General features: G+C 71.8%; 52 protein-coding genes (2 of these 52 cut by a window edge). 26 read left to right on the top strand and 26 right to left on the bottom strand.

Annotated features, from left to right (window positions below; all coding sequences use genetic code 11):
• From ACH4SI_RS03435 to ACH4SI_RS03410, 6 genes are all read left to right on the top strand, one after another.
• Positions 1-327, top strand: partial view of a CbtA family protein gene (locus ACH4SI_RS03435; protein ID WP_398292002.1) — the end only. Its footprint begins 432 nt before the window's first position; 327 of the gene's 759 nt are visible here — the last part of the coding sequence; its start codon lies off the left edge, out of view; it ends in the stop codon at positions 325-327.
• A gap of 51 nt (positions 328-378) precedes the next feature.
• Positions 379-1413 carry an ABC transporter substrate-binding protein gene (locus ACH4SI_RS03430; RefSeq protein WP_398292000.1) on the top strand — a complete coding sequence of 345 codons (1035 nt, stop codon included), beginning with the start codon at positions 379-381 and terminating at the stop codon, positions 1411-1413.
• Positions 1410-2471: a FecCD family ABC transporter permease gene (locus ACH4SI_RS03425; RefSeq protein WP_398291998.1), complete on the top strand. Its 1062-nt coding sequence runs from the start codon at positions 1410-1412 to the stop codon at positions 2469-2471. Before ACH4SI_RS03430 ends, ACH4SI_RS03425 begins: the two co-directional genes overlap by 4 nt.
• Positions 2468-3256, top strand: a complete 789-nt coding sequence (locus ACH4SI_RS03420) for an ABC transporter ATP-binding protein (protein ID WP_398291996.1) — start codon at positions 2468-2470, stop codon at positions 3254-3256. Before ACH4SI_RS03425 ends, ACH4SI_RS03420 begins: the two co-directional genes overlap by 4 nt.
• Positions 3257-3364: 108 nt before the next feature.
• The gene (locus ACH4SI_RS03415) at positions 3365-4909 is read left to right on the top strand and encodes a Rieske 2Fe-2S domain-containing protein (RefSeq protein WP_398291993.1); all 1545 of its coding nucleotides are present in this window, start codon (positions 3365-3367) and stop codon (positions 4907-4909) included.
• A 59-nt stretch (positions 4910-4968) separates the two neighbouring features.
• Complete coding sequence (locus ACH4SI_RS03410) at positions 4969-5622, top strand: hypothetical protein (RefSeq protein ID WP_398291991.1); 654 nt, start codon at positions 4969-4971, stop codon at positions 5620-5622.
• Positions 5623-5676: 54 nt separating this feature from the next.
• On the opposite strand, the gene ACH4SI_RS03405 is transcribed toward ACH4SI_RS03410, so the two are convergent.
• Positions 5677-6543: an LLM class flavin-dependent oxidoreductase gene (locus ACH4SI_RS03405; RefSeq protein ID WP_398291989.1), complete on the bottom strand. Its 867-nt coding sequence runs from the start codon at positions 6541-6543 to the stop codon at positions 5677-5679.
• 87 nt (positions 6544-6630) lie between these two features.
• Here ACH4SI_RS03405 and ACH4SI_RS03400 point away from each other — a divergent pair, with 87 nt between their 5' ends.
• The 7 genes from ACH4SI_RS03400 to ACH4SI_RS03370 all read left to right on the top strand — a co-directional run bounded on the left by ACH4SI_RS03400 (position 6631) and on the right by ACH4SI_RS03370 (position 13731).
• Positions 6631-7077 (top strand): protein phosphatase, encoded by a 447-nt coding sequence (locus tag ACH4SI_RS03400; protein WP_398291987.1) that lies wholly within the window; start codon positions 6631-6633, stop codon positions 7075-7077.
• A 92-nt stretch (positions 7078-7169) separates the two neighbouring features.
• Complete coding sequence (locus tag ACH4SI_RS03395) at positions 7170-8132, top strand: DMT family transporter (protein WP_398291985.1); 963 nt, start codon at positions 7170-7172, stop codon at positions 8130-8132.
• Positions 8133-8542: 410 nt separating this feature from the next.
• Positions 8543-9544 (top strand): Ppx/GppA phosphatase family protein, encoded by a 1002-nt coding sequence (locus ACH4SI_RS03390; protein ID WP_398291983.1) that lies wholly within the window; start codon positions 8543-8545, stop codon positions 9542-9544.
• Positions 9545-9656: 112 nt separating this feature from the next.
• Positions 9657-10103 (top strand): nitroreductase family deazaflavin-dependent oxidoreductase, encoded by a 447-nt coding sequence (locus ACH4SI_RS03385; RefSeq protein ID WP_398291981.1) that lies wholly within the window; start codon positions 9657-9659, stop codon positions 10101-10103.
• A gap of 190 nt (positions 10104-10293) precedes the next feature.
• Positions 10294-10476: a hypothetical protein gene (locus tag ACH4SI_RS03380; RefSeq protein WP_398291979.1), complete on the top strand. Its 183-nt coding sequence runs from the start codon at positions 10294-10296 to the stop codon at positions 10474-10476.
• Between the two features lie 202 nt (positions 10477-10678).
• Positions 10679-12616: a molecular chaperone HtpG gene (gene htpG, locus ACH4SI_RS03375; RefSeq protein WP_398291976.1), complete on the top strand. Its 1938-nt coding sequence runs from the start codon at positions 10679-10681 to the stop codon at positions 12614-12616.
• A gap of 158 nt (positions 12617-12774) precedes the next feature.
• Positions 12775-13731: an alpha/beta fold hydrolase gene (locus ACH4SI_RS03370; RefSeq protein WP_398291973.1), complete on the top strand. Its 957-nt coding sequence runs from the start codon at positions 12775-12777 to the stop codon at positions 13729-13731.
• A 7-nt stretch (positions 13732-13738) separates the two neighbouring features.
• Here the strand turns inward: ACH4SI_RS03370 and ACH4SI_RS03365 are convergent, their stop codons facing one another.
• Positions 13739-14386, bottom strand: coding sequence for a TetR/AcrR family transcriptional regulator (locus tag ACH4SI_RS03365; protein WP_398291971.1), 648 nt, complete (start codon positions 14384-14386; stop codon positions 13739-13741).
• Between the two features lie 37 nt (positions 14387-14423).
• Here ACH4SI_RS03365 and ACH4SI_RS03360 point away from each other — a divergent pair, with 37 nt between their 5' ends.
• On the top strand, positions 14424-15368 hold the full coding sequence (locus ACH4SI_RS03360; protein ID WP_398291969.1) for a serine/threonine dehydratase: 945 nt from the start codon (positions 14424-14426) through the stop codon (positions 15366-15368).
• Positions 15369-15428: 60 nt separating this feature from the next.
• Here ACH4SI_RS03360 and ACH4SI_RS03355 read toward each other — a convergent pair whose 3' ends face one another.
• Positions 15429-15911 (bottom strand): VOC family protein, encoded by a 483-nt coding sequence (locus ACH4SI_RS03355; protein WP_398291967.1) that lies wholly within the window; start codon positions 15909-15911, stop codon positions 15429-15431.
• A 57-nt stretch (positions 15912-15968) separates the two neighbouring features.
• Positions 15969-16712 (bottom strand): MerR family transcriptional regulator, encoded by a 744-nt coding sequence (locus tag ACH4SI_RS03350; protein ID WP_398291965.1) that lies wholly within the window; start codon positions 16710-16712, stop codon positions 15969-15971.
• 122 nt (positions 16713-16834) lie between these two features.
• Between ACH4SI_RS03350 and ACH4SI_RS03345 the strand changes: the two genes are divergently transcribed.
• Positions 16835-19126 (top strand): excinuclease ABC subunit UvrA, encoded by a 2292-nt coding sequence (locus ACH4SI_RS03345; protein WP_398291963.1) that lies wholly within the window; start codon positions 16835-16837, stop codon positions 19124-19126.
• A gap of 15 nt (positions 19127-19141) precedes the next feature.
• On the opposite strand, the gene ACH4SI_RS03340 is transcribed toward ACH4SI_RS03345, so the two are convergent.
• The 5 genes from ACH4SI_RS03340 to ACH4SI_RS03320 all read right to left on the bottom strand — a co-directional run bounded on the left by ACH4SI_RS03340 (position 19142) and on the right by ACH4SI_RS03320 (position 25027).
• Positions 19142-20716 carry a PTS ascorbate transporter subunit IIC gene (locus ACH4SI_RS03340; protein ID WP_398291961.1) on the bottom strand — a complete coding sequence of 525 codons (1575 nt, stop codon included), beginning with the start codon at positions 20714-20716 and terminating at the stop codon, positions 19142-19144.
• Positions 20717-20738: 22 nt separating this feature from the next.
• Positions 20739-21521 carry a PTS sugar transporter subunit IIA gene (locus ACH4SI_RS03335; protein ID WP_398291959.1) on the bottom strand — a complete coding sequence of 261 codons (783 nt, stop codon included), beginning with the start codon at positions 21519-21521 and terminating at the stop codon, positions 20739-20741.
• Complete coding sequence (locus ACH4SI_RS03330) at positions 21451-23112, bottom strand: cation acetate symporter (protein WP_398291957.1); 1662 nt, start codon at positions 23110-23112, stop codon at positions 21451-21453. The genes ACH4SI_RS03335 and ACH4SI_RS03330 overlap by 71 nt, the downstream gene beginning before the upstream one ends.
• The gene (locus ACH4SI_RS03325) at positions 23109-23501 is read right to left on the bottom strand and encodes a hypothetical protein (protein WP_398291955.1); all 393 of its coding nucleotides are present in this window, start codon (positions 23499-23501) and stop codon (positions 23109-23111) included. The genes ACH4SI_RS03330 and ACH4SI_RS03325 overlap by 4 nt, the downstream gene beginning before the upstream one ends.
• Before the next feature lie 215 nt (positions 23502-23716).
• The gene (locus ACH4SI_RS03320) at positions 23717-25027 is read right to left on the bottom strand and encodes a PucR family transcriptional regulator (RefSeq protein ID WP_398291953.1); all 1311 of its coding nucleotides are present in this window, start codon (positions 25025-25027) and stop codon (positions 23717-23719) included.
• A 257-nt stretch (positions 25028-25284) separates the two neighbouring features.
• On the opposite strand from ACH4SI_RS03320, the gene ACH4SI_RS03315 reads away from it, so the two are divergent.
• Positions 25285-26046, top strand: a complete 762-nt coding sequence (locus ACH4SI_RS03315) for a dienelactone hydrolase family protein (RefSeq protein ID WP_398291951.1) — start codon at positions 25285-25287, stop codon at positions 26044-26046.
• A 53-nt stretch (positions 26047-26099) separates the two neighbouring features.
• A complete protein-coding gene (locus ACH4SI_RS03310; RefSeq protein ID WP_398291949.1) occupies positions 26100-26930 on the top strand; it encodes a lytic polysaccharide monooxygenase in 831 nt (276 codons plus the stop codon).
• A gap of 65 nt (positions 26931-26995) precedes the next feature.
• Here the strand turns inward: ACH4SI_RS03310 and ACH4SI_RS03305 are convergent, their stop codons facing one another.
• Both ACH4SI_RS03305 and ACH4SI_RS03300 read right to left on the bottom strand, forming a co-directional pair.
• The gene (locus ACH4SI_RS03305; protein WP_398291947.1) at positions 26996-27442 is read right to left on the bottom strand and encodes a spore-associated protein A; all 447 of its coding nucleotides are present in this window, start codon (positions 27440-27442) and stop codon (positions 26996-26998) included.
• Positions 27443-27556: 114 nt separating this feature from the next.
• On the bottom strand, positions 27557-28714 hold the full coding sequence (locus tag ACH4SI_RS03300) for a LacI family DNA-binding transcriptional regulator (protein WP_398291945.1): 1158 nt from the start codon (positions 28712-28714) through the stop codon (positions 27557-27559).
• A 115-nt stretch (positions 28715-28829) separates the two neighbouring features.
• Between ACH4SI_RS03300 and ACH4SI_RS03295 the strand changes: the two genes are divergently transcribed.
• Positions 28830-29030, top strand: a complete 201-nt coding sequence (locus tag ACH4SI_RS03295) for a hypothetical protein (protein ID WP_398291943.1) — start codon at positions 28830-28832, stop codon at positions 29028-29030.
• A gap of 167 nt (positions 29031-29197) precedes the next feature.
• Positions 29198-30940 carry a glycoside hydrolase family 13 protein gene (locus ACH4SI_RS03290; protein WP_398291941.1) on the top strand — a complete coding sequence of 581 codons (1743 nt, stop codon included), beginning with the start codon at positions 29198-29200 and terminating at the stop codon, positions 30938-30940.
• 77 nt (positions 30941-31017) lie between these two features.
• On the opposite strand, the gene ACH4SI_RS03285 is transcribed toward ACH4SI_RS03290, so the two are convergent.
• Positions 31018-32199 (bottom strand): MalY/PatB family protein, encoded by a 1182-nt coding sequence (locus ACH4SI_RS03285; RefSeq protein ID WP_398292355.1) that lies wholly within the window; start codon positions 32197-32199, stop codon positions 31018-31020.
• A gap of 289 nt (positions 32200-32488) precedes the next feature.
• Between ACH4SI_RS03285 and ACH4SI_RS03280 the strand changes: the two genes are divergently transcribed.
• Positions 32489-33631: a mechanosensitive ion channel family protein gene (locus ACH4SI_RS03280; RefSeq protein WP_398291939.1), complete on the top strand. Its 1143-nt coding sequence runs from the start codon at positions 32489-32491 to the stop codon at positions 33629-33631.
• Here the strand turns inward: ACH4SI_RS03280 and ACH4SI_RS03275 are convergent.
• Both ACH4SI_RS03275 and ACH4SI_RS03270 read right to left on the bottom strand, forming a co-directional pair.
• Complete coding sequence (locus ACH4SI_RS03275; RefSeq protein ID WP_398291937.1) at positions 33628-34251, bottom strand: hypothetical protein; 624 nt, start codon at positions 34249-34251, stop codon at positions 33628-33630. The two genes, ACH4SI_RS03280 and ACH4SI_RS03275, sit on opposite strands and share 4 nt — an antisense overlap.
• Positions 34252-34310: 59 nt before the next feature.
• Positions 34311-34895: a hypothetical protein gene (locus ACH4SI_RS03270; RefSeq protein WP_398291935.1), complete on the bottom strand. Its 585-nt coding sequence runs from the start codon at positions 34893-34895 to the stop codon at positions 34311-34313.
• A gap of 146 nt (positions 34896-35041) precedes the next feature.
• Here ACH4SI_RS03270 and ACH4SI_RS03265 point away from each other — a divergent pair, with 146 nt between their 5' ends.
• Positions 35042-35806, top strand: coding sequence for a YqjF family protein (locus ACH4SI_RS03265; RefSeq protein ID WP_398291933.1), 765 nt, complete (start codon positions 35042-35044; stop codon positions 35804-35806).
• 9 nt (positions 35807-35815) lie between these two features.
• Here ACH4SI_RS03265 and ACH4SI_RS03260 read toward each other — a convergent pair whose 3' ends face one another.
• The gene (locus tag ACH4SI_RS03260; protein ID WP_398291931.1) at positions 35816-36820 is read right to left on the bottom strand and encodes a LacI family DNA-binding transcriptional regulator; all 1005 of its coding nucleotides are present in this window, start codon (positions 36818-36820) and stop codon (positions 35816-35818) included.
• A gap of 175 nt (positions 36821-36995) precedes the next feature.
• On the opposite strand from ACH4SI_RS03260, the gene ACH4SI_RS03255 reads away from it, so the two are divergent.
• Positions 36996-38642, top strand: coding sequence for a fucose isomerase (locus tag ACH4SI_RS03255; protein WP_398291929.1), 1647 nt, complete (start codon positions 36996-36998; stop codon positions 38640-38642).
• A complete protein-coding gene (locus tag ACH4SI_RS03250; RefSeq protein ID WP_398291927.1) occupies positions 38639-40123 on the top strand; it encodes an FGGY-family carbohydrate kinase in 1485 nt (494 codons plus the stop codon). The genes ACH4SI_RS03255 and ACH4SI_RS03250 overlap by 4 nt, the downstream gene beginning before the upstream one ends.
• 1 nt (position 40124) lies before the next feature.
• Here ACH4SI_RS03250 and ACH4SI_RS03245 read toward each other — a convergent pair whose 3' ends face one another.
• The 8 genes from ACH4SI_RS03245 to ACH4SI_RS03210 are packed head-to-tail and all read right to left on the bottom strand — an operon-like array spanning position 40125 to position 47176.
• Positions 40125-40637 carry an oxygenase MpaB family protein gene (locus tag ACH4SI_RS03245; RefSeq protein WP_398291924.1) on the bottom strand — a complete coding sequence of 171 codons (513 nt, stop codon included), beginning with the start codon at positions 40635-40637 and terminating at the stop codon, positions 40125-40127.
• Entirely contained in the window at positions 40634-41362 is a 729-nt protein-coding gene (locus tag ACH4SI_RS03240) for a GntR family transcriptional regulator (RefSeq protein WP_398291922.1), read from the bottom strand. Before ACH4SI_RS03240 ends, ACH4SI_RS03245 begins: the two co-directional genes overlap by 4 nt.
• A 14-nt stretch (positions 41363-41376) precedes the next feature.
• Positions 41377-42336, bottom strand: coding sequence for an ornithine cyclodeaminase family protein (locus tag ACH4SI_RS03235; RefSeq protein ID WP_398291920.1), 960 nt, complete (start codon positions 42334-42336; stop codon positions 41377-41379).
• A 10-nt stretch (positions 42337-42346) separates the two neighbouring features.
• Positions 42347-43348: a proline racemase family protein gene (locus tag ACH4SI_RS03230; protein WP_398291918.1), complete on the bottom strand. Its 1002-nt coding sequence runs from the start codon at positions 43346-43348 to the stop codon at positions 42347-42349.
• A gap of 4 nt (positions 43349-43352) precedes the next feature.
• Positions 43353-44261 (bottom strand): dihydrodipicolinate synthase family protein, encoded by a 909-nt coding sequence (locus tag ACH4SI_RS03225; protein WP_398291916.1) that lies wholly within the window; start codon positions 44259-44261, stop codon positions 43353-43355.
• Positions 44258-45724 (bottom strand): FAD-dependent oxidoreductase, encoded by a 1467-nt coding sequence (locus ACH4SI_RS03220; protein WP_398291914.1) that lies wholly within the window; start codon positions 45722-45724, stop codon positions 44258-44260. The genes ACH4SI_RS03225 and ACH4SI_RS03220 overlap by 4 nt, the downstream gene beginning before the upstream one ends.
• Entirely contained in the window at positions 45705-45986 is a 282-nt protein-coding gene (locus ACH4SI_RS03215; protein ID WP_398291912.1) for a (2Fe-2S)-binding protein, read from the bottom strand. Before ACH4SI_RS03215 ends, ACH4SI_RS03220 begins: the two co-directional genes overlap by 20 nt.
• Positions 45983-47176, bottom strand: coding sequence for an NAD(P)/FAD-dependent oxidoreductase (locus ACH4SI_RS03210; RefSeq protein WP_398291910.1), 1194 nt, complete (start codon positions 47174-47176; stop codon positions 45983-45985). Before ACH4SI_RS03210 ends, ACH4SI_RS03215 begins: the two co-directional genes overlap by 4 nt.
• Positions 47177-47274: 98 nt before the next feature.
• On the opposite strand from ACH4SI_RS03210, the gene ACH4SI_RS03205 reads away from it, so the two are divergent.
• Positions 47275-48207, top strand: coding sequence for a hypothetical protein (locus tag ACH4SI_RS03205; protein ID WP_398291908.1), 933 nt, complete (start codon positions 47275-47277; stop codon positions 48205-48207).
• Positions 48208-48248: 41 nt separating this feature from the next.
• On the opposite strand, the gene ACH4SI_RS03200 is transcribed toward ACH4SI_RS03205, so the two are convergent.
• Positions 48249-48932, bottom strand: a complete 684-nt coding sequence (locus tag ACH4SI_RS03200) for a PAS domain S-box protein (protein ID WP_398291906.1) — start codon at positions 48930-48932, stop codon at positions 48249-48251.
• A 166-nt stretch (positions 48933-49098) separates the two neighbouring features.
• Between ACH4SI_RS03200 and ACH4SI_RS03195 the strand changes: the two genes are divergently transcribed.
• Entirely contained in the window at positions 49099-52296 is a 3198-nt protein-coding gene (locus tag ACH4SI_RS03195; protein WP_398291904.1) for a cytochrome P450, read from the top strand.
• 10 nt (positions 52297-52306) lie between these two features.
• Here the strand turns inward: ACH4SI_RS03195 and ACH4SI_RS03190 are convergent, their stop codons facing one another.
• Together ACH4SI_RS03190 and ACH4SI_RS03185 are read right to left on the bottom strand one after the other, a co-directional pair.
• Positions 52307-52900 carry a helix-turn-helix domain-containing protein gene (locus ACH4SI_RS03190; RefSeq protein WP_398291901.1) on the bottom strand — a complete coding sequence of 198 codons (594 nt, stop codon included), beginning with the start codon at positions 52898-52900 and terminating at the stop codon, positions 52307-52309.
• Between the two features lie 60 nt (positions 52901-52960).
• Positions 52961-54181, bottom strand: coding sequence for a cytochrome P450 (locus tag ACH4SI_RS03185; RefSeq protein WP_398291899.1), 1221 nt, complete (start codon positions 54179-54181; stop codon positions 52961-52963).
• 183 nt (positions 54182-54364) lie between these two features.
• On the opposite strand from ACH4SI_RS03185, the gene ACH4SI_RS03180 reads away from it, so the two are divergent.
• Positions 54365-56353, top strand: the 5' portion of a protein-coding gene (locus ACH4SI_RS03180; protein WP_398291897.1) for a pyruvate carboxylase. Its footprint extends 1389 nt past the window's final position; only the first 1989 of its 3378 coding nucleotides appear in the window; the start codon lies at positions 54365-54367; its stop codon lies beyond the right edge, outside the window.

The following is a 56353-nucleotide window of genomic DNA, read 5'->3' as shown; positions in this document are numbered from 1 at the left end:
GTGCTCAGTGTGCTGCTGACGGTCGCCGCGGTCATCCTCGGCAAGCGGCTCGCGCCGCGGCTGGGCAACTGGAACGCCACCGTGGCCGCTTCGGTCGCCTTCCTCACGGCGGTCGGGCTCGCGTACGCGTTCCTGCCCTCCTTCAACGAGGTGCCCCACGGCTTCCCGGCCACCCTGCTGTGGCAGTTCCGGCTGGCGGCGCTGGCCGTGCAGGCGACCCTCTGGGGCTCCTTCGGGCTGTTCTTCGGATATCTGGCCGAGCGGCTGATCGCTCCGTGCCCGGCGGTGGCGTCGAGCGCCCCGGCGAAGGCGGGCGTCGCCCACTGACCGCCCGCCGCCACGCCCGATCCGCATCCGCCACCAGAGGAACCACCACTCGTGCCGATAGCACGTCCCGCCCGCATCGACACCCTGTTGCTGACCGGCGCCCTGCTGCTGACCGGATGCGGCGGCGGCCCGGAAGCGTCCTCCGAATCCCCCAAGGACGCACCCGGGTATCCGCGCACCGTGAGCGACTGCGGCCGACAGGTCCGCATCACCGCACCACCCCGGCAGGCGGTGTCGCTCAACCAGGGGTCGACGGAGATCCTGCTCTCGCTGGGGCTCGCCGACCGGATGGCGGCCACCGCTACCTGGACCGACCCCGTCCTGCCCGGGCTGCGCGCGGCGAACGCCACCGTGCCCCGGCTGGCCGACAACGCGCCCTCCTTCGAGAAGGTGCTCGACAAGGAGCCGGACTTCGTGTCCGCGTCCTTCGAGTCCACGCTGGGCAAGGGCGGGGTGGCCACCCGGGAGCAGTTCGAGAAGCTGGGCGTGCCGACGTACGTCTCCCCCGCCGACTGCGCGAAGGACAACAGCGGGGACGGCGACGGCAGCCGCGCCACCCCGCTGACCATGGACCACGTCTACGGTGAGATCCGCGACCTGGCCCGGGTCTTCGGCGTGGAGAAGCGCGGCGAGAAGGTCATCGGCACGCTTGAGGACCGGGTCACGCAGGCCACCCAGGGCGTCGACGCGTCCGGCGCCTCCCTGCTCTACTGGTTCGCCAACTCCGAATCCCCCTATATGGCGGGCTGTTGCGGCGCGCCCGGCATCATCACGCACGCGGTCGGCGCCAAGAACGTCTTCGACGACGCCCACGAGGAATGGCCGCAGATCAACTGGGAGACGGTGGCGGAACGCAACCCCGACGTCCTGGTGCTCGGCGACCTCGCCCGGAAGCAGGAGTCGGCCGAAACCGCCGCGAAGAAGATCGCGTTTCTGGAGTCCAACCCGGCCACCCGGTCGATGGACGCCGTCCGCCACAAGCGGTACGTCATCCTCAGCGGGCAGGCCATGAATCCGTCGATCCGCACGGTCGACGGCATCGAGAAGGTGGCCGCCGCGCTGCGCCGCTCCGGCCTCGACCGATGACCGGTGTGACCGGTACGGCCATGGCCGCGGTACGCGTACGACGGCTGCGGTACCCGGCGCTGTGGGCGGCCGGGGCCGCGGCGCTGCCGCTGTCGATCGCCGTAGCCATCACGATCGGCCCGGCCGACATCCGGGTCGGCGATGTGTGGGCCGTGGTCGTGTCCCATCTGGGCTGGGGCAGCACCGGGCTGACGCCGATCCGGGACGGCATCGTGTGGGATCTGCGGCTGCCGCGGACCCTGCTCGCCGCGGTGTGCGGGGCCGGGCTCGCGGTGTGCGGGGCGGTGATGCAGTCGCTGCTGCGCAACCCGCTCGCGGACCCCTTCGTCCTGGGCGTCTCCTCGGGCGCTTCCACCGGCGCGGTCGCGGTGGTGGTGCTGGGGGCCGGTGGCGGGGCGGTGTCCGTCTCGGCCGGGGCCTTCGCCGGCGCGGTGGTCTCGTTCGCGCTGGTGCTGGTGCTCAGCCATGTGCTGGGGAGCACAACGGACCGGGTGGTGCTGTCCGGGGTGGCGGCGATGCAGCTGTTCTCGGCGCTGACCTCGTTCATCGTGATGACGGCGGCGGACGCGGAGCAGACCCGCGGAGTGCTGTTCTGGCTGCTCGGCTCGCTGGCGAACGTCGGCTGGGCCGAGGTGTGGGTGGGGTTCGCGGTGCTGGCCGTGGCGCTGCTGGTGTGCGGGGTACACGCGCACGCGCTGGACGCGTTCGCGTTCGGGCAGGACGCGGCGGCCACCCTGGGCGTACGGGTGGCCCGCACCCGGATCGTCCTGCTGACCGTCACCGCGCTGCTGACCGCGGCGCTGGTCAGCTCGGCGGGGGCGATCGGCTTCGTCGGGCTGGTGCTGCCGCACGCCGCGCGCGCCCTGGTGGGCTCCGGGCACGCCCGGCTGCTGCCGGTGACGGCGCTGACCGGGGCGGTGTTCCTGGTGTGGGTCGACACGCTGGCCCGTACCGTGCTCGACCCGCAGGAGGTGCCGGTGGGCGTGGTCACCTCGCTGATCGGCGTACCGGCCTTCGTCCTGGTCCTCTACCGCACCCGCAAGGCGGGGGCGGCATGACCGGGGACGCGGGCACCGGAACCGGGCTGCGCGCGGAGCGCGTGGCGCGCGGCGCGGGCGGCCGGCTGATCGTGGACGGGGTGAGCCTCGCCCCGGCGCCGGGGTCGTGCGTCGGGCTGCTCGGGCCGAACGGCTCGGGCAAGTCGACCCTGCTGCGGCTGCTGGCGGGGGTGCTGGCCCCCGCCTCGGGCGTCGTCACGCTCGACGGCCACCCGCTGGCGGACCTGCACCGCAGGGCGGTCGCGCGTCGGATCGCGGTGGTCGAGCAGGATGCCGTCACCCAGTCCGAGCTGACCGTGCGCGAGGTGGTGGGCCTCGGCCGCATCCCGCACCGCCGCCCCTGGGCGGGGGCTTCGGCGGCGGACGAGGAGGCAGTACGCCACGCCCTGGAGCGGACCGGGCTCGCGGACCGGGCCGGGCAGTCGTGGCACACCCTCTCCGGCGGTGAGCGTCAGCGCGCCCAGATCGCGCGCGCCCTCGCGCAGGCGCCCCGGGAGCTGCTGCTGGACGAGCCCACCAACCACCTCGACATCCAGCACCAGCTCGATCTGCTGGCACTCGTCGCGGATCTGCCGGTCACCACCGTGATCGCGCTGCACGACCTGAACCTGGCGGCGATGTACTGCGACGCGCTGCTGGTGCTGCGGGAGGGGCGGGTGGCCGCCGCGGGCGCACCCGGTGATGTCCTCACCGAGGACCTCATCGCCGAGGTCTACGGGGTGCGCACGGCCGTCACCCCGGACGGCCCCGACGGGCGCCCGCACATCCGCTTCCTCACCAGGTGACGGGCGCCGGATCACCCACCGAGCGCACCTGCGGATGCACACCACCGGAATCACCGGGAGAGTCGGACGTATCCGACATACCTGACGAGCTGGTTGAGGTGCTGCGGTATGCGTATCACCGGACTTGGACATGCAGGACTCTTCATCGAAACCGCGGCGGGATCGGTCCTGTGCGATCCCTGGGTGAACCCCGCCTTCTTCGGCTCGTGGTTTCCGTTCCCGGACAACACGGACCTGGACTGGGCGCACTACGGGCGGTCCGCGGACTATCTGTACGTCTCCCATCTGCACCGGGACCACTTCGACGCACGGAATCTGCGCCGCCATGTGCGCAAGGACGTCACGGTGCTGCTGCCCGCCTTCGCCACCGACGAGCTGGAGCGCGAGCTGCGCGAACTCGGATTCACCCGGTTCCTGCGCACCGAGAGCGGAAAGCCGGTCGAGCGGGACGGCCTGCGCATCATGATCACCGCCCTCACCGGCCCCGGCGACGGCCCCATCGGCGACTCCGCGCTCTCCCTGGACGACGGCAGGACCGTACTCCTCAACCAGAACGACGCGCATCCGCTGGATATCCCGGCGATCCGTGCGTTCGGCGAGGTCGACGCGTACTTCGTGCAGTTCTCCGGGGCGATCTGGTACCCGATGGTCTACCAGCTGCCGGACTCCGCGAAGCGGGAGTTCGCCGCCCGTAAGCGGCAGGGCCAGTTCGACCGCGCACTGCGCTACATCGACGCGGTCGAAGCGGCGCACGTCTTCCCCAACGCGGGCCCGCCGTGCTTCCTCGACGACGCGCTCTTCGAGCACAACGGCACCGGCCGCGACGGCGAGTCCATCTTCACCGACCAGCGGGAGTTCCTGACCCAGCTCGCCCAGGAGCGGCCGAATGTCTCGGCGCATCTGCTGCTGCCGGGCACGGTCGCGGAGCCGGAGGGCACCGCCTGCAAACTCACCCACCGCCACACCGACAAGGAGATCGACCGCATCTTCGGCGACAAGCGCGCCTATCTGCGCGACTTCGCCCGCCGTCAGCGCCCCGCTCTCGCCGCCGAACGCGCCTCGCGCACCCCCGCGCTGCCGCCGGGCCGGCTGCTGGCCGAGCTGAAGCAGTGGTGGGAGCCGCTGTTGGCGCGCGCGGACCACATCTGCGCGGGAGTCGGCGGCCCCGCCCGGCTGGATGTGGGCGACGTCCCGATCGTGATCGACTTCCCGGCGCGGGAGGTGCGGGAGTGGAACGGCGAGCGCTGCCGCTACACGTTGTCCACCACGGGCGACCTGGTGGCCACCAACGTCGTCAAGCGCGAGGTCGACTGGTCCAACAGCCTGCTGCTGTCGATGCGGTTCACCGCCAGCCGCATCGGGCCGTACAACGAGTTCCTGTACGTGTTCTTCAAGTGCCTGTCCATGGAGCGCATCGAGTACGTCGAGAACTACTACGCCTCCGGCGAGGACGACGGCCAGGACATCGAACTCGACGGCTGGCAGATTCAGCGCCGATGCCCCCATCTGCGCGCCGACCTGGGCCGGTTCGGGCAGATCGAGGGCGACGTACTCACCTGCACCCTGCACGGCTGGCGCTACGACCTGACCACCGGGCGCTGTCTGACGGCCGACGGCCACGACCTGCGCGCCAAGCGGTGCGAAAATCCCTGAGACGAGCGGGGCTGAAGCGCGTATGGGTTCGTGCAAACCCACCGAAGGAGTAGTCACCCATGGCGCGCAGAAGAGCCCTCGGTCGTCCGCAGAAGCTGATGCTGCTGGTCGGCGCGGTGGCGCTGGCCGGAACCGGAGCCGGAGTGATGGCGGCCACCAGTCATGCCGACACCACGCCCCGGAACGCGGTCAAGGCCGCGTCCACCGCATGCGACGGGCTGGCGCAGGCGCTGGCCAACAACGAGAAGTTCATCGCGGACCAGCAGGCGAATCCGGATGCCCAGTCGGACGCGCGGATAGCGAACCGTCAGGCGGTCATCGAGGAGATCAAGCGGAAGCAGCAGGCGTCCGGTTGTGCGGCGGACGCCCCGGCCGCGACGTCCTCGCCGGGCGGCGGGGACGCGGCGGCTTCCGGGGACACGGCGACCTCCGACGACGGGGCGGCCTCCGGAGACACCGCCGGCGGCGAGGTCGTCTGCGCGGGCTCGACGGTCACCCTGTCCGGCGAGGACGGGGCACCGGCCGCATCCAGCAACCAGTTCCCGGCGGGCACCAAGCTCAAGGTGACCAATCTGGACAACGACAAGTCCACGACGGTCTCCGTCACCTCGACTTCGGGCAGCTGCGCGCTGCTCAACAACGCCGCCTTCGAGCAGGTCCGTGAGCCCGGCAAGAACCTGATCCGCAACGCGCGCATCGAGCGCGTGGGCTGAGCCGCGCTGCGCACGGGGCCGGGAGCGAACCGCTCCCGGCCCCCCGGCTGCCGATCAGCGCACCTGGTCGGTGGCCTTGTCCCGGCGGGCGGCCACGGCCGCGAGCGCCTGCCAGGCCGCCTCCGGGTGGCAGGTCTCCTCCGGGTCGCCGGTGAACGGATCGAGCAGCACAGACTCGGCGCCCAGCCGGCGCAGCTCCTCGAGGTCGTCCATGACCTGGTCGATCGTGCCCTCACCGGCCTGGCGTTCGGGACCGGTGACCGGCTCGTCGGTGAGCTTCAGCACGACCCGCGGGGCCAGCCCGGGCACCGGCCGGTCCAGCTCCGCCGCGAACCCCTTCATCCGGTCCAGCGCCCCCCCCCCCCCCCGCAGCCAGTCGAGGGTGAACCTGATGGGATGCCACGCCTGGCCGTGCCGTACGGCCCGGCGCAGCGCGGCGTCGCTGTTGCCGCCCACCCAGACCGGGATGTCGCCGCTGCGGTAGTCCGCGTCGTTCTCCCAGGCCGTGCGGATGGCCTCAAGGGTTTCGTCGGTCAGCCTTCCGCGCCGCCCGAACTCCACGCCGAGCGCCTCGTACTCCTGCTTCGCCCATCCCACGCCGACGCCGAGGACCAGACGTCCCCCGCTGAGCTGGTTGAGGTTGCCGGCCATCCGGGCGATGAGGAGCGGATGCCGGTACGGGGCGACCAGCACGGTGGTCCCCAGCCGTACCCGGTCGGTGATCCCGGCCAGCCAGGAGAGGGTGGTGAAGGGCTCGTAGAACGGAGCGGGATACTGCTCTGCCACATCGGGGGTGACCGCGACGTGGTCCGAGACCATCAGCAGGTCGAACCCCAGCCCCTCCACGGTCCGTGCCCACTGCCGCAGCACATCCGGCCGGGTGCCCGGGCCGAAGTTCGGAACGTTGACTCCGATGTCCATGCCGTCACCCTAGGCAGTGATCATGAAGCCCTGGGCACTGGGCCCGTTCCCCTGCCGCACCGCCTCCTGCCCCGCTATTCTCCGTCCATGAACGCCACTTGGGACCCTTCCGCGCCCGGCGTGCTGCGGCTGCCCTCGGGCCGGCTCATCCGCGGCCGGGGGCTGCGCCATCCCCTTCCCGAGGGGCCCGAGCCCGCGTTCGGGCTGTATCTGCTGGGCCATGAGCCGCCCTCGGTGGACTGGGAGGCCCGCTGGCTGCGCTGGCCCGACTTCCGGCTGCCGGCCGACCGTGAGGAGGCCGCCGCCGCGCTGCGCGAGGCGTGGGAGCGGGCCGCGGGCGAGCGCGTCGAGGTCGCGTGCGGCGGTGGCCGGGGCCGTACCGGCACGGCGCTGGCCTGCGTCGCGGTACTGGACGGCGTACCGCCCGGGGAGGCGGTGCGGTACGTACGCGAGCACTACGCGGTTCGCGCGGTGGAAACGCCCTGGCAGCGCCGCTATGTCACCCGCTTCGGACAGCCCGCGGCCAGCAGGTGACGCCCGGCCTCGGCCCGGTGCTCAGACCGGCGCTCAGCCTCGCGCCGAAACTTCGTTGAGCCCCGAAATGAGCGCGGCATAGTGTCGGCGTCATGACCAAAGCGCCGGACACCGGTTACCCAAAGGAAGGGCCCGCCATGGCGGCGGCAGCCGTCACCGTCGTGCTGTGGGCCTCGGCCTTCGTCTCCATCCGCAGCGCGGGCTCGGCCTATTCGCCCGGCGCCCTGGCGCTCGGGAGACTGCTCGCCGGGACGGTGGCCCTGGGCACGATCAGCCTGATACGACGGGTGGGGTGGCCGCCCCGCGCCGCCTGGCCGGGGATCGCCTGCTCGGGTTTCCTGTGGTTCGGCGTCTACATGGTGGCGCTCAACTGGGGTGAGCAGCAGGTCGACGCGGGCACGGCGGCCATGGTCGTCAACATCGGCCCGATTCTCATCGCGCTGCTGAGCAGCAGGCTGCTGGGCGAGGGACTGCCGCGTCCGCTGCTGTGGGGGATGGCGGTGTCCTTCAGCGGCGCCGTGGTCGTGGGGCTCTCGATGTCCGGCTCGGGCCGTTCCTCCGTGCTCGGTGTGCTGCTGTGCGTGGTGGCCGCGGTGACGTACGCGAGCGGTGTCGTCTCCCAGAAGCCGGCGCTGCGGCATGGCGGAGCGCTCCAGGTGACCACGTTCGGCTGTCTGATCGGGGCGGTGACCTGTCTGCCCTTCGCCGGGACGCTGGTGTCGGAGGCCGCGCACGCTCCGATGTCCGCGACGCTCAACATGGTCTACCTGGGCCTCTTCCCGACCGCGCTCGCCTTCACCACCTGGGCCTTCGCCCTGGCCCGCACCACCGCGGGCCGGATGGGCGCCACCACCTACGTGGTCCCCGCCCTGGTGGTGCTGATGTCCTGGCTGGTACTGGACGAGGTGCCGGGTGCGCTGTCGCTCGCGGGCGGCGCGCTGTGCCTGGCCGGGGTCGCGGTCTCCCGCCGCCGTCCGCGCCCGGCCGGCTCGACGGTCGTGGCCACCGGCGGCCACACCTCCAGGGAAACTTCTCAGACATCTCCGACCGAATAGCCGCATATCGTCGTCAGTCACCTCCTAGCAGCTTCGGGCGCAGCACCGGCGCAATCCGGCCGTTGTGCCCGAGCTGCTTGGCACACTTTTTTGCACGAAAACGATCACTTCCAGCCCGATATAGTCCCGGTGTGACCGGTATCGCAGGGAAGAATCCGTCCCGCCACGGATGAGCGCGATGCGCGAGGGTACCCATCGCTTCATGGACACAAACGAGCAACCCATGCTCACGCCCGATCTGCCGCCCGTGGTAGACGTGCCGGATCTGACGTTCCCCAGCGGACGTCGCACCGTCACGTCCCCGGGCCCGGCGGAGCGGAACGGCGAAAAGGAATCCCCCGCCCCCTCCTCCACCCCCCAGCAGCGCCCCCTCGCGGCGTAAAGCCCGGCAACTCGGGCACTGAGCAGGCATGCGCCTTGCAGTGCTCGACATAGGTTCACGTGCCGTTCACCTGAAAATCGCCGACCTCGTTCCGGGCGGACCGCCCGAGCCGGTGACCACGCTCAAGCAGTCGGTCCATCTGGCCGAGGCGACCGACCACCAAGGCGTGATCAGCCAGGACGCCATCCGGCGCCTGGTCGGTGCCGTGGCCGAGAGCGAAGCGGTGGCGGCGGCGTATCAGGTCGACGACATGGTGCCCTTGGCGACCTCCGCGGTGCGCGACGCGGCGAACCGGAAGACGGTTCTCGCCGCGATCGAGGACGCCACCGGAATCCGGGTGCGCTTCTTCAGCGGCGAGGAAGAGGCGCGTCTGACCTTTCTGGCCGCGCGCGGCTGGCACGGCTGGTCGGCCGGGCAGATGCTGCTGCTCGACATCGGCGGCGGCTCGATGGAGCTGGCCTGCGGCAACCGTACGGAGCCCGCGGTGGCGCTCTCGCTGCCGCTCGGGGCCGGTCGGCTCACTCGCCACCACTTGCCCGACGAGGCTCCGGTGCACAAGCGGGACGTGGCGCGGCTGCGCCAGTATGTGCGTTCCGTCCTCGTGGAGGCAACGGTCGACCTGCGCGCCCAGCCGGTTCCCGTGTCCGCGATCGCCACGTCGAAGACCTTCACCCAGCTGGCACGGCTCGCCGGGGCCCCCAAGCCGACGGCCGGGGCGCCCGACCGCGCCACCCTCGCCCGCTCCGATCTGGGGAAGTGGATTCCCCGGCTGGCGGCCGGCTCCGATGCCGAGCGCGCCCGGCTGCCGGGCATCTCCGCGTCCCGGGCCCATCAGTCGCTCGCCGGGGCGATCGTGGCGGAGGCCGCCATGGAGGTGCTGGACGTGACCCGGGTCACCCTCTGCCCCTGGGCCCTGCGCGAGGGGATCCTGCTGGACCGGCTGGCCGGGCTCGGCGCGCAGCCGCTCCCCGCGGCGTTCGTGCCGAGGGCCCGCAGCCATGCCCGCCACCGGCTGCACACCGTTTCCTGAGCACCGCCGGGTCCGCCTGATCACTCCCGTCCGATCATGCCGGGATGATCAGACGGACCCGGGGCGTTATGCGGTGCGGCAATCTTTGTCGACGACGATGGGGATGGATGACATGCCTCTTCAAGGCGAGTACGAGCCGGGTCCGACCGAGTGGGTGCGCGATCAGGTCGAGCTGATCGAGAGTTCCGGCGGCACCAAGGGCACGACGATGCGGGGCATGCCCGTGATCCTGCTGACCACGCGCGGCGCGAAGAGCGGGAAGATCCGCAAGACGCCGCTGATGCGGGTGGAGCACGAGGGCAGGTACGCGGCCGTGGCCTCGCTCGGCGGCGCCCCCAAGCACCCCGTCTGGTACTTCAACGTGCTGGCCGACCCGCGCGTCGAGCTGCGCGACGGGACGGAGCGGTGGGACATGACCGCCCGCGAGGTCACCGGCGAGGAGAAGGCGCTGTGGTGGCGGCGCGCGGTCGAGGCGTACCCGGACTACGCCGACTACCAGGAGAAGACCACGCGCGAGATCCCCGTCTTCGTCCTGGAGCCCGCGGCAACTCCGCACTGAGCCCCTGGCGCGGTGAGCGGGGCCCGGCGGGGTCCCGCTCACCGCGTGACGGCCTCCACCCGGAGACCACATAACCTTCACGTAATCGGGTGTGCCACGACGATGGTGATATGTGTCCTCGCGACAAGGGAAACCGAAGGTTAGGCTCGGGTGGCACACCTGCACCACGGCGCTAAGGAAGTACCTCAGCATGACCACCGCGAACAAAAGCGACCTGTCCCCGATCTACGACAGTCTCATAGCGGAACAGGGCGATGTTCTCGCAGAGGCGCGGGAAGCGGCGGAAGTGATTCAGCGGGAGGCCGCCGAGGCCCTCGACTGGAGCCGATTGCGCCCCGGCCAGGGCCCCAACGCGCACCAGCAGAGCGAGTGACGCGGGGTCCGTACCACCCCACCCTCAAGGGGTTCCCCGGATACGACTACGACAACAAGCGCGGCCCGGGGCTCCAGCCGCCGGGCCACGCATCCGCGCGAAGACACCGGACCACCACGCGCAGTGACCTCCTTCTTCGATAAGATCTCGGCGACGCACCGGACTTGATGGCGTCGCACACTTATCGCATGAGGGGAATCAGGTGACTACAGGGGTAGAGACATTCGAGTTTCAGGTCGAGGCGCGGCAGCTCTTGCAGCTGATGATCCATTCGATCTACTCGAACAAGGATGTCTTTCTGCGGGAGCTCATCTCCAACGCCTCCGACGCCCTGGACAAGCTGCGGCTGGAATCCCTCCGGGACGGGGATCTGAAGGCGGACACGTCGGATCTCCACATCGCGCTGGAGGTCGACAAGGAGCAGCGCACGCTGACCGTGCGCGACAACGGCATCGGCATGTCGCACGATGACGTGGTGCAGCTCATCGGGACGATCGCGAACTCCGGCACGGCGAAGTTCCTCAAGGAGCTGAAGGAGTCGCAGGACGCGGCGGCCTCGCAGGACCTGATCGGGCAGTTCGGGGTCGGTTTCTACTCCAGCTTCATGGTCGCCGACGAGGTGACGCTGCTGAGTCGGCGCGCGGGCGAGAGCCAGGGCACCCGCTGGGTGTCCAGCGGCGAGGGCACCTACACCATCGAGCCGGTCGAGGACGCACCCCAGGGCACCTCCGTCACGCTGCGGCTCAAGCCGGAGGACGCCGAGGACCATCTCTTCGACTACGCCTCCCCGTGGAAGATCCGGGAAATCGTCAAGCGGTACTCGGACTTCATCACCTGGCCGATCCGGATGGCCGGCGAAAGCGCCGACAGCGCGTCCGAGGACGACAGCCGGCCCGAAGACGGCGGCGCACCCGAACTCGAGACGATCAACTCGATGAAGGCGTTGTGGGCCCGCCCGCGGGGCGAGGTCACCGACGAGGAATACAACGAGTTCTACAAGCACATCAGCCACGACTGGAACAACCCGCTCGAGACCATCCGCATGCAGGCGGAGGGCACCTTCGAATACCAGTCGCTGCTGTTCATTCCGTCCCGCGCACCGCAGGACCTGTATATGCAGGACCGTAAGCGGGGGGTGCAGCTCTACGTCAAGCGCGTCTTCATCATGGACGACTGCGAAGCGCTCATGCCGGAATACCTGCGCTTCGTCAAGGGAGTCGTCGACGCCGCGGACCTTTCGCTGAATGTCTCGCGCGAGGCCCTTCAGCAGGACCGCCAGATCCAGCTGATGCGCCGGCGGCTGGTCAAGAAGGTGCTGTCGACGGTGAAGGACATGATGTCCGAGAACGCCGAGCGATACGCGACGTTCTGGAAGGAGTTCGGCCGCGTCCTCAAGGAAGGACTGCTGGGCGATTTCGAGAACCGGGACGCGATCCTGGAGGTCTCCTCGTTCGGCTCGACGCACGACGCGGAGCAGCCGACCACGCTCCGGAGTTACGTCGAGCGCATGAAGGACGGCCAGGAGCACATCTACTACATGACGGGCGAGTCGCGCTCGATCGTGGAGAATTCGCCCCACATGGAGGCATTCCAGGCCAAGGGGTACGAGGTGCTGGTCCTCACCGACCCCATCGACGAGCTGTGGGTCGACGCCGTTCCCGAGTTCGAGGGCAAGCAGCTGCGGTCGGTCGCCAAGGGCCAGGTCGATCTCGACGACGAGGACGAGTCGAACGAGAGCGGGCCCGAGCGCGAGCAGCAGAAGAAGGACTTCGCCGATCTGCTGTCCTGGATGACGACGACGCTGAGCGAGCAGGTCAAGGAGGTGCGGCTGTCCTCCCGCCTCACCACCTCCCCGGCCTGCATCGTCGGCGATACGCACGATGTCACTCCGGCCCTGGAGAACATCTACCGCGCGATGGGGCAGAACGTGCCCCAGATCAAGCGCATCCTGGAGCTGAACCCCACGCATCCGCTGGTCAGCGGGCTGCGTACGGCCCACGGCGAGCGCCCGCTGGACTCCGGCCTCGCGGAGACGGCCGAACTCCTCTACGGGATGGCCCTGCTCGCCGAGGGCGGGGAGCTGAGCGACCCGTCGCGCTTCATCAGGCTGATGGCCGGCCGCCTGGAGCAGACACTGTGATCCACGCCCCCTGGCGGGCCATGGCCACGGCCCGCCGGGGGGCTTTTGCCGAACCGGCAATTTCCCTCCCCCTCTCCCCGGCTGCCACCGCATGATCGTGGCGATGTCGGCCGCGTGGCGTTGAGGGCCACGCGGCCCCGACAGCTCAGGGAGGACCCATGCACCACCGGCTGGTCGACGTTCCGGATGCCCGTATCCATGTGGTGGAGGAGGGCTCCGGCCCGCTCGTCCTCCTGATCCACGGCTTCCCCGAGACATGGCACTCCTGGCGCCATCAGCTCCCCGCGCTCGCCGCGGCCGGCTACCGGGCGGTGGCCATCGACGTACGGGGGTACGGCCGCTCCGCCAAGCCCCGCGAGGTGGCGGCGTACCGGATGCTCGCCCATGTCGCCGACAACGTCGGCGTGGTCCGCGCCCTCGGCGAGGAGACCGCGGTGGTCGTGGGCCACGACTGGGGCTCCCCCATCGCCGCGAACTCCGCACTGCTCAGGCCCGATGTCTTCACCGCCGTGGGGCTGCTCGGCGTGCCGTACGCGCCCCGTGGCGGCCCGCGGCCCAGCGAGGTCTTCGCACGGATCGGCGGCGACGAGGAGTTCTACGTCGGCTACTTCCAGCAGCCCGGCCGGGCCGAGGCGGAGATCGAGCCCGATGTGCGCGGCTGGCTCGCGGGGTTCTACGCCGCGCTCTCGGGCGACACGGCGCCCTCCCCCGACGGCGGCAGCCCCTTCTTCGTCCCCCGGGGCGGACGGATGCGCGACCGCTTCCCGGACGGTCCGCTGCCGTCCTGGCTCACCGAGGCCGATCTCGACGCGTGCGCGGCGGAGTTCGAGCGCACCGGGCTGACCGGGGCGCTGAATCGCTACCGCAACGCCGACCGCGACTGGGAGGACCTGGCGGCGTGGGACGGGGCACCGCTCACCCAGCCCTCGCTGTTCCTGGCCGGGGAGCGTGACGCCTCGCTCGGCTGGCTGGCCGACGCCGTCGCGGCGTACCCCACCACCCTCCCCGGCCTGGTGTCCTCGCACCTCCTCGACGGCTGTGGCCACTGGGTGCAGCAGGAGCGGCCCGAGGAGGTCAACCGGCTGCTGATCGCCTGGCTGCGGGCGCTCGGCTGAGGGCGTCTCAGCCGAGGTGTTCGGCGGCCGCGGCGCGGATCAGCTGGCGCAGGGCGTCGTAGTACACGCGGTGGTCGGTCAGGGCGGGCAGCACCACGTCCCGCTGCCCCGTCAGCACCGGGAACTCCTCGGGGTCCAGCGCGGCGAGCGCCGTACGCGCCGTGGCCAGGGCCCGCTTCTCGTCGCGGTGGTCGACGAAGGCGACGGAGCCGAGGGTGAGCAGATAGAGCCGACGGTAGACCCGGACGGCCGCCGCCGGTGCCATCCCGGCGGCGATGCTCTGGGCGAGCTGCGGCTCCACGAGGTGGCTCAGCAGCTGCGGACCCCACCAGGCGTGGCCCGCCCGCAGCGCCGCCAGCCCCGGGTGCCGGCCGAGCACCTCGTAGAGCCCGGTGAAGCGGGCCTCGGTGGCGGCCGCCCAGTCGGTGTCCTGCGGTACGCGGGGCAGCAGCGTGGCCAGATGGTCGGCGCAGGCGTTCAGCAGACCGTCGAAGTCGCCGCAGCGGCGGAAGACGGTGGCGTGCGAGACGTCGAGCCGCTGTGCCACCGCCCGGAAGCTCAGGGCCTCGGGGCCCTCCTCGTCGATGACCGCCAGGGCCGCCACCGCGATGGCGTCCAGGGCGGGTGGTTCGGCCGCGGTTCGCTTCTTTTTCACGAGCCCTACCGTAACAGTGGTTGTTACAGTGTATCGCGTGGTTACTCATCAAGACGTACAGGACGCGGCACGCCGCGGCGCGGGGCACCTCCGGCCCGTCGCGCTCGCCCCGGTGGACGAGGGAGCCTTCGGCGGCGCCGAGGGATGGCTGGCGCTGGAATTCCTCCAGCACACCGGCTCCTTCAAGGCGCGCGGGGCGTACAACTTCATCGGCAGCCACGTCGAGGCGGGCACCGTTCCGGACGCGGGCGTCGTCATCGCTTCCGGCGGCAACGCCGGGCTGGCCTGCGCCTGGGCGGCGGCCCGGCACTCCCTGACCGCCACGGTGTTCGTGCCCGAGACGGCGCCCTCGGTCAAGGTCGGCAGGCTGCGGGCGCTCGGGGCGGACGTGCGCCAGGTCGGCCGGGAGTACGCCGAAGCGCTGGACGCCTCGCGCAAGCACGCCGCCGAGACCGGTGCGCTGGAGTCGCACGCCTACGACCATCCGCTGATCGCGGCCGGTGCCGGCACCGTGATGGAGGAGATGCTGCACAGCCGCCCGGATCTGGACACGGTGGTGGTGTCGGTCGGGGGCGGCGGGCTGTTCACCGGGGTCGCGGTGTCCGCGCTGGAGCACGGCGTCCGGGTGGTGGCCGTGGAGCCGCACGGATCGCGTGCGCTGAACGCGGCGCTGGAGGCGGGGGCGGTGGTCGACGTCCCCGTGGATTCGGTCGCGGCGGATTCGCTGGGGGCGCGGCGCGCGTCGCCGATGGCGCTGGAGTGGGCGCGCGAGGACGGGGTGCGGTCGGTGCTGGTGTCCGACGAGGCGATCGTCTCGGCGCGGCAGGCCCTGTGGGACGACCGCCGGATCGCGGTCGAGCACGCCGCGGCGACGGCGCTGGCGGCGGTGCGGTCGGGGGCGTACGACACCCGGCCCGGCGAGAAGGTGGCGGTGCTGCTGTGCGGGGCGAACACCGACCCGGGGGACCTGGCACGCCCGTAACGACGGAGCCGCCCCGCCCCTGCCGTGGACGCGGGCAGGGGCGGGTGGGCCGGTGGCCGCCTACTCCCCCGCGTACGCCTTCTGCAGTACGGCGATGTCGAGCTTGACCATCGTCATCATGGCGTCCATGGCGCGCTTCGCCTTCGCCGGATCGGAGTCGGCGATCATCTCCGTGAGCACCTCGGGGACGACCTGCCAGGACACCCCGAACCTGTCCTTCAGCCAGCCGCACTGGACCTCCTGGCCGCCGCCCTCCAGGAGCCGGTTCCAGTAGTAGTCGATCTCCGCCTGGTCCGCGCAGTGGATCTGGAAGGAGATGGCCTCGTTGAAGGTGAACTCCGGCCCGCCGTTGAGCCCGACGAACTTCTGCCCGTTGACCTCGAAGTCCACGGTCAGCACCGAGCCCGGGGCGCCAGGGCCGCCCTCGGTGGTGCGGACGGTCCGGCCGAGCTTGCCGTCCTTGAAGATCGAGACGTAGTGCTGCGCCGCCTCTTCGGCCTGGCCGTCGAACCACAGGCATGTGGTGAATCCGTCGCTGGCCATCGGTGCCTCCTGCTGGTGGGAGTGTTTACCTTTACCGACCTGCGCCGGGCGGCAAACTCATCGCCCCTCGGCACACTGTTTCCCGGTGAGATATCCGTGCAGGTGACCGGCGCCCTCGAGCATGGCCGTGGTGCGCCGGGTCAGTCCCTCCCGGCGCTCGGCGATGACCTCGCGCAGGGCGGCGCTGCTGCCCGTACGGCGCAGCCCCTCCAGGACGGGCCGGATCCGGTCCAGCGGGTAGCGGTCCTGCCGCAGCATGTGGATCATCCGGGCGTCCCGGACGTCGGCCGGGCCAAAGGTGCGGTAGCCGGTGCCGCGCTCCCGCTTCGGGACCAACAGCCCGGCCGACTCCCACACTCTGAGCGCGGAGGTACGGACACCGAGGTACGCGGCCACTTCGCCGATGCGCAAGCCGCCCCGTGGCACGTCCAGGGTCTCGGGGGTCTGCCCGGCGACCGCTTCGAGCGCCTCGCCCGCCGCCCGCAGGGACAGCCGCTGGTCGTGCAGGGCCGCATGGGCGGCGTCCACGAGGCCGAGCGCCAGCGGTACGTTCCCGGCGTGCACGGCCTGCATGACCGCCCGGGCGGTCTGTTGTCCGTACCCCGGCACGAGCGCGTCGTACGTGACCAGCGCCCGGCGGTGGCGGGTGTCGAGCCTGCGGTAGCCGGCCGCGGTGCGGGATGCCGGGGGCAGGATGCCCGCGTCGACGTAGTTGCGGATCTGCTGGGTGGAGACTCCGGCCGTGCGTGCCAGGTCGATGGGGCGCAGCGGTGTTTCGGGGCTGCTCGTGGGGCGGCTCATGGGGCGAGCCTACCTGTGCTTGTTTCACGGCGAGTTGAGGGTTTTCCGCCCTCACTCCCGGTCAGGGCGGCGCACGATGGTGAAAAGTCTCTACGCAAGACTTCAATGAAACACTTGAAGGCATGGATGTCAGTGACAGGGACCATGTACGGCACCGCCATGCCGCGGACGGCCACGATGTGATTCAGGTCCGCGGGGCCAGGGAGAACAATCTGCGGGACGTCTCCCTCGATCTACCCAAGCGGCGGCTCACCGTCTTCACGGGAGTCTCCGGCTCCGGCAAGTCCTCGCTCGTCTTCGACACGGTCGCCGCGGAGTCACAGCGGCTGATCAACGAGACCTACACGGCGTTCGTGCAGAACTTCATGCCGACGCTCGGCCGCCCGGACGTCGACGCGCTGCGCAACCTCAGCGCCGCGATCATCGTCGACCAGGAGCGGATGGGCGCCAACTCCCGTTCCACCGTGGGCACCGCCACCGACGCCCACACCATGCTGCGGATTCTGTTCAGCCGGATCGGCACCCCGCATGTGGGTCCGCCGCTCGCCTTCAGCTTCAACACGGCCGAGGGCATGTGCCCGCGGTGCGAGGGCCTGGGCCGGACATCGGAGATCGACGTCGGCCAACTGGTGGACCGGGAGCGGTCGTTGAACGAGGGGGCGATCACCGTACCCGGATTCGGGGTGGACACGTGGTACTGGCAGCTTTTTGCGCGCTCCGGCCTTTTCGACCCCGATGCCCGGCTCAGGGACTACACCCCCGAGCAATGGGAGGACTTTCTGCACAAGCCCGCCACCAAGGTCAAGGTGGGCAGGAACAACCTGACCTACGAGGGGCTGGTCACCAAGGTCCGGCGGCTGTACCTGGCCAAGGACCGGGAGGCGATGCAGCCGCAAGTACGCGCGTTCGCGGACCGGGCGGTCGCGCTCGCCCCCTGCCCCGACTGTGACGGCTCCCGGCTGAACGAGGCCGCCCGGTCCTGCGTGGTCGACGGCCGCACCCTTCCGGAGTGCTCGGCGATGCAGATCAGCGACCTGGCCGCGTTCGTCCGGGGCATCCGGGACGACGCGGTCGGACCGGTGCTGGAAACCCTCCGGGGCACGCTGGACTCGCTGGTGGAGATCGGTCTCGGCTACCTCAGCCTGGACCGGGAGTCCGGCACGCTCTCCGGTGGCGAGGCGCAGCGGGTGCGGATGGTCCGCCACCTCGGTTCGAGTCTGACGGATGTGACGTACGTCTTCGACGAGCCCACCGTGGGCTTGCATCCGCATGACATCGAGCGCATGAACACGCTGCTGCTCCAGCTGCGCGACAAGGGCAACACGGTGCTGGTGGTGGAGCACAAGCCGGAGACGATCGGGATCGCCGACCATGTGGTGGATCTGGGCCCCGGCGCCGGTGCGGCGGGCGGCCGGATCGCCTACGCGGGCGATCTGGCCGGGCTGCGGACGTCCGGCACCTTGACGGGCGACTACCTCGGCCACCGGGTGAGCCTGCGCGACAAGCTGCGTGAGCCCCGCGGCCGGCTGCCGATCACCGGCGCCCGGCTGCACAATCTGCGGGACGTCGATGTCGACATCCCCCTCGGGGTGCTCACCGTCGTCACCGGGGTTGCCGGGTCCGGGAAGAGTTCCTTGATCCATGGCTCGCTCGGCGGCCGGGACGGGGTGATCGTCGCCGACCAGTCGGCGATCCGTGGCTCACGCCGCAGCAACCCGGCCACCTACACGGGGCTGCTGGATCCGATCCGGTCCGCCTTCGCCCGCGCCAACGGGGTGAAGCCGGGGCTGTTCAGCGCCAACTCGGAGGGCGCGTGCCCGCGGTGCAAGGGCATCGGCCTGACCTACACCGATCTCGCGATGATGGCCGAGGTGGCGTCGGTGTGCGAGGAGTGCGAGGGCAAGCGGTTCAAGCCGGAGGTGCTGGCGTACCGGCTGCGAGGGTGCACGATCGGCGAGGTGCTCGCCATGCCGGTGGCCGAGGCCCGGGAGTTCTTCACCACCGGACAGCCGCGGGTGATCCTCGACCGGCTGATGGCGGTGGGCCTCGGCTATCTCGGGCTCGGCCAGCCGCTCACCACCCTGTCCGGCGGTGAGCGGCAACGGCTCAAGCTCGCCATCCACATGGCGAAGAGCGGCACGACGTATGTGCTGGACGAGCCGACGACCGGGCTGCATCTGGCGGATGTGGACCAGTTGCTGGCGCTGCTCGACCGGCTGGTGGACGACGGCAACACGGTCGTCGTCATCGAGCACCACCAGGCGGTGATGGCGCACGCGGACTGGATCGTCGACATGGGCCCGGGGGCGGGCCATGACGGCGGCCGGGTGGTGTTCACCGGGACGCCCGCCGACCTGGTGGCCTCGGGTGGGTCGCTGACCGCCACGCATCTGCGGGAGTACGTCGGCGGGTAGTCCCTCTCCGGTGCGTCACCGGGGCGGTGGCGGGGGTGTGGGAGCGCCCGCGGGCGGGGCGATCTTCGGATACGAGGCGGTCCCGCCCGGGGCGCCCGGCCCGTCGGACGCCGCCGCCTCACCGGCCGCCGCGTCCCTGGGCATCAGGGCGTCGCGGGCGGCGCCCGGGTCCCAGCCCGTGTCGACCACGCGCTTCTGCACCAGGACGGCCGCGCCCAGGACCGCCAGGCCGATCAGCAGGATGAGGGCGAGGCCCACTCCGCCACCGGCCTTGCCCGCGTTTCCGATGAGCGCGCCGAACCAGCCGAAGTCGGCGTCGCCGAAGGTGGTGTTCTGCTCCCCGAACGCGCCGAGCACCTTGAGCAGCAGGGCGGGCAGGAAGGTGATGAGCATACCGTTGAGGAACGCGCCCACGGCGGCGCCGCGCCGGCCGCCGGTCGCGTTGCCGTAGACGCCCGCCGCGCCACCGGTGAAGAAGTGCGGCACCAGGCCCGGCAGGACCAGCGCGAGCCCGAACGCCGGGTTGAACACCCAGGTGAGCAGCGCCAGGCTGACCAGACCGCCGGTGAAGCTCGCGAGGAAGCCGATGAGCACGGCATTCTGCGCGTACGGGAAGACGATCGGCGCGTCCAGCGCGGGCAGCGCGCCCGGCACGACCTTGCTCGCAATGCCCTGGAAGGCGGGCACGAGTTCGCCGAGGATCGTCCGCACGCCGAAGAGGATGACCGCGACCGCGATACCGAACTGCAGGCCCTGCATCACCGACTGCATCACATAGTTACCGGTGTCCGTGGCCGCCGTTCCGGTGTCGGTGGCGAACGCCTTGAAGGCCGTTTGCCGTCCCACCTTGATCAGGAAGGCCACCGCCAGCACCACATAGATGAACAGCATGGACAGGGCCGTGGCCACCATCGAGTCGCGCAGGAAGCGCAGTCCCTCGGGGAGCTTCATCTCCTCGGTACTGCGGCTGCGCTTGCCGACCACCTTCCCGGCCGCGCCCGCCACCACGTAACCGGCCGTGCCGAAGTGGCCGATGGCGACGGTGTCGCTCCCCGTGACGCGCTTGGTCCAGGGATGCGCGAAGGCGGGCATGGCCACCAGCATGATGCCGAGCAGCACCCCGCCGACCGCCACCACGACGACGGTGGACTGACCGGCGTTGGCCAGCACCACGGTCAGCAGCGTGGCCATGAACAGCATGTGGTGCCCGGTCAGGAACACATAGCGCAGCGGGGTGAACCGGGCCAGCAGCAGGCTGACCACGAAGCCCAGGATCATCAGCCAGGCGACGCGCGACCCGAACTGCGCCTGGGCGATGCCGACGATGGCCTCGTTCGTCGGGATGACACCGTGCGCGCCCGTGACGCCCTGGATCATCGTGCCCAGCGGGGCGAGGGAGTTGGTGACCAGCCCCGCTCCCGCACCGATGAGCAGAAAGCCGAGGGTCGCCTTGATGGCGCCGCCGATGATCTGCCCTGCGGTCTTCTTCATCGCGAGGAGTCCGATGGCGGTGATGATGCCGATCAGATACGCGGGTTCGCTCAGGATCTCGTTCACGAGAAACTTCGCGGGTGTTACCAGCCAGCCCATGATGGTTCCGCCGTTCCCCTCGTCAGACGTCGTACGTGTCCCGGAGCACCGCGTCGATCTCCGCGGTGCTCGTGAAGTCCTGAACCACCTTCACCGGCCGTCCCACATCGCCCAGGGTCCTGGCGATCTCGCGGGAGGTGAGCAGGGCCACGGCCTCGGACGCCTTGCCCTTCGCGGAGATGGTGTCGGTGGCCTCCACGGTGACGTACGCCGACCACCCCCAGCGGTCCAGAACCTGTTCCAGGGTGTTCTTGAGGAAGAGGCTGGTGCCCACGCCGTTGCCGCACACCGTGAGGATCTTGTGCAGGGAGGGCCCGGCCGCCGGTGGCTTCGCGGCGGCCGGGGCCGGCTGTTCGTCGTCGCCGCTCAGCACGGCGCGCAGCGCCTCGGGGGTGGGCGCCGCGGCGAGGGCGGCCGCGGCGCCGGGGTCGCCGAGCAGCCGGGCCAGGCTCGCCATCGCGGAGGTGTGCGCGCCGGTGTCCGTGGCGGCCAGGGCCACGACCAGGGTGACCGGATCGTTGGTCTCGTGGCCGAACGCGACGGGCTCGGCGAGCCGCACCCAGGACATGCCGGTCGCGCGTACGGCGGGAGAGGGCCGGGCGTGGGCGAACGCCACGCCGGGGGCGACGACGATGTACGGCCCGTGCTCCTCGACGCCCGCGATCATCTCGGCGGTGTACTCGGCGGTGGTGAACCCCGCGTCCACCATGAGTCCGCCGGCGACCGCTATCGCCTCACGCCAGTCCGCCGCCCTCGCGTCGAGCCGCACGCACCCGGCCGGGAGCAGATCTATCAGTTCGTCCATGGCGCGAAATCCTCGCATCCTCGCTCTGCGGCGTAGGTGGCGAGGGGTCCTCGGGGCGCGGCCGCTCGCCGAGGCGGGAGCCCGCCCAGCCCATCAGGAAGCCCGCCGGGATGGTGATCAGGCCGGGGTTGCGCAGCGGGAACCAGTGGAAGTCGCGGTCGGGGAAGACCGCGAGGGCGTCGCCCGAGATGGCCGGGGAGAAGACGATCGTGACGAGGGTGAGGCCGAGGCCGCCGTACATCGCCCACCGCATTCCGGTGGCCGTGAAGCCGCGCCACAACGTCCCGTACAGCAGGACCGGCAGCAGCGCGGAGGCGGCGGCCGTGAAGGTGAAGGAGATCAGGACCTGACGGTTCCCATGCTGGGTCACCAGGGCGAGGGCGACGGCCACCACGCCGACGCACGCGACCGCCGCGCGGGCCGCGGCCAGTTCACGGACCGGGGAGAGCCGTTCCGGGAGCACGACCTTGGCCAGCACGTCGTGGGCGAGGGAGGCCGCGGCGGCGAGGGTGAGCCCCGCGACGGCCGCGAGTGTGGTGACGACGACCGCGCAGGCGATGAGGGTGAACAGCAGGCTGCGGTGGGCCGCGGCATCCGGGTCGAGCGCGCGGGTGAGCAGCAGCAGGGAGTCGGTGCCGGTGGGGTCGGCGGCGCGCAGCGCCGGGGTGCCGACGATGGCCGTGGCACCGGCGCCGACGATGACGATCAGCCCGCCCAGCACGGCGACCGCGCCGACGGCCCAGGTCGTGGCGGCGCGGGCGGCCCGGGCGCTGCGGATCGGGTGGAGCCGCATGGTGATGTGCGGCAGGCAGGCCGCGCCCACGGCCAGGGTGAGCTGAATGCTGATGACCTCCAGTTTGCCGGTGGCCGAATCGCCGAACTGGCGGCCGGACTCCCAGAAGGCGTCGCCGTAGCCGCTCTTGTCGGCCGCCGCGCCGAAGAGGCTCGCCGGGTTCCAGTCGAAGCGCTTGACGACCAGCACGGCGAGCAGGATGAACGCGCCGAGCAGGATGACGGTCTTGAGGATCTGGATGAAGCCGGTGCCCTTCATCCCGCCGAGGGCGGCGTAGCAGACCATGAGGGAGCCGATGAAGACGGTGCAGCCGGTGACCGACGCGCTGCCGGGGATGCCGATCAGCAGGGACATCATGTCGCCCGCGCCGTTGAGCTGGACGGTGAGCAGCGGCATGGTGACCACCAGCACCAGGACAGCGGTGCCGATACGGGCCGGGCGCTCGCTCAGCCGCTCGGACAGCACGTCGCCCAGGGTGTACCGGCCGCGTCCGCACAGGGGTCCGGCCATCACCAGCAGGAACACCAGGATCGAGACCACGGTGGACATGGTGACGAGGACGCCGTCGAATCCGGCGATGGCGATGGTGCCGGTGGTGCTGAGGACGGTGGCGGCGGAGATGTAGTCACCCGCGATGGCCAGGCCGTTCTGCATCGGGCCGAGCGCACCGGTGCCGACGTAGAACTCGGAGGGGTCATCGCTGTCGGTGGCCGCCAGGATGCAGAGCAGGAACGATACGGCGATGAAGCACGCGAACAGCACGAACGCCAGGGTTCTCGGCTCGAATTCGCCGCTCATCGTTCTCTCTCCCCGGAGTCCTCGGCGGGCGCGCGCCGCTCGGCCCGTACGAGGACGGTGACCAGGACCGCCGCGTCGGCGCCCACCAGCAGGGCGCCCACCGTGAAACCGCCGCCCGCCCCGATGTCGATCCCTCCGCCCACGGTGCAGTTGACCACCACCGCGGCCAGATGGCAGGCCAGCGCGGCGCAGGCGGCCCGCGCCGTCCACGGCCACGGCCGCCGCCAGGGCGAGCGTCTTCCCCGGCGTACCCCGCGGTGGTCCGGACGGGAGTCGTCGGGGTGCGGGGCGGGTGGCGGGCCCATCGCCTCCGGCGTGCGCGGTGGCATGACCTCGGCGGTGCGCACCGGGCGCGGATGCGTTGCCTGCCCCCATGCGTGATCGGACATGTCGTGCTCCTCATGGCGGAACCGCCCAGTGCGGGTGGGCGGGACCGCCACGACAGCAGCTCACCGGGACCCCCGTACAGCCCGTCGGGGGACCGCGTGGCAGAGGCACATGATCCACTTGGCACCGTTGTGCACGCCCACACTCTTCCTGGGCATGACGGCCCGTCACGGACTTTGCATATCGCAAAGGTTCGTACCGGCCGCTCATGACCGGCTCAGTGCGACAGCAGCCCGTGCGCGGCGAGGGCGAGCGACAACTCGACGACGTCGCGGGGGCGGTGCAGCCTACGCCCGGTCAGCTGCTCGTAGCGCCGCAGCCGGTTGAGCACCGTGTTGCGGTGGCAGAACAGCGCCCGCCCCGCCTCGCGCGCCGAACCATCGGCGTCCAGCCAGGCCGTCAGGGTCGTCAGCAGCACGTCCCGGTCGGCGGGTTCGAGCACCAGGACGGGGCCGAGCATGCGGTCGGCGAGCGCGGTGGCCAGGTCCGGGGAGGACACCACCAGGGCCTCCGGGTAGTGCTCCTCCAGCAGCGCCGCCCCGCCGGTGGCGAGGCATGCGCGCAGCGCCGTATCGGCGAGCAGCCGGGCCACGTGCACGGAGGCCAGACCGGTGACGGCGGGGCTGACCCCGGCCCGGGCGCCGGGCGGGACGGTGAGGCCCCTGGCCACCTCCTGGGGGTGGGCGTCGTCCCCGAGGAGGACGATCGCGCGGGCGGTGGACTCCCCCGTGTGCCACACCGTACGGCCACCGCCGCGAATCTCCGGCGGGCGCGGTGCGCCGGGGCCGGGGCCCGGGTGGTCGAGCGCGACGACCGCGTAACGCCCCTGCTCGGGCAGGCCCAGCACCTCCTGCGCCTCCGGGAAGTCGCTCACCCGGGCGGTGCCGTCCAGCAGCGCCTCGACAATGATCCGGAACCGGTTCTCGCGGTGCCAGGCGAGCTGCCGCCCGACCTCGTGGTACGCCTCGGCGACGAGCGTGCAGTGCTCGTCGACGAAGTTGAAGACGTCGGACGCCACGTGCACCAGCCCCCGGGCGCCCACCGGATCCTCGCACGAGGCCGTCTCGACCAGCTCCTCCCAGACGACGGTGCACCCGATGCGGAAGCCGTGCAGCAGCGCGTCCAGCGGCAGGCCCTGGGCCGCACGGTCGGCGCCGATCCGCCAGGAGACGGAACGGGCCGTCTCCCGTGTCTCCTTGGGATACAGCAGGGACCGGACGTTGTTGGACAGCGAGTCGTTGACGTCCCGCCACAGCTCGTGCGGATCGATGGCCGCGGCGCGGTAGACGGGTTCTCGCTCCCGCATGAGGGCGACCACCTCATCGGTCAGCCGGGGCAGTTCGTCGATGAGGACGCGGGCGGCCCGGTGCAGCAGCGCGATGGCCTCGGGGTCGGCCCGCGAGCGTACGGGCGGGCGGGCGGCGGGCATCCGGGGCAGCCGGGCCCTGTCGGCAGACAGTCGGCCGGCGGCGGGACCGACGGGACCGACGGCGGGACCGACGGCGCGGGAGCCGGTGACTGGGTGCATGACGTTCCTCCACCTCTGACGTGCGATGTGCCGCTCAACGCGGCATCATGAGGCCCGATCCGCTCCGGGGCCAGACCTCCCCCGCTATTGCATCATCGGCATACCGGCTGGTCGGAGTGTTCGCACAATTCCCTTCCGCATCGTCACCGTCAGGCCGCCGGAGCCGGTCCACGGGGCGCCGGGAGCACGGCGGTACGGTGGGGCCGCGCCGACCGTGGCGGCCGGCGCGGCCCATGACTGAAGAGAAAGGTGCGGCAATGGCTTCCGCGCAGGGCACCTCCCTGGACATCCCCACCCCCGACGGGGTTGCCGACGCCTACGTGGCCCATCCCGGCGACGGGAATCCGCATCCCGGCGTCCTGCTGTATCCCGATGCCTTCGGGCTGCGCGGCACGGTCGAGGAGGCGGCGAAGCGCCTCGCGGGGCACGGCTACACCGTGCTGGTGCCCAACGTCCTCTACCGCGCGGGGCGGGCTCCCGTGGTGGAGCTGCCGGAGTTCATCGACCCCTCGCAGCGGTCGGACATCTTCGAGCAGCTCGGCCCGCTGATGAAGGCGCATACGCCCGAGGTGGCGATGCGGGACGCCGGTGCGTACCTCGACTGGCTGGCCGCCTCTCCCCTGGTCGCCGACGGTCCCGTGGGCAGCGTCGGGTACTGCATGGGTGGTGTACTGGCGGTGCGCACCGCGGCGGCCCACCCCGGGCGGGTCGCGGCCGCGGCCAGCTTCCACGGCGGCCATCTGGTCACGGACGCCCCGGACAGCCCGCACAGGCTCGTCGACCGGGTGTCGGCGGAGCTGTACTTCGGCCACGCCGACCAGGACCCGTCGATTCCGGCGGACCAGATCGCCGAGCTGGAGCAGGCGCTGGACGCGGCCGGGGTGCGCTACCGCAGCGAGGTGTACGAGGGCGCCCACCACGGGTTCACCCAGGTCGACACCGCCATGTACGACGCCGCAGCGGAGGACCGGCACTGGACGGAGCTGCTGGCGCTCTTCGAGCGCACGCTGCGGAAGTAACAGACCCCCGGCGGCCGTTGAACACACCGCCCCTCCCTCTCGTACTCCCCGGCATGACCGCGCATCGCATCGCCGCCTCGGCCGCCTTCGCCGGAACCGCCTCGCTGCTGCTCACCCTGGCGGGCGCGGGGCCCGCCCTGGCCCATGGGGCGCCGGTGAATCCGGTCAGCCGGACGGTGGCCTGCTCCCCGGAGGGCGGGCGGGAGGCGCGGTCGGCGGCCTGCACGGCGGCGAAAACGGCCGGGGGCGCGGCGTTCGGGGAGTGGGACAACCTGCGCATCGCCGATGTGAACGGCCGGGACCGGCAGCGGATCCCGGACGGACAGCTGTGCAGCGCGGGCATCGACGGATACCGGGGGCTGGATGTGCCGCGTGCGGACTGGCCGTCGACGCGGCTCGCCCCCGGGGCCGCTCTCACGCTCGACTACAACTCGACGATTCCGCACACGGGGACCTTCGAGCTGTACCTCACCAAGCGGGGCTACGATCCGACGCGGCCGCTGAAGTGGTCCGATCTCGACGCCGAGCCGTTCGCGAAGGTCAAGGACCCGAAGCTGACCGACGGCGCGTACCACATCAAGGCGAAGCTGCCGACGGACCGCAGCGGCCGTCAGCTCCTCTACACGATCTGGCGCAACTCCAGTACGCCGGACACGTATTACTCCTGCTCGGACGTCGTGCTCTCCGCCGGGGCGAAGAACAGCGGCGCGCCGGCACCCGCCGACGACAGCGCCGGCCGGGCCGCCGACCGCGCCGACGACACAGCCGGCCGCGCCGATACGACGAGCGACGGCAGTACCGCGATGCCACTGGTCGCGGGCGGTTCGGCCGCCGCGGTACTGACGGCCGCCGGGGTGTTCATGACACGGCGTCGCCGCCGCTGACCGAACAGCGGCGGCGACCCGTCGGGTGGTGCGTCGGACGACGCGGTGAGCAGGGCTGTTTCCGATTACCAGCCCTTGGTCACCCGGTGCTCCTTGAGGGACGCGCAGTTCGACCCGTAGGTGAAGGTCGACTGGTTGTCGATGCCCCCGGCCCAGTCGACGCACTTCCCGCGCCCGTAGTCGTAGATCGGGCCCGCGTAGGACTTGTACAGGCCCTCGTCCAGCTGCGGCTCGGCCGCGCCGTTCACGTAGAGGTACGCGAACATGTTCTTCGCCGCCCCCGCCGTGTTCCGGACGGTGACGACACAGTTCTTGCCCTTGGCGGAGTTGTACGTCAGGAAGACGGTGCCCTGGGTGCCGACCGGCGCCGAGTTCACCACCTTGTACCCGCTGCCGCAGGCCCCGTTGTACGCGGCCCTGGCCGCCGCCGAGGCGGACGGGACCAGGACCACGCTGCCCGCGACGGCGGACGCCAGGACCGCGGACGCGGCAACATAGCGCGAAATCTTCATATTTCCCCCTTGTAACCCTAGGGCGCTGTTTGCGTCGTCTAGGTGACATGTAGGGGCCCAGGATGGTTGCACGGGAATCTACGGGGATCAATGGAGATCAACGGGAATCGCGCGTCAGGCCGGGGTGCTGGCGCGGATGACGAGACGGGTGGGCAGCTCCGGCGGCGCCGCTCCGGGCCTGGGTCGCTGGTCGGTGCGGTGCTCGAGGTGATGGTCGGTGTGATCGAGGAGCAGCCGGGCCGCCGATTCGCCCTTCTCCACGGTGGGCTGATGGACCGTGGTGAGCGGTACGACGGCGGTGGCGGCCGCGGGAATGTCGTCGTAGCCGATGACGGCCAGGTCACCGGGCACGGCGAGGCCGTGGTCCCGGGCGGCCGCGCACGCACCGAGCGCGAGGGTGTCGGAGACGGCGAGCAGCGCGGTGGGGCGCGGGCCCGGCGCGGTGAGCAGGGTGTGAACGGCCGTGCGGATCGCCGCGAGGTCGTTCCTGCCGCATTCGATGACGGTGAGGTCCGTGAACGGCAGCCCCGCTTCGGCCCAGGCGTCGCGATAACCCAGCAGCCGGCGGCGCAGGATCGCGCTGGTGGTGGCGAGCGCCTGGGGCCAGGTGGCCGGGCCGAGCCGGGGCTGTACGGCGAGCTTGTCGACCAGGATCACGGCCCGCCGGTGGCCGAGGCCGATCAGATGGCGGGCGGCGCGGCGGGCGCCGCCGAAGTCGTCGACGGTGACGAATCCCGCCCAGCCGTCGCCGAAGCGGTCCCGTCCGGTGTCATGGCCGGGCGAGTCCACGGCCAGCACCGGCAGTTCGCGCTTGACCAGGATGTCAAGACCGGGGTGGTCCTCCTCCACGCTGTAGAGGAGGGCCGCGTCGATCACCGCCTTCTCCAGCGCCGCGAGCGGCGCGTCGGCCACCTGCTGGACGGGGGCGGTGGCGTGCCGGGCGAGCGGTCCGACGGCGGGCGGCAGGGCGAGCAGGGTCATGGTGGTGCGGCGCCGCTGGAACTCACGGGCCACGCCCTCCAGGAAGGCGGTGGCGGCCGGATCGGCGAAGGCCGTCTCCAGCGGAAGGGGCAGCACCACCCCGACGGTGCCGGTACGTCCGCGCCGGAGCGAGGCGGCGGCCGGGTCGGGGCCCGCGTAACCGACCTCCTCGGCGGCCTGGAGCACGCGTTCGCGCATGGTGGCGGAGAAACGGCCGGTGTCGTTGAGGACGTTGGAGACGCTCATCACCGAGACCCCCGCCGTGCGGGCCACATCCTTCAGCGTCGCCATCCGCTCTCCCCGGTTTGCTCCGGCTTCTCGTGATCGCTTGCCGCTCACCCCCATCCTATGACACTGTGCTTTATCGATACATCAACGGTGATGTGCCGCACGAGAGGGCCTGTCCGTGAGCAGTCAGAGGCACCGCATGCTCGCCGGGGAACCGTACGCCACCCCCGCCGCGCCGCGCCCGGCCGCGATCCCCGGCCGCCCGGCCCCGGACCACAAGCCACTGGACCACAAGCCCCTCGGCCGCCGGGCCCTCGGCCATAAGCCGCTCGACCGCCCGGCCTTCCACGACAAGGCCCCCGCCCCGCGCGGCATCTGACGATACGGCCCAGGGGCCTCGACGGCGCCGTCCGCACCGCACCTCACCGGCGTATCCGCGACCCGCGACAGTCCGCCGCACGGCGCCGGACCGCCCCTGCCCGGCCGACTCATCAAGCCAGCAATCGCATCAGCAAGCCAAGCACGAACCAGCAATGGGATGGACGCATGACAGCCCCGGATGAGCGCCGGTCGACCTCGATACCGGCGAGTGGCGAGGCAACGGGCCTCACCACGGCCACCACGGCGCCCCGCCCCTCCACGCACCGCACGGAGGGCTCACCGCACGCCTGGTGGCGCGACGCGGTGATCTACCAGATCTACCTCCGCAGCTTCCTCGACAGCACCGGCGACGGCATCGGCGACCTCGCCGGGGCCCGGCTGGGGCTGCCGTACCTCAAGAAGCTGGGCGTGGACGGGATCTGGCTCAGCCCGTTCTACCCGTCGCCGCAGCACGACCACGGGTACGACGTGGCCGACTACCTCGGTGTCGACCCGATCTTCGGCGATCTGGACGAGTTCGACCGGCTGGTGCACGACGCCCACCGGCTCGGGCTGAAGGTCCTCATGGACATCGTCCCCAACCACTGCTCCAGCGACCACGCGTGGTTCCGGGCCGCCCTCGCCGAGGGGCCCGGCGGACCGGCCCGGGAGCGCTTCCACTTCGCCGACGGCCGCGGCGCGGAGGGCGAACTGCCGCCCAACAACTGGCACGCCATGTTCGGCGGCCCGGCCTGGAGCCGGGTCACCGAACCCGACGGCACCCCCGGCCAGTGGTACCTCCACCTCTTCACCCCCGAACAGCCCGACCTCAACTGGCGCGAGCCGTCGGTCGGCGAGCACTTCCACGAGGTGCTGAGGTTCTGGCTCGACCGGGGTGTCGACGGGTTCCGTATCGATGTGGCGGCGGGCCTGTTCAAACACCCCGACCTGCCCGACTCCGACGACCCCACCCTCGACGAACGCACGCGCGACTCCCGCAACCCGCTCGCCTGGAACCAGCCGGAGATCCACGAGGAGTGGCGCCGCTGGCGCGCGATCTGCGACGAGTACGCGGCCCGCGACGGCAACGACCGGCTGCTGGTGGGCGAGGTCTCCGTACCGACGCCGCTGGAGCAGGCCAAGTACGTGCGTTCCGACGAACTCCACCAGGCCTTCTTCTTCCACCTGCTCACCGCCCCCTGGAACCCGGGCGTCTTCCGCAAGGTGATCAGCGAGGCGATGCGTGACATCGCCGACACCGGCTCCACCGTCACCTGGGTCCTCAACAACCACGACCAGGTCCGCACCGTGACCCGGTACGCGGGCGAGCCGGCGACCGGCGAGGTGTCGTGCCTCGGCCCCGCCCGGGCCCGTGCCGCCGCCCTGCTGATGCTCGCGCTGCCCGGCGCCGCGTACGTCTACCAGGGCGAGGAGCTGGGCCTGCCGGAGGTGGTCGACCTGCCGGACGAGGTGCTGACCGACCCCATCTTCCGCCGCACCGGCAGCCGTCAGCACATCCGCGACGGCTGCCGGGTGCCGCTGCCGTGGTCGGGGCACGCCTCGCCGTTCGGCTTCACCACCGGCGAGGCGGTGGCCCAGCCGTGGCTGCCGCAGCCCGAGTGGTTCGCCGAACACGCCACCGACCGGGCCCTCGCCGACACCGACTCGTTCTGGCATCTGTACCGCGAGGGGCTGTATCTGCGGCGCAGCCTTCCGCAGATGGGCGAGGGCCCGCTGGTCTGGATGGAGTCCCCGCCCGAGGTGCTGGCGTTCCTGCGCGGCGACGGGCTGGTGTGCGCGATCAACTTCAGCGACCATCCGGTCCCGGCTCCGGTCACCGGGGCGCCCATTCTGGCCAGCACCTCCTGCCCGCCCGGGACGCTGCCGGGCAGCGCCGCGGCCTGGTGGATCACCGACCTGACCGGCTGACACCGACAGGTCTCCCCCTGCCCCCTGGGCTCCCGGGCCGGGGGTCCAGGGGCGTCCGTCAGGCCCAGGGGCGCCCGTCAGGCGAGGGCGGCCGCCATCCGCCGTACCGCCTCGGCGAGCACCTCCGGCGACGTCGCGAGGTTGAGCCGGACATGACCCGCCCCGCCCGTGCCGAAGGGCAGCCCGGAGTTGAGGGCCACCCGGCCGCGGTCGAGGAAGACGGCGGCGGGGTCGTCCCCCAGGCCCAGTGCGCGGCAATCGAGCCAGGCGAGGAAGCTCGCCGGGCCCGGCCGGTAGCGGATGCCGGGCAACTCCCGGGCCAGCAGCCCGGCGAGCAGCCTGCGGTTGTCGTCGAGCCCTCCGAGCAGGGCGTCCAGCCAGTCCACCCCCTCGCGCAGCGCGGCGGTGTGGGCGATGACGCCGATGTGGCTGGGGCCGTGGCCGACCTCTTCGGGGAGGCGCGCCAGGTCCCCGGCGGCCGCGGGGCCCGCGATGAGCAGCGCGGCCTTGAGCCCGGCCAGGTTCCACCCCTTGGAGGCCGACATCAGCGACAGCCCGCTCTCCCCGCCGGGCACGCTCAGATACGGGGTGAAGGCGGTCCCCGGGGCCACCAGGGGCGCGTGGATCTCGTCCACCACGACCCGTACGCCATGGCGGTCGGCGAGCGCGGCGACGGCGGCCAACTCCTCGGCGGTGTGCACCGTACCGGTCGGATTGTGCGGGCTGCACAGCAGATAGGTGGCCCGTCGGCCGCCCTCGACGGCGCGCCGGAAGGCGTCCTCCAGCGCGGCGAGGTCGAGCCGCAGGTCCGCGCCGAGCGGCGCCTCCACGACCCGGCGGTCCATGTGCTCCACGAAGAGGTAGAAGGGCGGATAGACCGGACAGTTGACCACCACCGCGTCTCCCGGACCGCTGATCAGCTTGAGCGCCTCGACGACGCCCAGCATCACGTCGGGCACGATCGCCGTGCGCTCCACGGCGAGCCCGTCCCACCCCCAGCGCTCCCGGGCGAAGCCCGCCAGTGCCTCGGCGTACGCCGTACCGGCCGGATAGCCGGTGTCGCCGAGGGTCATCGCGTCCGTGACCGCACGCACCACCGGCTCGGCGAGCGGGACGTCCATCTCGGCCACCCACAGCGGCAGCACGTCGTCCGGGTAGGTGCGCCACTTCATACTGGTCCGGAGCCGCAGTTGGCCGAGGGAGAGCCGGTTCAGCGGGTTGGGGTCGTCGGCGGTCGGGCCGTGCGGAATGAGATCCATGTCATCCATATCTCCCATGTTCCCAGCGCTGCCCATGTTGCCCATGTGGCCCGAGCTGTGACGACGGGCCAATTCCGTCCTCGCGGTCATGGCCGGGCGGTCATCAGGAGGTTGACGGGATGCGGCAAGATGGCAGGTCACGTCGAGGCCTCGTGAACGCGCCGCGACGAAATCGGCACATCTTCCGCACGAACACAGGTGACCAGGTGAGCAGCAGACACGACTCCGGGCCGACGACGACGCGGCCCGCCGCTCCGAGGGCGGCGGCCGGCACTGCGGGAGGTGAGCGGTGAACCGGGCACTCACGCTGCACGACGTCATCGTCGTCGCCGCCGCCCTGGTGGCCGCCGCGGCGGCCGGTCTGCTGCTGCGGATGGCGCTGCGCTGGCTGGGCGAGCGGGCGCGCAGGACGCGCTGGAGCGGGGACGACATCATCGTCGCCACCCTGCGCACCCTGGCTCCGTGGGCGGCGATGGCGGTGGGCGTGTCGTCCGCGGCCGCTGCGCTGCCGCTGACCCGGACGATCGGTCACACCGTCAACCAGGTGGTGATCGCGGCGCTGATCCTGGCCACCACGGTCACGGCGGCGCGGGTGGTGGCCGGTCTGGTGCAGACGCTGGCGCTGTCCCGGTCCGGAGTGGCGGGCACGGCCACCATCTTCGTCAACATCACCCGTATCGCGGTGCTGATGATGGGCGTCCTGATCCTGCTGCAGACGCTGGGCATCTCGATCGCGCCGCTGCTCACCGCGCTGGGCGTGGGCGGTCTGGCGGTCGCGCTGGCCCTGCAGGACACGCTGGCCAACCTGTTCGCCGGCGTGCACATCCTGGCGTCCAAGACGGTGCAGCCCGGTCACTACATCCGGCTCAGCAGCTTGGAGGAGGGGTACGTCGTGGACATCAACTGGCGTAACACCACGATACGCCAGCTGTCCGACAACCTCGTGATCATCCCCAACGCCAAGCTGGCCAACACGATCACCACCAACTACCACCAGCCGGGACAGGAGATGTCGGTGATGGTGCAGGTGCGGGTCGCCTACCGGAGTGATCTCGAACATGTCGAGCGGGTGACGACCGAGGTGGGCGCGAAGGTGATGGCCGATGTGTCGGGCGGCGTGGTCGATTTCGAGCCGACTATCCGCTTTCACACCTTCGGCGAGTCCGGCATCGACTTCTCGGTCTTCCTGGGGGCGCTGGAGTTCAGCGACCAATACCTGATCAAGCACGAGTTCATGAAGCGGCTGCACCGGCGCTACCAGGCCGAGGGCATCGAGATCCCGCTGCCGATGCGTACCGTCGTCCTCCATCAGCCGGGACAGTCGGGGCAGCCGGAGCAGCCGGGCCAGGTGCCGCTGCCCGCCCAGCGCACGGGCGAGGCGGACCTGACCCCGGGCCCGGGGATGACCACGGGCCCGGGGAGCACCGGCTAGCCGCAGTGCTCGGCCTTCTCCTGGTCCGTCATGGGACGGGTGTGCTGGGTCTTGGTGCTGGGCGCGTCCGGCTTGGGGCCGGTCGCGTCGAACGGCACGTACCAGATGTAGTGACCGTAGAACTTGTCCTCGAAGTGCAGCTCGTACGTACCTGACACGCGCTGCGTCTGGGGCGCGCGGGTGACCCAGCCCACCTCACCGGGGCGGACGTCCACATTGGTGGTGTCGGTCTCGGTGTGTGAGCTCTCCCAGGTGTGTCCGTACGACATCTCGACGCTCACCTTGAAGACCTCGGAGAAGCCGTACTCGGCGCTGAGCGAGACGCCGAGGCTGTTGGTCTCCCCGGTCGTGTCGGCCCAGGCGATGCTGGAACGCTGGAGGTCCTGGGTGCAGTTGTAGGCGCTGTCGCCGACCTGGTGGGACTCGCCGATGGTGTCGGTGGGCGCGCCGTCGGGGTGGAAGACGCAGGAGTCCGTGCCGTTGTCGCACTTGTCGAGCAGTTCGCGGTTGGTGGGGGTTTCCTCGGCCTGCGCGGGGGTGGCGAGCGCCATGCCGCCCACGGTGGCCAACGCCGCCAGCAGGACGGCGGCACGGGTCCTGGATGTTCGGATTCGGCTCATAGTGCGTGCTTCCTGTGGGGGGATTCCACGGTCCCTCGGGACCGTGGCGGATGAGCGGATCAGCTGAAGCCGATCGACTGGGTGCGGTCGTTCATCATCTGGCCGACGTCGTCGGTGTTCTCGTCGAACGGCCCGTCGCGGTCGCCGCCGAGATTCGGCTCCGGGTAGAGCCAGATCGCGCAGTTGCCCCAGGGCTGCACGGAGGAGATGCGGTTCTTCCAGTCGTCGCCGAGGTCGAACTGCCAGTTGACCCAGCCGTCCTTCTCGCACAGCTCGGGTCCGCTGATGGTGAGCGAGGCGCCGGTGAAGCCCTTTTCGTCGAAGAACGTCCCCTGGATGACGTCCGCCTTCGCCCCGACGTCGGCCTCCGCCGCCTCCGTCCGGAAGGACTTCGACGCGGCGGCCGCGCCCGGGGTGGCGGGCGCGTCGGTGATCCGGCCACCGGTCGCGGCCTCGACCGCCTCGGTGAACGTGCCGAAGCAACTCTGCTGTCCCGAGCGCGCGTCGGCCACGCAGTGGCGCGCGGCGGACGACGGCGCGGGGGCGGCGGCCGAGGCGGACTGCGCCCAGGGGACGCAGACCAGTCCGGTGGCCACGGCGACGGCGGCGCCGGCGAGTCGACGTGGTGTAGTCCGTAAGGACATTACGGACACCTCCTTGAGGTGATGGGCCCGATACAGCCCGTGCTTCGGCCGCCTGCTCGGTTTGGTACGGACCAAAACCGGCGGAGCCCCTAGTTCCGTTGTGAGAGGGTGAGTCGGCGCATGGGGCCGTCTGCCATGCTGGCGCGGTGCCGTACCACCTCGCGACGCCCGAGCCCGTCACCCCCGACGCCCCAGCGGGAATACGGAAACCCCTGCTCACCCAGGCGTGGCTGGACCTCGCCTTCCTCCACTGGGCCATGGACCCGGCCGAGGTGGCGGGGCTGCTCCCGGCCGGGACGGTGCCGGACACGTTCGACGGGGCGACCTATGCCGGCCTGGTGGCGTTCCGGATGCATCGGGTGGGCTGGCTGCGGCTGCCCGGGGTCCCGTACTTCGGCACGTTTCCCGAGACCAACGTGCGGCTCTACACGGTGGACGAGCACGGGCGGCGCGGGGTGGCGTTCCGCTCGCTGGACGCCTCCCGGCTGGTGCCGGTGGTCATGGGGCGGGCTGCCTTCCGGCTGCCCTACGTGTGGTCGAAGATGGCCGTCCGCGCCGAGGGCGACACCCTCACGTACACCAGCTCACGGCGGTGGCCGGGGCCGCGCGGCGCGCGCTGCCGGATCACCCTGCGGCCCGGGGAACGCGTCGAGGAGCCGACCGAGCTGGAGCACTTCATGACCGCCCGGTGGGGTATGCACAACGCCTTCTTCGGCGGGGTGGCGTACCTGCCGAACCATCACCCCCGGTGGCCGCTCCACCGGGCGCGGCTCGTCTCCTGCGAACAGAACCTCATCACGGCGGCCGGACTGCCCGCCCCGGCCGGGGATCCGGTCAGCGTGCTGTACTCGCCGGGCGTTCCGGTCCGCCTCGGCCGCCCGGCCCGCCCGGCCGGGATCCCGACGCCCTGAGTCCGCGGCTCACGTCTTCGGTCGCAGCGAGCTGGCGCGCACGACGAGGGTGGGCGAGAGCGTGATGCGGCGCGGGCGCCGCTCCTCGGGGGCCCGGAGCGATTCCAGCAGCAGCCGCGCCGAGCGCTCCCCCAGCGGATGGGCGGGCTGGGCGACCACCGAGATGGGCGGCGTCATGTACGGCGCCCAGGGGGCGTCGTCGAAGGAGACGAAGCCGACGTCGGAGCCGACCCGCAGACCCCGTTCGGCGAGCGCGGCCAGCGCGCCGAGCGCCATCGGGGCGTTGGCCACGAAGAACGCGTCGGGCGGTTCGGCCCGGGCCAGCAGCTCCCGGGCGGCGTGCATCGCACCGTCCTGCCGGAAGTCGGCGTGCGCGACGATCTCCGGCATGCCCTGGTGCTCCCGGATGGCCGCGCGGTAGCCGCGCAGCCGGGCCCGGGCGGTGTCGGCGGACGCCGGCCCCGTGACACAGGCCGGGCGCGACCAGCCCTGCTCGATGAGATGGCTGGTGGCGGCCCGTGCGCCCGCGAAGGAGCGCACCACGATGGAGTCCGTCTTCTCGCGCAGCTGGCGGTCGATCACCACGACCGGGATCCGGCTCCGGCGCAGCCGTGAGATGTCGGTGTCGCGGCCCTGCGGGGAGAGCACCACCCCGGCCACCCGGGCCTGCTCGGCCACGGCGAGGTGGCGGCGCTCCTTCTCGGGGTCCTCGTCGGTGTTGCAGAGCAGGACCGTATAGCCCTCCGCCTCGGCGGCGTCGGTGACACCGCGCGCGACCGCGGTGAAGAACGGGTTGCCGATGTCGGGGATGAGCAGCGCGATGACCTTGGTGGTGCGGGTGCGCAGGCTCCGGGCGATCCCGTTCGGCCGGTAGCCCACCGCGTCGGCGGCCCGCATCACCCGCTCGACGATCTCCGGCGCGATGGACGGATTGCCGTTGAGGGCCCGGGATACGGAGGCCGGGGAGACCCCCGCCGCCTCGGCAACGGTTTTGATCGTCGGCGTTGGTGTCACCTCACACACGGTAGCCACCTATCGCCACGGCATCATCACCGGAGCCGGATCCAGGCCCGGCACTCTCTCGACCCTTACCCCGACCCTTGCCCGAGAAATCGATTTCTGAGAGCCTGCGGGCACCGCGACGGTCCGTCGCGGTGCCCATCGATGACGCAGGGAATGTGGTGGCACCATGCCGTACACCGTGCCGGTCAGTACGCCGAGGCCGACCGTGGAGCCCGCCACGGCCTGGCTGGTGGCCAGCGGCGATCTGCGGCCCTCCGCGAACGCGGCGGGGTGGCCGGTGCAGGAGGCGATGGAAGCCGCGCTGGGCGATGCCTTCGGCAAGCTCGGCTGGACGGTGCGCCGGGCGCACGAGGTGGATCCGGTCAAGGGCCATGGCTTCATCGACAGCCAGCGCATGGGGCTGACCGTCTTCGGCTCGATCCCCTCCGACGCGCCCCTGGTGGTCGCCGAGGCGGTGTGGCAGTACAGCCACCATCTGCTGGCCGGGCTGCGCACCCACCGGGGGCCCATCCTGACCGTGGCCAACTTCGACGGCACGTGGCCGGGACTGGTGGGGCTGCTCGGGGTGAACGCGGGCCTGGCCAAGATGGGCAAGGAGTACTCCACGCTGTGGAGCGTGGACTTCACCGACGACTGGTTCCTGGAGGGCCTGCGGAGCTGGGTGGACACCGGCGCCGTGCCCCAGGACGCCTCGCACGTACGGCCGTTGCCGCCGCTTCCCGCCACGCCGGAACGCGAGCTGGGGCATGCGGTCGCCGACCAGCTGATGGCGGACAAGGCCATCATCGGCGTCTTCGACGAGGGCTGCATGGGCATGTACAACGCCATCATCGACGACGAACTCCTCAATCCCCTCGGCATCTACAAGGAGCGCCTGTCGCAGAGCGCGCTGTTCGCCGAGATGTCCACGGTGCCGGAGGCGGAGACCACCGCGGTGCGCGAATGGCTCACCGAGCGGGGCATGCGCTTCGAGACCGGTACGGACCAGGCCACCGAACTGACCGACGAACAGCTGCGCCAGCAGTTCGCGATGTACATCGCCGCGCTCCGGATCAGCGACGACTTCGGGCTGGACGCGGTCGGCATCCAGTACCAGCAGGGCCTGAAAGACCTGGTGGCCGCGTCCGACCTCGCCGAGGGGCTGCTGAACAATGCCGAACGTCCCCCCGTGCGCAGCCGCGACGGCTCCCGGGTGCTGTGGGAGGACCGGCCCCTCCCCCACTTCAACGAGGTGGACGAGGGCGTGGCGGTGGACGCGCTGCTCAGCAACCGCATCTGGACGGCGATGGGCCTCGACCCGGCCACCACCCTCCACGACGTCCGCTGGGGCGAGAGCTACGACGGCCGGTTCGTCTGGGTCTTCGAGATCTCCGGCTCCATTCCGGCCTCCCACCTCGCCCGGGGCTATGCCGAGGCCGTCTCGCTGCGGCAGAACCCGGTGTACTTCCCGGCCGGTGGCGGCACCCTGTCCGGGGTGTCCCGGCCCGGCGAGATCGTCTGGTCCCGGCTCTACATCGCCGACGGCGCGCTGCAGCTGGACATCGGCCGCGGCCGGGCGGTGGAACTGCCCGAGGAGGAGACGCGGCGGCGCCGGCAGGCCACCAACCCGGAGTGGCCGATCATGCACGCGGTCCTCGACGGGGTGAGCCGCGACCAGTTCATGGCCCGGCACAAGGCCAACCACATCCAGGTGGTGTACGCGCCCGACGCCGCCACGGCCGACCGCGCGCTGGCCGCCAAGGCGGCGGCCTTCGAACGGCTGGGCGTGACCGTGCACCTGTGCGGCGACGCGACGATCGAGGCCGGGCGATGACGTCGCGGAGCGCCGCCCGGCGCGCCGTGGTGGGCGTGGACATCGGGACCTCCAGCTCCAAGGGCGTGCTGGTGTCACCCGAGGGCACGGTCCTCGCCCAGTCCGTCGTACGGCATTCCGTCGACCGGCCGCACCCGGGCTGGGTGGAGATGGATCCGGAGGTGTGGTGGCGGGAGTTCACCACCCTGGTGAGGGATCTGCTCGCGTCCGCCGAGGTGACCGTGGAGGCTGTCGGCGTCAGCGGGATGGGGCCGTGTGTGGCGGTCACGGACGACGCCGGTGAGCCGCTGCGCCCGGCCCTGCTGTACGGGATCGACACCCGCGCCACCGAGGAGATCCGCGAGCTGGAGGGCGAGCTGGGCCGCGAGGAGATCCTGCGCCGCTGCGGTTCGGTGCTCTCCACGCAGGCCGTCGGCCCCAAGCTCGCCTGGCTCGCGCGGCACGAGCCCGGTGTCTTCGCCCACGCCCGGCGGCTGTTCATGCCCAGCTCGTGGCTGGTGCACCGGCTCACCGGGGAGTACGTGCTGGACCACCACTCGGCCAGCCAGTGCACCCCGCTCTACGACACCGGCGCCCTCGACTGGTACCGCGCCTGGTCGGACGGGCTGGCCGGGCGGATCGAACTGCCCCGGCTCGCCTGGTCCGGGGACACGGCGGGCCGGGTGTCGCCGCGGGCGGCGGAGGCGACGGGTCTGGCGGCGGGCACCCCGGTGACGGTCGGCACCATCGACGCCTGGGCGGAGGCGATCAGTGGCGACGCGCACAACGCCGGTGATCTGATGCTGATGTACGGCTCGACCATGTTCCTGATCAACACGGTCGAGGAGCGCGTCACCTTCCCCGCCCTGTGGGGCACCGTCGGGGCGCTCCCGGGCACGCGCAATCTGGCCGGTGGCATGGCGTCCTCGGGCGCCATCACCGACTGGCTGCGCTCGCTGTTCGGGGATCCGTCCGTTCCCGAGCTGCTGGCCGAGGCGGAGACGTCGGGCCCGGGCGCGCGCGGGCTGCTGATGCTGCCGTACTTCGACGGGGAACGCACCCCCGTCGCCGACCCCGCGGCCCGCGGTGTCCTCGCGGGCCTCACCCTCGCGCACACCCGCGGCGATCTCTACCGCGCCGCGCTGGAGGCCACCGGTTTTGGTGTCCGCCACAACGTGGAGGCGATCCGGGCCGCAGGTGGCCACATCGACCGGGTGGTGGGCGTGGGCGGTGGCGCCCAGGGGCATCTGTGGACGCAGATCGTCTCCGACATCACCGGGCTGACCCAGGACATCCCCACGCACACCATCGGCGCGAGCCTCGGTTCGGCGTTCCTCGCCGCGTCGGCCGTCGGGGACGCCGACATCGCGCGGTGGAATCCGCCCGCCGTCCAGGTGCGTCCCGACCCGGCCACCACGGCACGCTACGACGAGCTGTACGCCCGCTACCGCGAGCTGTACCCGGCGACCGCGGACATCGTCCACGGCCTCGCCGCGGGCTGACTCACCCCTGGGACCGCCCCACCCTGGCCCGCGCCCGCCGCCCGCGCCAGGCCCGCGCCCGCAGCGCCCGGCCCTCCGGGGTGACGGCGAAGTGTGCGCGCTCGTAAGCCCTCATCCCGGTCTCGAACTCCCGCCAGGTGGCGGGAACTTCGGGTATGCCCATGCGGTCGGCGAGGCCGAGGTGGAGGGTGTGCGAGGCGGTCCGTTCGGCGTCGGTGGGGGCGCGCCACGCGTGGGCGGCGCACCAGCGCATCGGCGCGAGGTCGAAGCAGGCGAGGACGTAGCGGAAGGCGTCGTCGCCGATGGCGAACGGGGCGTGCAGCCGGTCCAGCGCCGCGATCGTCTCGGCCCCCTGCTCGCTGTCCAGCCCGTACTCGAAGAGCGCGACCCGGGCGATCTCGGGGACCGCGAACGTACGGCAGAAGCCCAGGTTTAACCCCATCTTGAGGTCCTGGGCGACGGTGTCGTACGCCATCCGCCGGTAGGTCTCCTCGGCCTCGCGTAATCCGCTCACCGGGGCGGCTCCCCGGTCACGCGGCTTTCAGGGGCCGGGTCGGGGGCGTTCTCCTCGGCCCAGATGCCGCGGACGTGGCCGAGGTGGCGGCGCATCAGGTCCTCCGCGCCGTCCGCGTCGCCCGCCTCGATGAGGTCGAGGAGTTCGGCGTGTTCGTGGGAGGAGTCGAACAGGGCGCTGCCCTCGGTCAGCGTGCGCAGTCCGTAGAGCCGGGAGCTGGTCCGCAGCGAGCGCACGGTCTCCACCAGCCTGCTGTTCCCGGCCTGTTCCAGCAGGGTGAGGTGGAATTCCATGTCGATGGTGACATGGGCGATGAAGTCGCGGCGGTGCGCGGCGTCCTCGATGCCCGCCGCCAGCGGCCGCAGCCGCGCGATGATCTCGGGGGCGACGCCCGCCTCGGTGATCTGGCGGATCACCGGGATCTCGATGAGCGCGCGCAGGTGGGTGATGTCGTCCAGTTCGGCCGCGGAGAGGTGGGTGACCCGGAAGCCCTTGTTGCGGGCGATCTCGACCAGCCCCTCCTTGCTGAGGTCGAGCATGGCCTCGCGTACCGGTGTGGCGGACACCCCGAAGTGTTCGGCGAGGCTCGGGGCGGAGTACACGACGCCGGGCTTCAGTTCGCCGGAGATCACCGCGCCGCGGAGGGTTTCGGCGATCTCCTCGCGGAGGCTGCTGCGGCCGCGGAGCGAGGGCAGGCGCGTGGTGGCCCCGTCGTCCACGGTCATGCGGTCGGTCTCCTTCATCGGTCGCTCTCACCGGACTCGATGGCCTCGTGGACCGTTCCGGCGATCACGAGATCTTCCCACGCCATCCCCACGCACTTGAACAGCCGGGGGCGCCTCTCGGCCACGGCCGGGCCGCCCGGGGTGCCGCGTACCAGATCGGCGAGGGGCAGCAGCCGGGCGGGGTCGAGCAGGCCGCGGTCGATGACCTGGATGAGGTCGCCCGCCTCCCGGGTGGCGGCGGCGCGGGATTCGACCACCACGGTGGCGTGGCGGACGGTGTGGTCGTCGACCTCCCTGGCGCCGGGTTCATGGGATCCCATGGCCATCACGGTGGCGTGCGGGGGCAGCAGGGTCCCGTCGAACAGCGGGGTGCGGGCCGTGGTGCAGCAGGCGATCAGATCGGCGTCCGCGACCGCGTCCGGCTCCCCCGCCACGATGCGGACCCCGGCGGTTTCCGGGAAGCCGTCGACCAGTTGGCGTGCCCGCTTCGGGGTGCGGCCGACGACGGTGACCTCGGTGAGGGGGCGGATCGCGCGCAGCGCGGCCAGATGGCTGTGGGCCGCCGGGCCGCCGCCGAAGAGCACCAGCCGGGACGCCTCCGGCGGGGCGAGCAGGTCGGCGGCCGCGGCGGACACCGCGGCGGTGCGGAGGTTGGTGAGCGCGATCCCGTCCAGCAGGGCGAGCGGGGTGAGGGTTTCGGCGTCCAGCAGCAGGTACTGCCCCTGGACGCGGGGAAGTCCGCGCGCCGGGTTGTCGGGTGCGACAGTGGCGATCTTGACGCCCGCGTAGGCGCGGCCCCGGGGGGTGCGGCCCTCGGCGGGCATCAGCAGCAGCTCGCCGTGGTCCACCGGCACCACGCCGCGGGGCGGGCCGGCCTCGGGGTCGAGCCCGTCCCGTAGCGCCTGCTGGAGGGCCCGGATCGCGGTGTGCGGGGGCAGGGCGGCGGCGACCGTGGCCGCGTCGATGGTCTTCATGGTCGGCTCTTCACAGCTCGAAGCCTTCGGGGAACGGGTCGTCGGGGTCGCGCAGATACTGGGCGGTGCCGGTGACCCAGGCGCGCCCGGTGACGGTGGGCACCACCGCGGGCCGTCCGCCGACCGTGGTCTCCTCGACCAGCCGGCCGGTGAAGTGGGTGCCGATGAACGACTCGTTGCGGAAGTCGGTGTGCAGCGGCAGCAGCCCGCGGGTGTGCAGCTGGGCCATGCGGGCGCTGGTGCCGGTGCCGCACGGTGAGCGGTCGAACATGCCCGGGTGGATGACCATGGCGTGCCGGGACCGACGTGCGTCGGATCCGGGGGCGGCCATGTACACATGGTGGCAGCCGCTGATCTCGGGGTTGCCGGGGTGGACCGGGCGGGCCTGTTCGTTGATGGCGGCCATGATGGTCAGCCCGGCCTCCATGATCCGGTTCTTGTGGGCCCGGTCGAAGGGAATCTTGAGGTCGTCCAGCTCGACGATGGCGTAGAAGTTGCCGCCGAAGGCCATGTCGTAGCCGATGTCGCCGAACGGCGCGGTCTTCACGGCACGGTCCAGGGCGAGCGTGAACGAGGGTACGTTGCGCAGCGTCACCCCGCGCGCCGCGCCCCGTTCGACGGCCACCTCCACCACGACCAGCCCGGCGGGGGTGTCCAGCCGGATGGTGGTGACGGGTTCCTCGACGGTCACCATGCCCGTCTCCACCAGGACGGTGGCGACGCCGATGGTGCCGTGTCCGCACATCGGCAGGCAGCCGGAGGTCTCGATGAAGAGCACGCCCCAGTCGGCGTCGGGGCGGGTCGGCGGCTGGAGGATCGCCCCGCTCATCGCCGAGTGGCCGCGCGGCTCGTTCATGAGGAACCGGCGGACGTGGTCGAGGTGTTCCATGAAATACCGGCGCCGGTCGAACATGGTGGCGCCGGGAATCACCCCGGCGCCGCCCGTGATGACACGGGTCGGCATTCCTTCGGTGTGCGAGTCGACGGCGTGGAAGACCCGGTCGCTGCGCATGGGTTCAGACGAGCCCTTCCGCGAGGGCCTGCTCGGTGGCCTTGCGCACCGTGGCGGCGTGTTCGGGGGTGAGCGGTACGCGCGGGTGGCGGCAGGGTCCGCCGTAGCGTCCGGCGATGTCCATGCTGAGCTTGATCGCCTGGACGAACTCGGTCCTGGCGTCCCAGCGCAGCAGCGGGTGCAGGGTGCGGTAGAGCGGGAGCGCCAGGTTGAGGTCGCCCGCGGTGGCGGCCCGCCACAGCTCGGCGCAGGCGCGCGGGAAGGCGTTGGGGTAGCCGGCGATCCAGCCGGGCGACCCGGAAACGGCCAGTTCCAGGGCCACGTCGTCGCTGCCGCACAGCACATCGAGCCCGGGGGCCAGCTCGTGGATCCGGTAGCCGCGGCGGACATCGCCGGTGAACTCCTTCACCGCCACGATCAGCCCCTCGTGGTACAGCTCCGCCAGCAGCTCGGGCACCAGGTCGACCTTGGTGTCGATGGGGTTGTTGTACGCCACGACGGGCAGCCCGGCCCTGGCCACCTCCCGGTAGTGGTCCAGCACCGCGCGCTCGTCGGCGCGGTAGGCGTTGGGCGGCAGCAGCATCACCGCCGGGGCGCCGGCCTCGGCCGCCTGCTCGGCCCAGCGCCGCGCCTCGTCCGCGCCGTAGGCCGCCACCCCGGGCATCACGGTGAAGCCTTCGGGGGCGGCCTCGATCGCGGTGGTGACCACGCGGGCCCGCTCCTCGGCGGTCAGGGTCTGGTACTCGCCCAGGGAACCGTTGGGGACGACACCGTGGCAGCCGGCGTCCGCGAGCCAGGTGAGGTGTTCGGCGTAGCCGTCGAAGTCGACCGCGAGCCTGCCGGTCGTGTCCTCGCGCAGCGGCAACGCCGTCGCGACGAGCACCCCGTGCCATGACTTGGCCTGTGCGTTCATGCGCCCTCCTCGTCGTGGTGTGGCATGGTTCCGCGCGGTGAGTTCCGCACGTGTCCGAGCGGCACCGGCTGGGCGATGGGTCTGGCGGCCAGCCCGCGCAGGTCCTCCTCGGTGACGTCGCGCCCGGCGTGGGCGGCGGTCAGGGCGGCGGTGGCGTAGCCGCACACCCGGCCCTGGCACAGGCCCATGCCGGGGCGCGCGCACATCTTCACCGCCCGTGGATCGGTGGCCCCGAGGTCCTTCACCGCATGGCGGATGGCATCGGCGGACACCTCCTCGCAGCGGCAGACGGCGGTGTCCTCGGTCAGCCACTCCCGCCAGCCGGGCCCGACCGGATACGCCTCGTGCAGCGCGGCGGCGAAGCCGCGCCGGGCGGCCCGGAGCCGCAGCAGCCGGGCGACGCGGCGCGGGTCGGGGCGGGCGCCGGTGGTGGCGTACGCCGCGTGCAGCCCCGCCAGCTCCCCCTCGGTGCAGGCGAGCTGGGCACCGCCGACCCCGCATGCCTCGCCCGCCACATAGACGCCGGGCACGGTGGAGCGCTGCCGGGTGTCCACGCGGGCGGTGAGGCTGCCGTCGGCGTCCCGGTGCATCGCGCAGCCGAGCTGCAGGGGAAGTTCGGTCTGCGGGGTGAAGCCGTAGCCGACGGCCACGGTGTCGCATTCCAGCGCCCGCCGGGTTCCGGGCTCGATCCGCCACCTGTCGTCGAGCCGTGCCACCACCGCCCCGGTGACGGTGTCCTCCCCCTGGGCCCGGACCACCGTGGTGCGGGTGCGGTACGGAATCCGGTGGCGCCGCAGCGTCCGCAGGTAGTGGGCGCCTTCGGCGAGTTTGGCGGTTGCGCGCAGGGTGGTGAGCGGGTGGCGGGCGAGGGCGGTGGGCCGCCCGGCCTCGAAGACTCCGAGCACCGTGGCCCCCGCCTCGGCCAGGCCGGCGGCCACCGGCAGCAGGAAGGGCCCGGTCCCGGCGACGACGATGCGCCGGCCCGCGACGACGCCGTGCCCCTTGAGCAGGGCCTGCACACCACCGGCGGTGTAGACGCCGGGCAGGGTCCAGCCGGGGAAGGGCAGCTGTCGGTCGTACGCGCCGGTGGCCACGATGACGGTACGGCTGAGGACTTCGCGGGACGCGCCGTCGTTCAGGGCGTGGGTGACGAAACCGCCGGGGATGCGCTCGATGTGCCAGATGGCGTGGCCCGGGAGGTGGTCGAGGCGGGCGCGGTGGGTGTGTGCGGCCGTGCGCAGCCGCTGGAAGAGGGGCCAGTCGTGGTGCGCGGCGCCGTCGTCGGCGGGGCGGTGGCGCCAGTACTGGCCACCGGGGCGGGGGCCCGCGTCCAGCAGCGCGACCCGGGCGCCGTGGGCCGCCGCGGCGGTGGCCGCGGACAGCCCGGCGGGCCCGGCGCCGAGCACCGCGATGTCGTGAAGAACACTGCCGGGCTCAGCGGGTTCAACAGGCAAGGTCGGCACGGCCCGCTCCCTCCTGGGTCTCCACCACGTCCCCCGGCGCGGCCTCGACCAGACACGCGCGGTGGTTGGGGCGTCCGTTGACGGTCACCAGGCAGTCGAAGCACACGCCGATGCCGCAGAACATCCCGCGTGGATCGCCGCCTTCGCGGGTGCGCCGCCATGAGCGCTGCCCGTCGGCGATGAGCGCGGCCGCGATGCTCTGGCCGGGCTCGGCCTGAATCGTCCGGCCGTCGAAACGGAAGGTGAACGGGGCCCGGTTCACGCGGCGGCCTCCTCGAATCGCTGCGGGCGAAACGGTGTGAGGGACAGATCCGGTGCCCGGCAGGTGAGCGCTTGCGCGAGCAGATGCCCGGTGGCGGGGGCCAGGCCGATCCCGGCGCCCTCGTGGCCGCAGGCGTGGACAAGGCCCGGGGCGCGGGGGTCGGGCCCGATCACCGGCAGATGGTCGGGGCAGTAGGGGCGGAAGCCCAGATAGCTGCGGAGCAGCGCGACGTCGGAGAGGAACGGGAAGAGACCGATGGCCTGGTCCGCCAGCCTCCGCAGCACGGGCAGCGCCACACTCCGGTCGAACCCCACGCGCTCCCGGCTGGCGCCGATCAGGACGGTGCCCGCCCGGGTGCCCTCGACCACCACCGAGGTCTCCAGACCGGCGTCGTCGCTGGCGACGTTGGCCACGTACTCGGCGGTGTAGACCTTGTGCCGTACGACGCGCGGCAGCGGTTCGGTGACCAGGATGAACCCCTTGCGGGGCAACACCGGCACCGGTGCCCCGGCCAGGTCGGCGATCCGGCCGGCCCAGGTGCCCGCCGCGTTGACGACCCATCGGGCGTGCAGGGCGGGCAGGGTGGCCGAGTCGGTGCGCACCCCGGTGACGGCGCCGCTCCCGTCCCGGAGGAAGCCGGTCACGCTCACCCCGCTGTGGACGGTCGCGCCCCGGGCGCGCGCGTGGCGCAGCAGGTGTGCGGCGGCCAGCACGGGCTGGACCTGCGCGTCCTGCGGGTAGTGGGCGCCGCCCGCCACCTCGCGGGTCAGGTTCGGCTCCAGTGCGGACAGTTCGTCCGGGCGGACGTCCACCGCCTCCACCCCGGCCGCGCGCTGACGCGCGGTGAGCTGCCGCAGCCCCGCCGCGGTGGCGTCGGAACCGGCCACCACCACACCGCCCTTGGCGTGGTATTCGATGACGGCGGCCCCGAGCTCGTCCCGGATCGCCCGCCACAACCGGGAGGACAACAGCGCCAGCTCCAGTTCGGGCCCGGTCTCCTTGTCGGACACCAGGATGTTGCCCTCGCACGCACCGGTCGTTCCGCCGCCGATCGCGCCGCGGTCCACCACGGTGACGCGCAGCCCCGCTGACGTGCAGTAATACGCGCAAGCCGCGCCGATGATGCCCGCCCCGACGACGAGCACATCCGGGAGGCGGGGAATGCCGGGTCGGGAACTCGTACCGGTCATGTCGGTAGCATGTCATATTGCACTGCCTCTGGCCAGTGCATGGCAACGTTGTATGGCTAGAATTCGCCGCCACGGCACATGGCGAGGGAGGAGTGCACGTGGCTACGGGGGGATGGCAGCCGCCGAACAATCCTGGGCAGGGAGGCGGGCCGTACGGGCCGCCGCCGCAGAATCCGTACTACGGGCCGCCGCCGCAGAACCCCTACGGTCCGCCGCCGCCCGCCCCTTACGGTGTGCCGCCGCAGCCGCCCGGCCCGTATCGGCCGGCCCCGGTGCGCCGCCGCCGGTGGTGGCTGCTCTCGCCGCTCATCCCGCTGGTCCGTTCGGCGAACCGCGTGGCGAAGCGGCTGTTCGACAAGGAGGGCGGCGGGCGGGTCCGCGACCAGCTCGTCGACAAGGTCCAGCTCACCCGCTCCGCCCTCGGCGTTCTCTCGACCCTGGCGCTCGTCTACATGTACGGGGCCGACGGCGGCTGGAGCGGTGCGGCGACCGACGGTGCCGCCAATCTCTTCGCGACCCCGCTCCTGCTCCTCCTCACCGGACCGCTGGTCGTGCTGGGCTTCATCCTCTACGCGCCCGCGCACCGGCGCCCGGTGCTGCGCTCCCGGCTGCACGGCCCGCTCAAGACGGTGGGCTGGTACGTGCTGACGCTGGGAGCCTTCGGTGTCTTCATCTATGTGGCGGGCCAGACGACGCTGCTGCACGGGCTGCACGGCGTGATGTTGTTCGTGGTCGGCTTCTCGCTGATGGCCGGGCTGCCGTGGGCGCTGGTGTTCTTGTTCCTGGCATCCGCGTACGTCGCGCGCAGCGCCTTCAACACCGCCTATGTGCACGCCGCGCTGCCGCCCGTGCTCACCGGGATACTGGTGTGGCTGATCGCGGGCTTCAACCTGCTGTCGGACGGGTTGCCCAACGGGCCGCTGCCCGCCCAGCTGTGCGCCGCGTTCGGCGGCCCGCTGTCGGTGACCGCGCTGTCGCTGTGGGAGCTGCGGCGGCTGCGTACGCACCACGGCGTGACCGTCCGCGACTGAGCCACCGTCACGCGGCTGAGCCGCCGTCAGGGCCCCGGCCGTCAGGACACCTCCGGCGGCCAGGCGCCCGGGGCCAGCACGCCGAGCACATAGGCCCGGGCCACCAGCTCCGCGCGGTTGCCGACGCCCCAGCGCCGGGAGAGCCGGGTGAGGTGGTAGTTGACGCCGTCCGCGGTGAGACCGGTCTGCCGGGCCATCTGTGCGGTGGTGTGGCCGCCCGCCGCGAGCGCGAGAATCCGGGCCTCGACGGGGCCGACCCGCTCCGGTTCGACGGGCACGGTGTCCGCCGCTTCGTCGGCCCGGGGCCGGGGTTCCTCGCCGAGCACCCGCAGCAGCACCAGCAGCCACAGCGGGGTGTCGGTGTCGCTCACGGTGTCGGCGGTCAGTTCGCCGTACCGCCGCACCCCGTCCGGCGACTGCCACCGCACCTCGATCGGGTAGCGGGAACGGCGGCCGAGCCGGACCGCCTCCACGATGCGGTACACCTGATCGGCCGCGCTGGGGTGGAACAGCTCCAGCACGTTGCGCCCCGACAACTGCCCGGGGGCCGCGCCCCATTCGGCCGCCATCGCCGGGTTGGCCATCAGGATCTCGCCGTCCGTGCGGCATACCGCGCACGGCACCGGGACCCGGTCGAAGAGCAGCAGGGAACGGTTGCGCCAGACGACCCAGTCCTCACCGCCGAGGATCTTCCTCGCCGCCTCCGGCAACTCGTCGTCGTTCATGCCGGGCCTCGCTCTTGTCGGTACCGCCTTTTGATACTTCGGACGGTGCGTGCGCAAGTCCGTCGCACCATCCGGCACTACAAAATCATGTAGTGCGACGTACGCGCGGTGTGGTCCGCCGGGGCGAGGCTGGAGACATCCCCCGCATGGAAGGCATCGCATCGTCATGACCGAAACCCCCCTCCTTCCGGCCGAGACCGCCGACGGCAGCGGCGCCGACAGCCATGGCGCCGACGGCATACCGCTCGTCGACATCTCCCAGCACACGAACAACACCCCGGTCCAGCAGGCCATGGAGCTGACGCGGCGCCACGGCCCGGTGCTGCGACGGCGGCTGCACGGGACCGACATGCTGTTCGTCAGCGACCCCGATCTGGTGGCGGAACTCTGCGACGACGAGCGGTTCGCCAAGTACGTCAACCAGTCGCTGGAGAACGTCCGGGAGTTCACCCACGACGGGCTGTTCACGGCGTACAACGACGAGCCGAACTGGGCGAAGGCGCATGACATCCTGATGCCCGCCTTCGCGCTCGGCTCGATGCGCACGTACCACCCGGTGATGCTCCAGGTGGCGCGGCGGGTGATCGACACCTGGGACGCCCGCGCGGCGAGCGGGGATCCGGTCGCGGTGACCGACGACATGACGCGGATGACGCTGGACACCATCGGTCTCGCCGGGTTCGGCTACGACTTCGGCTCGTTCGACCGCGCGGAACCGCATCCGTTCGTCCAGGCCATGGTGCGCTGCCTGGAGTGGAGCATGCGCAAGGTGGCGCGCCGCCCGGACGTGGACTACAGCGAGGAGGACGAGGCGTTCCGCGCCGATACGGCGTATCTCACGTCCGTCGTCGACGAGGTGATCCAGGCCCGGGTCGCCGCGGGCGAGACGGGCACCGACGATCTGCTGGGGCTGATGCTCACGTCCACGCATCCGTCCGACGGCACACCGCTGGACCACGCCAACATCCGGGACCAGGTGATCACCTTCCTGATCGCGGGTCATGAGACCACCTCGGGCGCGCTGTCCTTCGCCCTGCACTACCTCGCCAAGAACCCGGGCGAGCTGCGCCGGGTGCAGCGGGAGGCGGACGCGCTGTTCGGCTCGGGCGCGGACCCGGAGCCGACGTTCGAGCAGGTGGGGCTGTTGCGCTACACCCGCCAGGTGCTGAACGAGGCGCTGCGGCTGTGGCCGACCGCGGCCGCCTTCTCCCGGCAGGCGCGCGAGGACACGATGCTCGGCGGGCGCGTTCCGATGAAGGCCGGGCAGCCGGCCATCGTGCTCACCCCGATGCTGCACCGCGCCGCGGTGTGGGGCGACAACCCGGAGCTGTTCGACCCCTCCCGCTTCGACCCGGAGGCCGAGGCGGCGCGTCCGGTGCACGCGTACAAGCCGTTCGGAACCGGTGAACGGGCCTGCATCGGGCGGCAGTTCGCGCTGCACGAGGCCACCATGCTGCTCGCGATGCTGATGCACCGCTACCGGCTGATCGACCACGCGGACTACCGGCTGCACGTCAAGGAGTCGCTCACCCTCAAGCCCGAGGGTCTCACCCTGCGGCTCGTCCCCCGCACCCCGGAGGAGCGGGCGGTGGCGGCGGCCGGCGCGGCGGCAGAGAACACCCCCGCACGGGACGCCTCGCTGCCCACCCGGGTCCACCAGGACACCGGTGCGCTGCTGCTGTACGGCACCAACTTCGGGACCTGCCGCTCCTTCGCCGAGGACCTGGCCGCCGATGCCGACGGGCTGGGCTGCGCCACCGAGGTCGCCCCGCTCGACCATTACGCGGGCGGGCTGCCCACCGACCGCCCGGTGGTCATCACCGCCGCCTCCTACAACGGGCAGCCCACCGACGACGCCGCCGCCTTCCTGGCCTGGCTGGAGACGGCCGGTCCTGGCGCGGCGGACGGCGTGAGCTACGCGGTACTCGGGGTCGGCGACCGCAACTGGGCCGCCACGTACCAGCGCGTGCCGACCCTGATCGACGAGCGGCTGGCCGCCCTCGGCGCCACCCGGCTCGCCGACCGGGCCGCGGCCGACGCCTCGGGCGATCTCAGCGGCACGGTCCGGGACTTCCGGATGCGGCTGCGCACCGCCCTGCTGGAGCGCCACGGCGACCCTGCCACCGTGGGCGCGGCCCCGGGCGACGCCACGGACGACTGCCCGGCGTACACCGTCACCGAGGTCACCGGCGGGCCGCTGGACGGCCTGGCGCGGCAGCACGGCATGGTGGCGATGGAGGTCACCGAGACCGGCAGCCTCAGCGATCCCTCGTATCCGCGCGTCAAGCGGTTCGTCCGGCTGGCCCTGCCCGAGGGGGTCACCTACCGCACCGCCGACCACCTCACGGTGCTCCCGGCCAACGATCCCGCCCTGGTGACCCGGGCCGCCAAGCTGCTCCACGCCGACCCGGAGACGGTGCTCAGCATCGTGCCCACCCGCCCGGGCCGCCGCGGCGGTCTGGCGGTGGACCGGCCGGTCCGCGTACGGGAGCTGCTGACGCACCACGTGGAGCTGAACCACCGTCCGAACGCCGAGCAGCTGGCCCTGCTCGGCGAGCTGAACCCCTGCCCGCCGGAGAAGGCGGCGCTCGCCGCGCAGACCCCGGGAGAGCGCACCCTGCTGGACCTGATCGAGGCCAACCCGGCACTGCGCGAGACGCTGACCTGGCCGGTGCTGCTGGAGCTGCTGCCGCCGCTGCGGCCGCGCCACTACTCGGTCTCCTCCTCCCCCGCCGTCTCACCGCGCCATGTCGATCTGATGGTGTCGCTGCTGCGCGACGAGGCGAGCGGCTTCCAGGGCACCGGCTCCGGCCACCTGAACGCGGTGCGGCCCGGGGACACCGTGCTGGCCCGGGTGCAGCCCTGCCGTGACGCGTTCCGCGTCGGCCACGCGCCGGACCGGCCGGTCATCATGGTGTCCGCCGGCACCGGACTCGCCCCCTTCCGCGGCACCATCGCCGACCGGCGGGCGCATCTGGAGTGCGGCACCCCGCTCGCCCCGGCGCTGTGCTACTTCGGCTGCGACGCGCCGGACGCCGACTATCTGCACGCCGCGGAGCTGCGTGCCGCCGAGGCCGCCGGTGCCGTGTCCATGCGCCCGGCGTTCAGCCAGGCCCCGGTGGACGGCCATCGCTTCGTCCAGCACCGCATCGCCGCCGACGGCGAGGAGATCTGGCGGCTGCTGGCGGAGGGCGCCGCGGTGTACGTGTGCGGCGACGGCGCCCGGATGGCCCCGGGTGTGCGGGATGCGTTCCGGTCGGTGTACGCGGCCCACACCCCCGGCGCCGACGACGCGGCGGCGCAGCGCTGGCTGGACTCCCTGACGGCCGAGGGCCGGTACGTGGAGGACGTCTACGCCGGATGACCGGCGAGGTTCAGTCGCCGGCAGGGCGGGCGCGCACATGCATGCGCTCGCCCTGGGCGCCGAAGAGGCTGAGGAACTCGACGGGCTGTGCGCTCGCGCTGGCGAAGCCGTGGGGCGTACGGGTGTCGAACTCGGCGGCCTCGCCCGCGGTGAGGGTCAGATCGTGCTCGCCGAGTGCCAGGCGCAGCTTGCCGGAGAGCACGTACAGCCACTCGTAGCCCTCGTGCACCGCCTGCGAAGGCCGGTCGTCGGCGCCCGACGACCGGCCGGGCAGGATCTGCTTGTAGGCGTGCAGTCCGCCGAGGTAGCGGGTCAGCGGCACGAACGTCTGCCCGTGCCGGGTGAAGGGGCGTGGATAGATGCGGGGGTCGCCGGTGGGCGGCGCGCCGACCAGCTCGTCCAGCTGAACGCCATGGGCCTTGGCCAGGGGCAGCAGCAGTTCCAGCGTGGGCTTGCGCTGCCCGGACTCCAGCCGCGAGAGGGTGGAGAGCGAGATCCCGGTGGTCTCGCTCAGCTGGGCCAAGGTGGCTCCGCGCTCCCGCCGCAACGCCCGCAGCCGCGGGCCGACGGCGTTCAGCACCCCGGGAATGTCGTCGTCTGCCATGACCCCATTTGCCGGTGCGGCAAGAAATTTTGTCAAGCGTCGTCGATCACCACCGGGTACTCACCAGGTGACGGGCAGCTCATGGGCCCCGTAGATGACCATGTCGCTGCGCATCGGCACCTCGTCCGGCGCCACCGCGAGCGCGAGGTCCGGGAACCGGCCGAGCAGCCCTCGGTAGCCCGCCGCCAGCTCGATCCGGGCCAGGTTCTGGCCGAGGCACTGGTGGATGCCGTATCCGAACGCGAGGTGGCTGCTGCGGGGGCGGCCGACGTCGAGCCTCTGGGGCTCGTCCACCAGTGCGGGGTCCCGGTTCACGGCCGGGACCGAGACCGCCACGCTCTGGCCCGCAGTGACGGTGACGCCGCCGATCTCGACGTCCTCCAGCGCGATGCGGACCGGGAAGGCGTTGACGATGCTCAGGTAGCGCAGCAGCTCCTCCACCGCGCCGGGCACCAGCGCGTCGTCCTCGCGCAGCCGCCGCATCTGCTCGGGGTTCTGGAGCAGGGTGAAGGTGCCGAGGCTGAGCATGTTGGTGGTGGTCTCGTGGCCGGCGATCAGCAGCAGCGCCGACATATTGATGATCTCGACGTCGGACAGCTCGCCGACCGAGGTGAGGTACGAGATCAGATCGTCCTGGGGAGCGCGCCGTTTGGCGGCGGTCAGTTCGCCGAGGAATTCGGTGATCGTACGCATGCCCTGGTCGAACTGGCCGCCGCTCTGATCCTGGACCAGGATCTGCGCGCTGGCCCGCTGGAACGTCTCGCGCTCCGCGTAGGGCACGCCGAGCATTTCGCAGATCACCAGCGAGGGCATCGGCAGTGCGAAGTGTTCCACCAGGTCGGCCGGTTTTCCCGCGGCCTCCAGGGCGTCCAGACAGTCGGTCACGATGCCGTCGATCCGGGGTTCGAGTGCGCGCATCCGCCGTACGGTGAAGTAGCGGGTGAGTAACCCGCGATAGTGACCGTGTTCGGGCGCGTCCATGCTGAGAAACGACCCCGGCCCGTTGCCACGGTTCTCCCGGACGGTCTGCGAGATGGGCCGCACCGTGTCGTCGCCGCGCCACCGCTCGGCGCTGAAGCGCGGGTCCCGCAGCACCTCGCGGGCCTCCTGGTATCCGGTGACCAGCCATCCCGTACTGCCGCCGACGAACCGGAGCGGGCTGACGGCGGGCCCGGTGATCAGTGCGGGCGCGGGGTCGACGTAGTTGGCGCGCTGCTTGGGGTACGGCGGCGCCTGGTGGGGCGGCGGGGCCTGGTGGGGCGCGGACGACGGGGCACTCACGATGGTCCTCCTCGGAACGGCTCGCGGAATCTCCCGGGGAACGCCGTTCGGTCCCCCGGGCACCATGCCCGAGGTGCGAACTGGATCACAAGGGTGCCGTCAGGCGTGCTGGGCAGCAGTAGTGTCGCGGACAGCCTTGTGTTCGTACCGGGCAGTAGGACGGGCGTAAGAAAGGGATGGGACATGTTCCGGAAGGTTCTGGTCGCCAACCGAGGAGAGATCGCCATTCGGGCGTTCCGCGCCGGCTATGAGCTGGGGGCGAGAACGGTCGCGGTGTTCCCGCACGAGGACCGCAACTCGCTGCACCGGCTCAAGGCCGATGAGGCGTACGAGATCGGCGAGCCGGGTCATCCGGTGCGGGCCTATCTGTCCGTCGAGGAGATCGTGGGCGCGGCGCGGCGGGCGGGCGCCGACGCGGTGTACCCCGGATATGGCTTCCTGTCCGAGAACCCCGACCTCGCGCGGGCGTGCGAGGAGGCGGGGATCACCTTCGTCGGCCCGAGCGCGGAGACGCTGGAGCTGACCGGCAACAAGGCGCGGGCGGTGGCCGCGGCCCGGGCGGCGGGGGTACCGGTGCTCGGCTCCTCGGAGCCCTCCTCGGACGTGGACGAGCTGGTGCGGGCGGCGGAGGAGCTGGGCTTCCCGGTGTTCGTCAAGGCGGTCGCGGGCGGTGGCGGGCGCGGGATGCGGCGGGTCGAGGAGCCCGGGCAGCTGCGCGAGTCGATCGAGGCGGCGGCCCGCGAGGCCGAGTCGGCGTTCGGCGATCCGACGGTCTTCCTGGAGAAGGCGGTCGTCGAGCCCCGCCACATCGAGGTGCAGATCCTCGCCGATGCCGAGGGCAATGTCATGCACCTGTTCGAGCGGGACTGTTCGCTCCAGCGCCGCCACCAGAAGGTCATCGAGCTGGCCCCCGCCCCCGGCCTCGACCCGGAGCTGCGCGAGCGAATCTGCGCGGACGCGGTGAAGTTCGCCCGGCAGATCGGCTACCGCAACGCGGGCACCGTGGAATTCCTGCTGGACCGCGACGGCAACCACGTCTTCATCGAGATGAACCCGCGGATCCAGGTCGAGCACACGGTGACCGAGGAGATCACCGATGTCGACCTCGTCCAGTCGCAGATGCGGATCGCGAGCGGGGAGACGCTGCCCGGCCTCGGCCTGTCGCAGGACACCGTCTATCTGCGCGGCGCCGCGCTGCAGTGCCGGATCACCACCGAGGACCCGGCCAACGGCTTCCGCCCGGACGTCGGCATGATCAGCGCCTACCGCTCACCGGGCGGCTCGGGCATCCGCCTCGACGGCGGCACCACTCACGCCGGCGCCGAGATCAGCGCGCACTTCGACTCGATGCTGGTGAAGCTGACCTGCCGGGGCCGCGACTTCGGCCATGCCATCGGGCGGGCCCGGCGCGCGGTGGCGGAGTTCCGTATCCGCGGGGTGTCCACCAACGTTCCGTTCCTCCAGGCCGTGCTGGAGGACCCGGACTTCCAGGCCGGGAAGATCACCACGTCGTTCATCGAGCAGCGGCCGCATCTGCTGACCGCACGGCACTCCGCCGACCGCGGCACCAAGCTGCTCACCTATCTCGCCGACGTCACGGTCAACAAGCCGCACGGCCCGCGGCCCCAGCTGATCGAAGCGGCCGGGAAGCTGCCGCGGGTGCCCGACACGGCGCCGCCCGCCGGGTCGAAGCAGACCCTCACCGAGCTGGGCCCGGAGGGATTCGCGCGGTGGCTGCGCGAGTCGCCGCGGATCGGCGTCACCGACACCACCTTCCGCGACGCACACCAGTCGCTGCTGGCCACCCGCGTCCGCACCAAGGACCTCCTCGCGGTGGCCCCGGCGGTGGCGCACACCGTGCCGGAGCTGCTGTCGCTGGAGTGCTGGGGCGGCGCCACCTACGACGTGGCGCTGCGGTTCCTCGCCGAGGACCCCTGGGAGCGGCTGGCCGCGCTGCGCGAGGCGGTGCCCAACATCTGTCTGCAGATGCTGCTGCGCGGCCGCAACACCGTCGGATACACCCCGTACCCGACCGAGGTGACGGACGCCTTCGTCCACGAGGCCACCGCCACCGGCATCGACATCTTCCGCATCTTCGACGCCCTCAACGACATCGGGCAGATGCGGCCCGCCATCGAGGCGGTGCGGGACACCGGCAGCGCGGTCGCCGAA

Origin of the sequence: Streptomyces sp. NPDC021212 (genome assembly GCF_044332925.1) — a bacterium.
In the GTDB taxonomy this organism is placed as follows: domain Bacteria; phylum Actinomycetota; class Actinomycetes; order Streptomycetales; family Streptomycetaceae; genus Streptomyces.
The sequence above is the reverse complement of the archived record's forward strand: the minus strand, read 5'-3'. Positions and strand labels throughout refer to the sequence as shown.

Coding starts and splice junctions, on each gene's coding strand:
- ACH4SI_RS03425 (WP_398291998.1), top strand. CDS start 1,410: ATGACCGGTGTGACCGGTACGGCCATGGCCGCGGTACGCGTACGACGG.
- ACH4SI_RS03420 (WP_398291996.1), top strand. CDS start 2,468: ATGACCGGGGACGCGGGCACCGGAACCGGGCTGCGCGCGGAGCGCGTG.
- ACH4SI_RS03415 (WP_398291993.1), top strand. CDS start 3,365: ATGCGTATCACCGGACTTGGACATGCAGGACTCTTCATCGAAACCGCG.
- ACH4SI_RS03410 (WP_398291991.1), top strand. CDS start 4,969: ATGGCGCGCAGAAGAGCCCTCGGTCGTCCGCAGAAGCTGATGCTGCTG.
- ACH4SI_RS03405 (WP_398291989.1), bottom strand. CDS start 6,543: ATGGACATCGGAGTCAACGTTCCGAACTTCGGCCCGGGCACCCGGCCG.
- ACH4SI_RS03400 (WP_398291987.1), top strand. CDS start 6,631: ATGAACGCCACTTGGGACCCTTCCGCGCCCGGCGTGCTGCGGCTGCCC.
- ACH4SI_RS03395 (WP_398291985.1), top strand. CDS start 7,170: ATGACCAAAGCGCCGGACACCGGTTACCCAAAGGAAGGGCCCGCCATG.
- ACH4SI_RS03390 (WP_398291983.1), top strand. CDS start 8,543: ATGCGCCTTGCAGTGCTCGACATAGGTTCACGTGCCGTTCACCTGAAA.
- ACH4SI_RS03385 (WP_398291981.1), top strand. CDS start 9,657: ATGCCTCTTCAAGGCGAGTACGAGCCGGGTCCGACCGAGTGGGTGCGC.
- ACH4SI_RS03380 (WP_398291979.1), top strand. CDS start 10,294: ATGACCACCGCGAACAAAAGCGACCTGTCCCCGATCTACGACAGTCTC.
- ACH4SI_RS03370 (WP_398291973.1), top strand. CDS start 12,775: ATGCACCACCGGCTGGTCGACGTTCCGGATGCCCGTATCCATGTGGTG.
- ACH4SI_RS03355 (WP_398291967.1), bottom strand. CDS start 15,911: ATGGCCAGCGACGGATTCACCACATGCCTGTGGTTCGACGGCCAGGCC.
- ACH4SI_RS03350 (WP_398291965.1), bottom strand. CDS start 16,712: ATGAGCCGCCCCACGAGCAGCCCCGAAACACCGCTGCGCCCCATCGAC.
- ACH4SI_RS03345 (WP_398291963.1), top strand. CDS start 16,835: ATGGATGTCAGTGACAGGGACCATGTACGGCACCGCCATGCCGCGGAC.
- ACH4SI_RS03340 (WP_398291961.1), bottom strand. CDS start 20,716: ATGGGCTGGCTGGTAACACCCGCGAAGTTTCTCGTGAACGAGATCCTG.
- ACH4SI_RS03335 (WP_398291959.1), bottom strand. CDS start 21,521: ATGGACGAACTGATAGATCTGCTCCCGGCCGGGTGCGTGCGGCTCGAC.
- ACH4SI_RS03330 (WP_398291957.1), bottom strand. CDS start 23,112: ATGAGCGGCGAATTCGAGCCGAGAACCCTGGCGTTCGTGCTGTTCGCG.
- ACH4SI_RS03325 (WP_398291955.1), bottom strand. CDS start 23,501: ATGTCCGATCACGCATGGGGGCAGGCAACGCATCCGCGCCCGGTGCGC.
- ACH4SI_RS03320 (WP_398291953.1), bottom strand. CDS start 25,027: ATGCACCCAGTCACCGGCTCCCGCGCCGTCGGTCCCGCCGTCGGTCCC.
- ACH4SI_RS03315 (WP_398291951.1), top strand. CDS start 25,285: ATGGCTTCCGCGCAGGGCACCTCCCTGGACATCCCCACCCCCGACGGG.
- ACH4SI_RS03310 (WP_398291949.1), top strand. CDS start 26,100: ATGACCGCGCATCGCATCGCCGCCTCGGCCGCCTTCGCCGGAACCGCC.
- ACH4SI_RS03305 (WP_398291947.1), bottom strand. CDS start 27,442: ATGAAGATTTCGCGCTATGTTGCCGCGTCCGCGGTCCTGGCGTCCGCC.
- ACH4SI_RS03300 (WP_398291945.1), bottom strand. CDS start 28,714: ATGGCGACGCTGAAGGATGTGGCCCGCACGGCGGGGGTCTCGGTGATG.
- ACH4SI_RS03290 (WP_398291941.1), top strand. CDS start 29,198: ATGACAGCCCCGGATGAGCGCCGGTCGACCTCGATACCGGCGAGTGGC.
- ACH4SI_RS03285 (WP_398292355.1), bottom strand. CDS start 32,199: ATGGATCTCATTCCGCACGGCCCGACCGCCGACGACCCCAACCCGCTG.
- ACH4SI_RS03275 (WP_398291937.1), bottom strand. CDS start 34,251: ATGAGCCGAATCCGAACATCCAGGACCCGTGCCGCCGTCCTGCTGGCG.
- ACH4SI_RS03270 (WP_398291935.1), bottom strand. CDS start 34,895: ATGTCCTTACGGACTACACCACGTCGACTCGCCGGCGCCGCCGTCGCC.
- ACH4SI_RS03255 (WP_398291929.1), top strand. CDS start 36,996: ATGCCGTACACCGTGCCGGTCAGTACGCCGAGGCCGACCGTGGAGCCC.
- ACH4SI_RS03250 (WP_398291927.1), top strand. CDS start 38,639: ATGACGTCGCGGAGCGCCGCCCGGCGCGCCGTGGTGGGCGTGGACATC.
- ACH4SI_RS03240 (WP_398291922.1), bottom strand. CDS start 41,362: ATGACCGTGGACGACGGGGCCACCACGCGCCTGCCCTCGCTCCGCGGC.
- ACH4SI_RS03235 (WP_398291920.1), bottom strand. CDS start 42,336: ATGAAGACCATCGACGCGGCCACGGTCGCCGCCGCCCTGCCCCCGCAC.
- ACH4SI_RS03230 (WP_398291918.1), bottom strand. CDS start 43,348: ATGCGCAGCGACCGGGTCTTCCACGCCGTCGACTCGCACACCGAAGGA.
- ACH4SI_RS03225 (WP_398291916.1), bottom strand. CDS start 44,261: ATGAACGCACAGGCCAAGTCATGGCACGGGGTGCTCGTCGCGACGGCG.
- ACH4SI_RS03210 (WP_398291910.1), bottom strand. CDS start 47,176: ATGACCGGTACGAGTTCCCGACCCGGCATTCCCCGCCTCCCGGATGTG.
- ACH4SI_RS03200 (WP_398291906.1), bottom strand. CDS start 48,932: ATGAACGACGACGAGTTGCCGGAGGCGGCGAGGAAGATCCTCGGCGGT.
- ACH4SI_RS03195 (WP_398291904.1), top strand. CDS start 49,099: ATGACCGAAACCCCCCTCCTTCCGGCCGAGACCGCCGACGGCAGCGGC.
- ACH4SI_RS03190 (WP_398291901.1), bottom strand. CDS start 52,900: ATGGCAGACGACGACATTCCCGGGGTGCTGAACGCCGTCGGCCCGCGG.